The 57,671-nt window shown below is 46.8% G+C and carries 43 protein-coding genes, 1 riboswitch and 1 other annotated feature (1 of these 45 only partly in view); of the genes, 6 read left to right on the top strand and 37 right to left on the bottom strand.

The features are described from left to right. Positions 1-152: 152 nt before the first annotated feature. From ACAN56_RS24010 to ACAN56_RS23905, 22 genes are all read right to left on the bottom strand, one after another. The gene (locus tag ACAN56_RS24010) at positions 153-1,349 is read right to left on the bottom strand and encodes a GGDEF domain-containing protein (RefSeq protein WP_038595708.1); all 1,197 of its coding nucleotides are present in this window, start codon (positions 1,347-1,349) and stop codon (positions 153-155) included. A 59-nt stretch (positions 1,350-1,408) separates the two neighbouring features. Next, positions 1,409-2,566 (bottom strand): GGDEF domain-containing protein, encoded by a 1,158-nt coding sequence (locus ACAN56_RS24005; RefSeq protein WP_379146015.1) that lies wholly within the window; start codon positions 2,564-2,566, stop codon positions 1,409-1,411. A 198-nt stretch (positions 2,567-2,764) separates the two neighbouring features. Continuing rightward, positions 2,765-4,144: a UDP-N-acetylmuramate--L-alanine ligase gene (gene murC / locus ACAN56_RS24000; protein ID WP_038595713.1), complete on the bottom strand. Its 1,380-nt coding sequence runs from the start codon at positions 4,142-4,144 to the stop codon at positions 2,765-2,767. 7 nt (positions 4,145-4,151) lie between these two features. Then, positions 4,152-5,528, bottom strand: coding sequence for a bifunctional folylpolyglutamate synthase/dihydrofolate synthase (locus tag ACAN56_RS23995; RefSeq protein WP_038595716.1), 1,377 nt, complete (start codon positions 5,526-5,528; stop codon positions 4,152-4,154). Between the two features lie 5 nt (positions 5,529-5,533). Beyond that, complete coding sequence (locus tag ACAN56_RS23990) at positions 5,534-8,170, bottom strand: valine--tRNA ligase (RefSeq protein ID WP_379146026.1); 2,637 nt, start codon at positions 8,168-8,170, stop codon at positions 5,534-5,536. 173 nt (positions 8,171-8,343) lie between these two features. Further along, positions 8,344-8,628, bottom strand: a binding site (T-box leader). Between the two features lie 220 nt (positions 8,629-8,848). Next, a complete protein-coding gene (locus tag ACAN56_RS23985) occupies positions 8,849-10,267 on the bottom strand; it encodes a LysM peptidoglycan-binding domain-containing protein (protein WP_038595718.1) in 1,419 nt (472 codons plus the stop codon). Between the two features lie 138 nt (positions 10,268-10,405). Continuing rightward, positions 10,406-11,827, bottom strand: coding sequence for a glycosyltransferase family 4 protein (locus ACAN56_RS23980; protein WP_052092266.1), 1,422 nt, complete (start codon positions 11,825-11,827; stop codon positions 10,406-10,408). Positions 11,828-12,163: 336 nt separating this feature from the next. Continuing rightward, positions 12,164-13,015, bottom strand: a complete 852-nt coding sequence (gene ypfJ / locus ACAN56_RS23975) for a KPN_02809 family neutral zinc metallopeptidase (RefSeq protein ID WP_379146014.1) — start codon at positions 13,013-13,015, stop codon at positions 12,164-12,166. Between the two features lie 164 nt (positions 13,016-13,179). Further along, on the bottom strand, positions 13,180-13,626 hold the full coding sequence (locus ACAN56_RS23970) for a hypothetical protein (protein WP_038595722.1): 447 nt from the start codon (positions 13,624-13,626) through the stop codon (positions 13,180-13,182). A gap of 400 nt (positions 13,627-14,026) precedes the next feature. After that, a complete protein-coding gene (locus ACAN56_RS23965; RefSeq protein WP_379146012.1) occupies positions 14,027-14,971 on the bottom strand; it encodes an RluA family pseudouridine synthase in 945 nt (314 codons plus the stop codon). Continuing rightward, a complete protein-coding gene (gene hemL, locus ACAN56_RS23960) occupies positions 14,971-16,272 on the bottom strand; it encodes a glutamate-1-semialdehyde 2,1-aminomutase (protein WP_038595727.1) in 1,302 nt (433 codons plus the stop codon). Before hemL ends, ACAN56_RS23965 begins: the two co-directional genes overlap by 1 nt. 32 nt (positions 16,273-16,304) lie before the next feature. Next, positions 16,305-17,303 carry a porphobilinogen synthase gene (gene hemB / locus ACAN56_RS23955; RefSeq protein ID WP_379146010.1) on the bottom strand — a complete coding sequence of 333 codons (999 nt, stop codon included), beginning with the start codon at positions 17,301-17,303 and terminating at the stop codon, positions 16,305-16,307. 247 nt (positions 17,304-17,550) lie between these two features. Next, entirely contained in the window at positions 17,551-17,790 is a 240-nt protein-coding gene (locus ACAN56_RS23950) for a hypothetical protein (protein ID WP_379146009.1), read from the bottom strand. 290 nt (positions 17,791-18,080) lie between these two features. Next, entirely contained in the window at positions 18,081-19,628 is a 1,548-nt protein-coding gene (gene cobA / locus ACAN56_RS23945; protein ID WP_038600555.1) for a uroporphyrinogen-III C-methyltransferase, read from the bottom strand. Positions 19,629-19,633: 5 nt separating this feature from the next. Then, positions 19,634-20,620, bottom strand: a complete 987-nt coding sequence (gene hemC, locus ACAN56_RS23940) for a hydroxymethylbilane synthase (protein ID WP_379146008.1) — start codon at positions 20,618-20,620, stop codon at positions 19,634-19,636. A gap of 317 nt (positions 20,621-20,937) precedes the next feature. Beyond that, on the bottom strand, positions 20,938-21,585 hold the full coding sequence (locus ACAN56_RS23935) for a precorrin-2 dehydrogenase/sirohydrochlorin ferrochelatase family protein (protein ID WP_379146007.1): 648 nt from the start codon (positions 21,583-21,585) through the stop codon (positions 20,938-20,940). Between the two features lie 5 nt (positions 21,586-21,590). Further along, positions 21,591-22,418 carry a cytochrome c biogenesis protein CcsA gene (gene ccsA, locus ACAN56_RS23930; RefSeq protein WP_340899736.1) on the bottom strand — a complete coding sequence of 276 codons (828 nt, stop codon included), beginning with the start codon at positions 22,416-22,418 and terminating at the stop codon, positions 21,591-21,593. A gap of 5 nt (positions 22,419-22,423) precedes the next feature. Next, on the bottom strand, positions 22,424-23,815 hold the full coding sequence (hemA, locus tag ACAN56_RS23925) for a glutamyl-tRNA reductase (RefSeq protein WP_038595736.1): 1,392 nt from the start codon (positions 23,813-23,815) through the stop codon (positions 22,424-22,426). A gap of 358 nt (positions 23,816-24,173) precedes the next feature. Further along, the gene (locus tag ACAN56_RS23920; RefSeq protein ID WP_038595738.1) at positions 24,174-25,196 is read right to left on the bottom strand and encodes a LacI family DNA-binding transcriptional regulator; all 1,023 of its coding nucleotides are present in this window, start codon (positions 25,194-25,196) and stop codon (positions 24,174-24,176) included. A 69-nt stretch (positions 25,197-25,265) separates the two neighbouring features. Further along, on the bottom strand, positions 25,266-26,846 hold the full coding sequence (locus ACAN56_RS23915; RefSeq protein ID WP_076114210.1) for an ABC transporter substrate-binding protein: 1,581 nt from the start codon (positions 26,844-26,846) through the stop codon (positions 25,266-25,268). A gap of 77 nt (positions 26,847-26,923) precedes the next feature. Further along, the gene (locus tag ACAN56_RS23910; RefSeq protein WP_038595743.1) at positions 26,924-27,820 is read right to left on the bottom strand and encodes a carbohydrate ABC transporter permease; all 897 of its coding nucleotides are present in this window, start codon (positions 27,818-27,820) and stop codon (positions 26,924-26,926) included. A gap of 28 nt (positions 27,821-27,848) precedes the next feature. Further along, complete coding sequence (locus ACAN56_RS23905; protein WP_306080849.1) at positions 27,849-28,793, bottom strand: ABC transporter permease; 945 nt, start codon at positions 28,791-28,793, stop codon at positions 27,849-27,851. A 398-nt stretch (positions 28,794-29,191) separates the two neighbouring features. On the opposite strand from ACAN56_RS23905, the gene ACAN56_RS23900 reads away from it, so the two are divergent. The 6 genes from ACAN56_RS23900 (at position 29,192) to hpt (ending at position 38,876) form a co-directional block, all read left to right on the top strand. Next, positions 29,192-32,539, top strand: a complete 3,348-nt coding sequence (locus ACAN56_RS23900; protein ID WP_379146004.1) for a GH36-type glycosyl hydrolase domain-containing protein — start codon at positions 29,192-29,194, stop codon at positions 32,537-32,539. Positions 32,540-32,572: 33 nt separating this feature from the next. Further along, the gene (bglX, locus tag ACAN56_RS23895; protein WP_379146003.1) at positions 32,573-34,732 is read left to right on the top strand and encodes a beta-glucosidase BglX; all 2,160 of its coding nucleotides are present in this window, start codon (positions 32,573-32,575) and stop codon (positions 34,730-34,732) included. A gap of 26 nt (positions 34,733-34,758) precedes the next feature. Then, entirely contained in the window at positions 34,759-35,721 is a 963-nt protein-coding gene (locus ACAN56_RS23890; RefSeq protein WP_379146002.1) for a metallophosphoesterase family protein, read from the top strand. 184 nt (positions 35,722-35,905) lie between these two features. Then, positions 35,906-36,008, top strand: a riboswitch (purine riboswitch). A gap of 137 nt (positions 36,009-36,145) precedes the next feature. Continuing rightward, positions 36,146-36,706, top strand: coding sequence for a phosphoribosyltransferase (locus ACAN56_RS23885; RefSeq protein WP_341119075.1), 561 nt, complete (start codon positions 36,146-36,148; stop codon positions 36,704-36,706). A gap of 60 nt (positions 36,707-36,766) precedes the next feature. Beyond that, positions 36,767-38,278 (top strand): IMP dehydrogenase, encoded by a 1,512-nt coding sequence (locus tag ACAN56_RS23880; protein ID WP_038595752.1) that lies wholly within the window; start codon positions 36,767-36,769, stop codon positions 38,276-38,278. 70 nt (positions 38,279-38,348) lie between these two features. Then, positions 38,349-38,876, top strand: coding sequence for a hypoxanthine phosphoribosyltransferase (gene hpt / locus ACAN56_RS23875; protein ID WP_038595755.1), 528 nt, complete (start codon positions 38,349-38,351; stop codon positions 38,874-38,876). A 221-nt stretch (positions 38,877-39,097) separates the two neighbouring features. On the opposite strand, the gene ACAN56_RS23870 is transcribed toward hpt, so the two are convergent. The 15 genes from ACAN56_RS23870 to ACAN56_RS23800 all read right to left on the bottom strand — a co-directional run. Then, entirely contained in the window at positions 39,098-39,709 is a 612-nt protein-coding gene (locus ACAN56_RS23870) for a VanZ family protein (RefSeq protein WP_076114205.1), read from the bottom strand. Then, positions 39,702-40,823, bottom strand: a complete 1,122-nt coding sequence (locus ACAN56_RS23865) for a sensor histidine kinase (RefSeq protein ID WP_379146025.1) — start codon at positions 40,821-40,823, stop codon at positions 39,702-39,704. Before ACAN56_RS23865 ends, ACAN56_RS23870 begins: the two co-directional genes overlap by 8 nt. Before the next feature lie 13 nt (positions 40,824-40,836). Then, complete coding sequence (gene vanR / locus ACAN56_RS23860) at positions 40,837-41,532, bottom strand: VanR-ABDEGLN family response regulator transcription factor (protein WP_379145999.1); 696 nt, start codon at positions 41,530-41,532, stop codon at positions 40,837-40,839. Positions 41,533-41,704: 172 nt separating this feature from the next. After that, entirely contained in the window at positions 41,705-42,742 is a 1,038-nt protein-coding gene (locus ACAN56_RS23855; RefSeq protein WP_379145998.1) for an acyltransferase family protein, read from the bottom strand. After that, positions 42,729-43,829: a hypothetical protein gene (locus ACAN56_RS23850; protein WP_379145997.1), complete on the bottom strand. Its 1,101-nt coding sequence runs from the start codon at positions 43,827-43,829 to the stop codon at positions 42,729-42,731. The genes ACAN56_RS23855 and ACAN56_RS23850 overlap by 14 nt, the downstream gene beginning before the upstream one ends. A gap of 961 nt (positions 43,830-44,790) precedes the next feature. Further along, positions 44,791-45,483 (bottom strand): acyltransferase, encoded by a 693-nt coding sequence (locus ACAN56_RS23845; RefSeq protein WP_341095800.1) that lies wholly within the window; start codon positions 45,481-45,483, stop codon positions 44,791-44,793. A 64-nt stretch (positions 45,484-45,547) separates the two neighbouring features. Next, on the bottom strand, positions 45,548-46,741 hold the full coding sequence (locus tag ACAN56_RS23840; protein WP_379145995.1) for a glycoside hydrolase family protein: 1,194 nt from the start codon (positions 46,739-46,741) through the stop codon (positions 45,548-45,550). A gap of 416 nt (positions 46,742-47,157) precedes the next feature. Next, complete coding sequence (locus ACAN56_RS23835) at positions 47,158-48,327, bottom strand: glycosyltransferase family protein (protein WP_379145994.1); 1,170 nt, start codon at positions 48,325-48,327, stop codon at positions 47,158-47,160. A gap of 80 nt (positions 48,328-48,407) precedes the next feature. Further along, positions 48,408-49,742, bottom strand: a complete 1,335-nt coding sequence (locus tag ACAN56_RS23830; protein WP_379145993.1) for an MATE family efflux transporter — start codon at positions 49,740-49,742, stop codon at positions 48,408-48,410. Between the two features lie 429 nt (positions 49,743-50,171). Next, complete coding sequence (gene wecB / locus ACAN56_RS23825; protein WP_379145992.1) at positions 50,172-51,302, bottom strand: non-hydrolyzing UDP-N-acetylglucosamine 2-epimerase; 1,131 nt, start codon at positions 51,300-51,302, stop codon at positions 50,172-50,174. 1 nt (position 51,303) lies between these two features. Then, entirely contained in the window at positions 51,304-52,173 is an 870-nt protein-coding gene (locus ACAN56_RS23820) for an SDR family oxidoreductase (protein WP_379145991.1), read from the bottom strand. Next, positions 52,170-53,195 carry a polysaccharide biosynthesis protein gene (locus tag ACAN56_RS23815; RefSeq protein ID WP_341095809.1) on the bottom strand — a complete coding sequence of 342 codons (1,026 nt, stop codon included), beginning with the start codon at positions 53,193-53,195 and terminating at the stop codon, positions 52,170-52,172. The genes ACAN56_RS23820 and ACAN56_RS23815 overlap by 4 nt, the downstream gene beginning before the upstream one ends. Positions 53,196-53,212: 17 nt before the next feature. Next, positions 53,213-54,415 (bottom strand): glycosyltransferase, encoded by a 1,203-nt coding sequence (locus ACAN56_RS23810; RefSeq protein ID WP_341095810.1) that lies wholly within the window; start codon positions 54,413-54,415, stop codon positions 53,213-53,215. A gap of 294 nt (positions 54,416-54,709) precedes the next feature. Continuing rightward, positions 54,710-55,945 (bottom strand): glycosyltransferase, encoded by a 1,236-nt coding sequence (locus ACAN56_RS23805; protein WP_379145989.1) that lies wholly within the window; start codon positions 55,943-55,945, stop codon positions 54,710-54,712. 537 nt (positions 55,946-56,482) lie between these two features. Then, positions 56,483-57,671, bottom strand: partial view of a glycosyltransferase family 4 protein gene (locus ACAN56_RS23800; RefSeq protein ID WP_379145988.1) — the 3' portion only. Its footprint extends 35 nt past the window's final position; 1,189 of the gene's 1,224 nt are visible here — the last part of the coding sequence; its start codon lies beyond the right edge, outside the window; it ends in the stop codon at positions 56,483-56,485.

The following is a 57,671-nucleotide window of genomic DNA, read 5'->3' as shown; positions in this document are numbered from 1 at the left end:
CTCCATTTTTTTCTGTATGTTCTATTGCGATGTTATGTGTCTAGCATATATTACCCCAAAGTGTATCTTCTTTTTGTCGTTTTATGGATTTTTGAGAAAAAAATTTCAAAAAAGCCCGGATTTCTGGAATGACAAGAACCCCGCCCCTCCCGTCAGGGCAGAGGCAAGGTTCTCGTTAGCCGGCTTCTGGAGACACAATTCCGGCCCTGCTGCTTCGCTTCGTACAAGGCGTTATCACTCAGCTTATACAGTGTATTCAGCGGAACCATTTCTGCCGAGGTGACAGTAATTACCCCGATGCTTATGGTATAGGGCATCGGCAGCCCTTCGACAACCGTATCAAGTACGGAAAGGCGCAGCCGTTCGGCGATTTCATCACTTGCCGCCTCGTCCGCACGGTGCAGAAATACGGCGAATTCCTCGCCCCCGAACCTGCCGAACAGATCACCGTTAGCGAGCTGCCCTTCAATTTTACTTGCAAAATCCCGCAGCACCTTGTCCCCGGTATCATGGCCATAGGTATCATTTATACTCTTGAAATGATCCACGTCCAGCAGCAGGAACGAGAAAGGGGTAGCTTCCTTGGCAGCGGTGTCAAGCAGGGGGCCGGCACGTTGCACAAACGCTCTGCGGTTAAGAATGCCGGTCAGTTCGTCATATGTTGATACCCGCTCCAGCTCTGCATAGATCCGCTCCCGGGAAAGCAGCATAAAACCTGCTGTCCACAGGAACATCAACAGATAGACGGCAATATAAAAAAACGCTTGCAACAACCCCGAAGCTGCAGTGTCTGTTGCCCCGGTTCCCAAGAACGGCTCAACCGCCCGTCCCAGCAGCGACAACATCACGAAGCTGTAGAGCAGGCCCATAATTTTTTGCAGCGGAGTCTCTTTCAGCTTCACGCAGAGGATATACACCGGATAAGCCATAAGACCCGCAACGGACAGGGATGTCCAGACGATGACGATAGGCTGAACCCTTAAGGGAAACAGCATTTCTATCACCAGCAGTCCAGCCCCGGAGCAGCCTGCAAGCGTATAGTAACTTCTCTTTACCCGGTCTGTGCTTGCTCCGAGCAGCTTCAGCAGGGCTAACATCTCTGCGGTTGCTCCCGCCAGGCAGCCCAGCGCAAGGATCAGCCGAAGAAACTTAAAGGGAGTAGAACCCTCCACCAGCAGCAAAATCAGGATCACCAGCTGAAGCAGCTTTGCAACTATAAATAATCTGGAGGTTCCATCCCTCGGGTAACGGGAATGGTAGGCCAATACCAGCAGCACCGTAAAAAGATTGGCGAAAAAAAGGCAAACGAGCAAGGTCTTAAGATCAAAATGGACAGCTATAAATTTCACCTTCCTGCATCTATAACCATAGGCATATGTATTCTCCAATCCTACCTTAGCATCTGCGCTTACCGGGAGATCACTACACAATTTCGGCCTTGCTGCTTCGCCTGGTATAATGCCCGGTCCGAGAGCTTATACAGCATATTAAAGAATGTCCGGGGAGTGGGCAGAACGGTAATCACACCGATGCTGACTGTATACCCGCAAGGCAGATTTAACTTCGGGGCATCCATCACAGCCGTACGCAGCTGTTCCGCTTTGCGGCCGCTGTCCTCTTCGTTCAGCCCATAGAGCAGAACGGCAAACTCTTCCCCGCCCACTCTGCCGAACAGATCGTCGTTTCCAAGGCTGCTCTCAATCGTAAATGCAAAAGCCTGCAAGACCTTATCCCCTTTATCATGACCATAGGTGTCATTGACTTCCTTGAAGTGATCCAGATCCAGCAGCAGAAGGGAGTAATACTCCTGTTTTCTGACCGCAAGAGTCAGCTTCACTTCCGCCTCCAGAAGAAAAGCCCGGCGGCTCAAAATCCCTGTCAACGTGTCGTAGGTGGCCATTTTCTTCAGCTTTTTATAAGAATGCTCATTGGAGAGGAGAATAAAGGCTGCGGTACCTACAATCAGCAAAAAGAACATTCCCAGATAATATAGATATTGCGCGGTATTCGCGGACAAAGCGCCCATGCCGGGTTCCAGAAACAGGGCCGCGAACGCCCGACCCAGCATTGACAGGCCAAACGCATAAAATACGAATCCCAGCATACTCTGAAGCGGTGTTCTCTCCTTGTTAGAGGTCAGAAGATACGCCGGCAAAATCACAAAAAACATCGACCACAGCGATGTAGACGCGACCCGCAAATTCGGATGGTTAAAAAACAGCGCGATCATGCAAAAGCTGATTATACTGCCCACGATCAGCACTAAATAGTACAGCTTCACCCTCCGCCCGAACATGCCCATCATCATCAGCAGCGCTGCAATCTCCATGAAGCCTCCGGCAAGAATGAGCCCATTGCTCAGTGGAATTCCAATAAAGCGCGGGATAGCATCCCACAGCAGGATGGAACTCCAATACAGGACCTGCACCCACTTCGCAGCAATAAATACGCATGAAGCAATGTCCTTCGGGAAGTAGAAGCGGTAAAAGGTGACGAGCAAGGCAATAAATAAATTCCCAAAGATAAACAAGTATAACAGCGTTGTAATATCAAGCTGGAAGTTCATGAATACACCACCATATACACGGAAATCAGTACTCTGTTGTCACAAAACTATAGCATTCCAAGACTCTGCCCGCAACATCATTTGCAGGTTTAGGTCTCTATAGCAAAAAGCGTATTTTATCCGGCATAACGGACAAAATACGCTTTGGCTTCATGAGAATCAGTTCTGCATTAACGGCTCACAGAAGTCATTCTATTCTTATTTTTCAAGTTCCCGCAAGTCATCAGCCAGTGCATACCCAACCTTCCAGATATCTCCTGCGCCCATCGTGATCACCAGATCACCGGGAGCGATACGGCCCCGCAGGTCAGCCAGCACGGCTTCTTTGGTAGGCAGATGCCTTGCACCGGCGTTGCTGTTCTGTATAATCAGCTCCACCAGCTTTGCGGAAGTGACACCTTCAATCTGCTTCTCTCCGGCCGGCGAATAGATATCCGTAATGATCACTTCATCAGCTTCGCTGAAGGCACGGCTGAACGCATCCAGCAGAAAGAAGGTACGGGTGTAGCGCTGCGGCTGGAACACGGCAATAATCCGTTTGCCGGTTGCTTTAGCTGCGCTGATCGTTGCCTGGATCTCCGTTGGATGATGGGCGTAATCGTCTATTACAAGAATATCATTGATTTCGCCAAGCACCTGAAACCGGCGCTTCGCTCCATGGAATTTCACGATAGCTGCAGCGATTTCTTCAAATGCAATCCCTGACTTCAGACAAGCAATGACCGCAGCCATTGAATTGTACAGATTGTACTGTCCGGGAATGGAGAGCTCAATGCGCCCCAGCACTTGACCGCCGCTGTTCATTGTATACGCCACCTGCCGGTCGCCGAGCACGATGTCAGTGGCTATATAATCAGCGTTCTGATGAATACCGTAGGTAATCACCGAGCCCTTAACTTCAGGTAAAAGGGCGCTGACATTCTCATCATCCGCACACACAATCGCGGTGCCGTCTTCGCGCAGCTGGTTCATAAACTGCACGTAAGCGGCCTTCAGGCGGCCGAAGTCCCCACCGTAATTCTCCAGATGGTCCGCTTCAATATTCGTTACGATCCCCAGCCAAGGATGATACTGCAGGAACGAGCCGTCGCTTTCATCCGCTTCGGCCACAACAAACTCCCCTTGTCCTGCCTTCGCATTCGTACCGACATTCATAATCTCTCCGCCGATAATATAGGTCGGGTCCACTCCGCAATCTTCCATGATCAGCGCGATCATCGAAGAGGTGGTAGTTTTGCCGTGCGCGCCGGCGACAGCTACCCCTTTGCGTTCATTCAGCAGCCGGGCCAGCATCTGCGAGCGGTGCAGAACCGGGATTTTGAGACGTTCCGCCTCTACCCATTCCACATTATCACTTGCGAGTGCCGTAGAATAAACAACCAGATCTGCACCCTTAACCTGTTCCGCAGTATGTCCAATATAGACTTTGGCACCTTTGGCAATCAATTTCTCGGTTAATTCCTGAGCTGCCACATCGGAGCCCGTAACCGTATATCCCATTTCCAGCATCACCCGGGCAATCGCGCTCATTCCGTAGCCGCCGATCCCTATAAAATGCACACGTTCAGTAGTATCCAACAGTTCGTCACCAGCCTTTTTCAGAATCGGGTTGCTGCAAAAGCGTACTTCGTACATCAGAAATCAAATACAGCGTTCCGGACACGACAGCAAGGTCGTCTTCCGCTGTGATCGATTGCAGCAGTTGCAGCGCCTTACCCCAATTACGTTCTACTATGATTTTTAAGTTTTCTTTAGCATATTTCTCACGCAGACGTTCTGCGATGGCCTGCAGATCTTCCGCGTCCATTTTCTTCCGGAAATCCGGTTCGGTCAGGATGAGCGTATCCACTATAGGCAGTATATGCTTGAAGTATGACTCATGATGCTTATTTGCCAGCATCCCCATGAGCAAATTTAATTTACCGTATTTATAAAACTGCGGAAGGCTCTTGGCCAGGCTCTCCGCACCTTCGGGGTTGTGCGCCCCATCCAGTACAATGCGCGGAGAAGCACTTACCTCTTCCAGCCTTCCAGCCCAGAATGTGCTTCGGAAACCCTCCAGCACATCCTCATCCTCCAGCATAAAGGCCATATATTGCCGCAGAACCTCCAGCGCCATCATGGCCCCGGCCGCATTGCTGAGCTGATGCTCGCCTTTCATGGCAATGCCGATCTCAAGGGAGCGGAAGGGACCCTTAAAGTTAAAGCTCTGCACGCCGTCTTTGATTCCGGCTAGCTCATAGCTGAAATCTTCTCCGGCCAGATAGAGGGTAGAGCGGCTGTCTGCCGCTTTGGCCTTAAGCACCGCTATCGCTTCCGGCTGGCTCACACAGCTGACTGCAGGAACACCCGGTTTGATAATTCCGGCCTTCTCACCGGCAATTTCCTCCAGCGTATCTCCCAGCACATCGGTATGATCATGTCCGACATTCGTAATCACGGACACAATAGGTGTCACGATGTTTGTTACATCCAGCCTTCCCCCAAGCCCCGTCTCCCATACGACTACATCCGGATAACAGACCTCCCCGAAGTAGAGAATCGCCAGCGCTGTGGCCACCTCGAACATCGTCGGTGAACCAAGCTCGCTGTCTGCAATTTCCTGTACCAGCGGACGAAGCTTATTCGACAGCTCCAGCAAAGTATCTTCGGGAATATCCGTCCCATTGTACTGGAAACGGTTAGTGAACTTGGTGATATAGGGCGAAGTAAAGGTCCCTACGCTGTAACCGCTCTGGATCAGCACACTGGTCAAAAAAGCGCAGGTCGAGCCCTTTCCGTTCGTCCCCGCCACGTGAATGAATTTCAGCTTGCGATGCGGATGGTCCAGCTTCTCCATCAGCAGCTCAATCCGCTCCAGACCCGGACGAATGCCGAAAGGAATTAGACTGTTGATCCACTCTACCGCTTCTGTATAGGAACTTAAGGGAGCGGTACCGCCGCCCCCGATGATCTCTTCCATATCCCTTATCCTCTCAGCTCTGCGATGCGGGCGAGCACTTTCTCGCGTTTTGCGGAATAGTCCGCCTGCTTTGCACGTTCCTCTTCGATGACTTTTGCCGGCGCCTTGGCCACGAAGCCCTGATTGCCGAGCTTCTTCTCCACGCGCTCTACTTCGCTGTTCAGACTCTGAACTTCTTTTTCCAGACGGATAATTTCCTGCTCAATATCGATCAGCCCCGACAGCGGCAGAAGAAGCTCTGCGCCCGTAACTACTGCGGACATGACTTTATCCGGTGTCTGCGGATCAAGGCTTGCTTCGAACGAAGATGTGTTGCAGAAGCGTCCGATGTAATTGTCGTTGCGGGTAATGATGCTCAAGGTGTCTTCATTTCCGGCTTTGATGATCAGCTCAACCTTCTTGCTCATCGGCACATTCACCTCGGCGCGGATATTACGAACCGCACGAATGATGTCCATCAGCAGGGTCATTTCTGCCACTGCCTGCGGATTCTCAAGCGCTGCATCATATTTAGGCCATTCCGCCAGGGTGATCGTTTCGCCTTCATGCGGCAGATGCTGCCAAATTTCTTCGGTAATGAACGGCATGAACGGGTGAATCAGGCGCAGCGTACGGTCCAGCACATAGGCCAGCACCGATTGCGTCTTCGCTTTGGCAGCAGCGTCAGCCCCATAAAGCGACAGCTTCGCGAACTCGATGTACCAGTCACACAGATCATCCCAAATGAAGTTATACAAGAGGCGGCCGGTCTCGCCGTACTCGTACGAGTCAATTAGACGCGTAATATCACGAGAAGTTTCGTTCAAGCGATGCAGAATCCAGCGGTCCGCCGTACTAAGCTCACCTGTAATGTCAATATCTGCAAAATTCACGCCTTCCAGATTCATCAGTGCAAAGCGCGAGGCATTCCAGATCTTATTGGCAAAATTACGCGCCTGCTCTACCCTCTCCATGCGGAAACGCAGATCCTGTCCGGCTGTGCTGCTTGTCGAAATCATATAACGCATAGCATCTGCACCATATTGCTCGATAACATCCAGCGGATCGATCCCGTTGCCGAGCGACTTGGACATCTTACGTCCTTCGGCATCGCGCACCAAGCCGTGCATGAATACATCGGAGAACGGCTTCTTACCGGTGAACTCCAGCGCGGAGAAGATCATGCGCGCTACCCAGAAGTAAATGATGTCATAGCCGGTAACCAGGACATTGTTCGGATAAAACCGCTGATATTCGCTGCTGCTTTCATCCGGCCAGCCCAGTGTAGCGAACGGCCACAGATTGGAGCTGAACCACGTATCGAGAACGTCCTCATCCTGCTTCAGATCATCAAGTCCGCTGATTTCGCGGGCTTCCTCTTCCGTATATGCTACAAACACTTCACCTGTAGATTCAGAGTACCAGGCCGGGATGCGGTGGCCCCACCACAATTGGCGGGAAATACACCAGTCACGCACATTTTCGATCCAGTTCAAATATGTTTTCTCAAAACGGTCCGGTACGAAATTAACACCTTCGCCGTTCTTCTGTGCAGTGATGGCAGCTTCGGCCAGCGGCTGCATCTTCACGAACCACTGGGTGGACAGATAAGGCTCAACCACTGCGCCGGAACGCTCGCTGTGTCCTACCTGATGCAGATGGTCCTCAATCGAAATCAGAACGCCCTGCTCTTTGAGATCAGCAACAATCGCTTTGCGGCATTCGCTGCGGTCCAGTCCCTGATAAGGACCTGCCTCCTCGTTCATCATGCCGCCTTCGTCCATCACATTGATCTGCGGAAGGTTATGGCGTAGGCCAACTTCAAAGTCATTCGGATCATGGGCCGGAGTGATCTTAACCGCGCCGCTGCCGAATTCTTTCTCTACGTAATCATCGGCGATAATCGGAATTTCCCGGCCGATGACCGGAAGGATCAACGTTTTGCCGATTAGATCCTGATAGCGTTCATCCTTCGGATGCACCGCTACCGCCGTATCGCCCAGCATCGTCTCCGGACGTGTCGTTGCTACGGTGATGAATCCGCTGCCGTCTTTAAGAGGGTAGCGCAGGTGGTACAGGTGACCGTTAACTTCTTTGTACTCAACTTCAATATCGGATAAAGCGGTACGGGCTGCCGGATCCCAGTTGATAATGCGCTTGCCGCGATAGATCAGTCCTTTACGGTATAACTCCACAAATACCTGGCGTACACCGCTGGACATCCCTTTATCCAGAGTGAACCGCTCGCGCGAATAGTCGAGGGACAGGCCCATCTTGGCCCACTGCTCATGAATGGTGTTGGCATACTGGTCCTTCCACTCCCATACCTGCTCCAGGAATTTCTCGCGGCCCAGATCATGCCGGGACAGGCCCTGCTGGCGCAGCTTCTGCTCCACCTTGGTCTGGGTAGCAATACCAGCATGGTCCGTTCCCGGGAGCCAAAGGGTATCGAAGCCCTGCATCCGCTTGGTACGGATCAGGATATCCTGCAGCGTGAAATCGAGCGCATGCCCGATGTGCAGCATCCCGGTTACATTTGGCGGTGGAATTACAATGCTGTAAGGCTCTGCTTCAGGCCGCATTCCAGCCTTGAAGAACTCCTTCTCCATCCAGTAGGCATACCATTTCTGTTCAGCCGCCTTCGGATCATATGTAGTCGGCATATCGCTCTTTGCGCTATTGTCGGCAGCAGCATCCTGTGCCGGATCTTGCGGCTTCAGCAGCTCTGCCGCCGCTTTGTTGTGATCAGCCATTCTAAACCCTCCATTTAAGTAGCATTGGTAGATGTATCTCTGAAGCTGGACCTCTGAAAAAAAATACAAAAAGGCCCTTCGTCTCAAAGGACGAAAGGCCATTCTTTCGCGGTACCACCTTTGTTTCGCGCCAATAAAAAATAAACCACCGTTCCGGTCCCATAGGTTCCGGAAACTTAGCGCGACACTCACGCAGATAACGGCTGCAACCGGCCACTTCCTAACCTGTGCTTCATGAATCTGAAGACAAGCTCAGAGGGGCAACTCCGGGGCGACTTCGGTGGCTGCATCCTGCGGAAACTCACAGCAATTTATAGTTCCGCTCTCTGAAGGGCTGACCGCCTACTCTTCCCGTTCCCAGTCTTTATTAAGAATTTACTTAATCCAATAATACATTTAGTACTATTCCTAGTCAACCAGCATACACACAAACTGCGGGACTTATACCGCCCATTTCTAAAATCAGCCCCCTTCGCCTGATTCGAACCCCTGATGTTCATCCTTAATCTCAGCTCAGAGGACAGAAATACAAAAAATCCCGATCTCATCCGATCGGGATTCTGACACCGATGCGCCTGCCGGCATCTCTTAAGGGATATACAAAACTTGGCCTTCCTCCACATTCTGACCGGAAAGACGGTTGTACATGACAAGCTCTCTTGCACTGAGCTGATATTTCTCCGCTATAGTATCGATTGTTTCTTCACGCTGGACAATGCAGAGACGCACTTTACGGAACAGATCCTTGCCGTTTAAGCCACCGATAAAGCGGCTTTTCCATTCCCCGTCACGGCCGGAGTCCGGAACAGGCGCCGCCGCAGCTGTATCCTCGGCGATAAGCTCCTCCTGTTCCTTGCGGGAGCGGCTGGAGCTGAGCAGGGAAGAGAAGGTAAGATGCTCCTTCGCGGGAATATCTTCTTCTCTCTTGCTTCCCAGGGCAACCTTGAGATCCGGCTTCTCCTCCTGCGGAGGTGCTGCTTCCTTAGAGATCACGCCTTCGCCCGCGTTCTCCTGATCAGCGTGAGATACGGAGCTATCCTGAGCAAAAAGTGCCGCATAGTCCCCATTTTCAGCAGAGAAATCCTCTTCTTCCTGATGGGACGCATGCACCTCCGCGGCTGTATTCTCAGCGGCAGCATCCGAAATGTCCTTTGTGCTGCCTGAACTTTCGGTGCCTGATACTTTGGCAATGTCAGAACTGTTAAAGGGATTTGTATAGCCAGCCTGATTTCCATCGGCCGGGACGGCCTGCTCCGCTCTCCCTTGTGCCCCGAAGAAGTGACCCGAAACAGGTTCGTTGTTCGCGGTTCCGGCTGCTGATATCCCCTGCGGGCTATCAAAGCTGTGTGTCCGTACCTTCACTTCCTTGTCCTTCTGTTGGGCCGGTGGGGATGCAGCAGGCTGGTGGGTGAACACAGTGCCTTCCAAAAACAGCGGATTCACAGCAGCTTCAGGGCCACTGTGGGCAAACTCATGCTCCTCAGCGAAATTCTCTGCGGTGCCTTCGCCATAAGTCCACACTGAGTTTTCATACAAGGCATCGTTCTCATGCTCCTTGGCCTCTACCCTAACCCCCGTGGCCTGTTTTTCCTCGTCAGGTGAATAAGCTGCCGTGTACTCCTCCTGCTGCCAGGCGGGCTGCGTCTCCGCTCCCCCGATTCCCCGCAGCGAGAGTACACCAGTTATATTGACCGTACGCATCGTAAGCAGGTCGATATCGAAATTCTCGATCTCCACCCCTATGTCTTCAAGTGAGCTGACCCGGGTCAGCGGTACTGTGATTTCAACAGGAATGGCATGCTCCAGACGTTCCGTCCGGTCATTCTCACCCCGGTAGAGTCCGGTGAGCAGAAGCTGTCCGTACAGCTCGGCCCGGTCCTCCCGCTGAATCACCTGGATTTCCGGAATCAGCTCCACCTCTTCCAGTTCAGCGATTCCCGGAAGTTCTTCCGAAAGGTGGATGCGTTCATAAATATCAAACCGCAAACCGTGGGACTGGTCAAACACGGGAAATGTCCTCCTTCTTGGCATAATCTAACCCCGAGACAAGCCCAGAGCATAAGCCCAAAATGTTACTCCTCTCATGTATATGCTTCAATCAGAAAGGCATGACAACTTTGGACACTTCATCAGAGCGGCCGTCTCTTATTGCTTGTCAAAACCAAAAATACGGGCATCGGGAACGGAATAATCCAGCGGCAGCCTGCTCCGCAGAACCGGTACCAGTGGATTGCCGGGGGTAACGCTGCCCAGCAAATCAGCCGGATGAAAAGCTCCCTGAATCGCTCCGGCTTCCTTTTCCACCGCCAGCATTTCGCCTCCGGTCCCCCCTCTACACAAGGCTTGCTTTCCCACCGCTTTGCGGTACACCTTAAGCGTTCCTTCCGCCATGACATCCAGCGAGCGGCAACGGACCGCCCATTTTCTCGCCTGGTTTCCTGTCCGCCCGCGCAGTTCATCATCACCTAGCAGCAGAAGCAGCAGCTCCGCCAGCCCCCCTGAATCTTCCGCAGGAAAGATCCAGCCTGTTTCCCCGTGCTTAACCATTTCCGGCATCCCCGTCGTCCCAGCCACAATCGGTGCAATACCGGCAAGCTGGGCTTCTGTGACCGAGTAGGGCTGCGTATCCTGCAGGCTGGGCTGCACATAGATATCGGCCTGCTGCAACGTGGCCGGGATATTGTCCAAATTACCCACAAACAACAGATGTCCCTGAATCCCCAGCGCTGCCGCCTGTGATCTCAGCTCTTCCAGGAGACTACCGCTCCCGGCTAAGACGCAGACCCAGTCCTGACGGCTGCGATGCACCAGACCCAGTGCGCCGATCAACACATGCACGCCCTTGATGTACTCGAAACGGCCGGCGTACATAATAACTTTATGTCCCCCGCCAAGCTGTACCGGGGAAGGCAATGCCGCCTTGTCATTGTACTGCTCCAGGTTGATCCCGTAAGGCAGCGTATGAATCCGCTCCGGAGTGACGCCGAGCTCATTCACCAGTTGACCGATCCATTTTGAAGAGACCAGGATCAGATCGGCGGCATGTGCGCCAAGCTGCTCAATCCGGCGGAAATAGCTCCAAATCGGCCGGCTCTCATATTTCTCCTTCGTAAGCTCCGGTTCAATCCCCTTATACTCGTAATACGACTCCCGGGCCAATGCCCCGTGAATGCTGGACACCAGCGGCACCCGATTTTTCATCACCCGCCGCAGCGCGTAAGTGGAGATGGGATCCTGGGTGTGGATGAGATCATAGTCCTCCAGACCGAGCACAGACGCTCCCGCCTCAAACACATAACGGCCAATTTCAAAACTGAAGATGCCATGCTCCAGGTACAGATGCGGAAACCGCTGAGGATCGAGATAAGGCAGCAGCGTGTTATAGTATGCATTTTTATCAAAATAGCTCTCCTTGTTCAGCAAATATAACGTATTGCTCTCTACATGGCTTCCCATCAGCGTAACAGAATGCCCCTGCTCGCTCAGCTTGTCTGAGAGCTGTTTCATATACGTCCAGATTCCGCCCATATTAGTGAGTCCCCAGTAGGTGACCAGCAGTATTTTCATGAACCCCTCTCCCCGGCTTGTAGAATTCATTTCATGAGGAGCAGCCTGCTCCGCGTTAACAAAGTATTATATGACCAGCGCTGGCTATAAGGCATGGGCAACAGTCTCTTTCTATGAAAAAAAGCACCTGCCCGTTAATAGAAGTAGGTCTGCCGACCAGCTGCTGAAATCCAAAAAGCCCGGAAGGAAACGGCTTTCCTCCAAAGAATAAAAGCCTGTAGACGAGGCCGTAACGGCTCTGTCTGCAGGCTTATTTATACTTGGCTTAGCTCGCTCCCGCACAGGGGGATGGATGGTTCTCCGGGTTGAGCGGCTGACACTTTGCCCTCTCATATTCTATAGCTGGGCAGCGTTAAAAGTATCTCCGCCTTCAATGGTACCGGAGTTAAAACCTTTGTAGAACCAGCGTTTCCGCTGCTCCGAAGACCCGTGGGTGAAGCTGTCCGGCACCGCATATCCTTGTGCCTGCTTCTGGATCGTGTCATCGCCGACCGCACTCGCCGCCGTCAGAGCCTCCTCCAGATCGCCTTCTTCCAGCAGGTTCATGCCCTGGGCGTGATTGGCCCAGACTCCGGCCAGATAATCGGCCTGCAGCTCGAACCGGACCTGATATTTATTGAATTCCTTCTCGCTCAGGCTCTGGCGAAGCGAATTCAGCTGCTTCGACGTGCCCAGCAGGGTCTGTACATGATGGCCCACCTCGTGGGCAATGACATAAGCCATCGCGAAGTCGCCCGGCGCCTGGAAGCGCTGCTGCAGCTCATCATAGAAGCTCAGATCAATATACAGCTTGGCGTCCCCGGGACAATAAAACGGTCCAACTGCCGAAGTGGCCGTTCCGCAGGCAGAATCCACACTGCCGCTGTACATTACAAGCGTCGGATCCTCATAGGTCATTCCCTGCTGCTTAAAAATCTCACCCCACACCTCCTCGGTGTCGGCAAGAACCACGGATACAAATTCGGAAAGCTCCTGCTCCTCAGCTGTCTGCTCATAAGGAGCTGAAGAATTGGTAACGCTGGATGTCAGGTTCCCTAATATATCCCCGGCATTGCCCCCGCTGAGCAGTGTTACAATCACTACAAGAATAATTCCGCCGATCCCGCCGCCGATGACCTTCCCGCCGCCCCCGCCTCTGCCTCTGCGGTCCTCCACATTCGAACTGCCTCTTCTTCCCTGCCATTTCATGGCTATGCCCCCAGTCGTAGGATCGTTAATGTGCCAAGCTGCATTTCGTAAGGGTATCTATCTTATTAGTGTTATACCCAAAAACGGCAGATTGGCACTTCCACTTGCTGGGCGGGCGGGAAATAAGGGGGACAAGAAAGTAGAAACACGGCGGCAACACTAATTTAGCTGCAATTTTCTTCAACACTTACATCATCATTTGTAATGATGACCTTGGAATGGCCGGATAAGCTTTCGGTATACGAACATATCCCGACCGTTTTCGGCGAGTCCTCATCTCTTGGATCGGTATACTTAAGATAAATTCCGCCTTCGCCGGAAAGGCTTAGCTCAGGGCTGATTTTCACCTTTCTTCCACTGGATATCCCTTGCTCGAAGCTTTCCTTGGAACTGCTCTCAATAACTTGGCCAGCGGAATCGCTCGTAAGGACCCCTGTCTCGACAGAAAACAGATCGTAATCGGATTGATTGTCTACGGTCACAGTAAAACTGCCAAATTGCTGAATCAGTTTCACAACATCCGAACCGACAGTAGCTGCAGTAATACTCCCGGCAATTATTAAAACCGCATCGAAGACGGCTATCGTTACAGAGATTCTGTTCCATTTCATCTGACGTCCATCTCCTTTATTAGAAAGACGAACCGAGACGCATAAATGTATCATCCGTTAAATATTTAGCACGGCTGGAGCTTGAAGGGGGCGACACCGGGCTTTCCGCGGATCGGAGGTACTTGTACCTCTCATTTCGCCAAATCGCTCACCTTCCACCAATTCGGAGGTACTTGTACCTCTCATTCGCGGATTCACATCTTCAAGTTTGCGACTTATTCACATTTGTAATTGTTAATTTTCCATACAACAAAAAAAGACGCCAAGGTGGGAGTCGGAACTGCACCTCGTCTCACAAATAGGGTGCAGCTCCTTCAGCCTCGGGTCTCTTTATAGTTGCATTATAAAATGTGATTGTCTTTAGATCATTTAGTCGCTAGGCAACTCCAACAGACTGATCTCAGCCCGTTGTCCCGCCGCCCAGTTCTTCCCGCAGCCGCAGCATATCCTCCGGCCATGGATCGGCTATTTCCAGCCTTTCCTTGCTCCAGGGATGGCTGAAAGCCAACACCTCACCGTGCAGAGCCTGACGGCTGCTGCCTGTCAAACCCCAGCGCGGCCCGCCATACAGCTCATCCCCGTACAGCGGATGACCCATATGGCTGAGGTGTACGCGGATCTGATGCGTGCGTCCGGTTTCCAGCTGCACCTTAAGCGAAGTGCCGCCTTGCAGCACCTCGCGTCCAAGAATTAACGTTACCGCGGATTGTCCGCCGGGCGACACACGCCTGCGCGCCGCATGATGACGGTCGCGGCCAATCGGGGCGTCGATCACCTTGAGCGCAGGCGGGACGACGCCCTCCACAATCGCGGCGTACCGCCGCGATATCACCTTCTCGCGCATGTCTTCATCGAGTACAAGCTGCGCATATTCATTCTTCGCATAGAGCACAGGACCCGTGGTATCCTTGTCCAACCGGTGTATATGCCGCACGGCGACGCCACCGCCGGAAGCGGCATAATACGCTGCAACAACATGATCCAGCGTTGTATCTGACCCGCTGCCGTCCGGGTGAACCGCCATACCCGCAGGCTTATGGACAACAAGGCAAAAGTCGTCCTCATACAGCACTTCAAGCTCCTGCCACACCGGCTCAATGCCCGCTTCCCGATAAGGAAAAAGCGCCAGCCGCAGCCGGTCGCCCTTCCACTGGATGCCGCCTTCGCGGCGCAGCCGGGCATGGAGTTTCACCGGCATCCCGGCCGTCTCCAGCAGCCAGCGGTCTACTGCAGCCTGCGGATCAGCTGCTCCGGTAACGACCCGGCCGGGCATGGCTTCCAGCCATTCGCCGCGCCGGGTCCAGGCGCCGCCGCCCTGGACCGATACATTATCTGCTCCGGACATCACAGTGACTTCAGGGCGTTCAAGTGAGCTTCGATAGTATCATCGATATCCTGCTCGCTGTGTACAGCGGATACGAACATTCCTTCGAACTGCGATGGCGGAACACTGATGCCCTGATCCAGCATCTTGGCGAAGTAGCTGCGGAACATATCCAGGTTACTGGTTTTGGCCGTTTCGAAGTTGATTACCGGACCTTCGGTAAAAAACGGGCAGACCATGGAGCCCACACGGTTAATTGTCAGCGGAATGCCGGTCTCGGCGCTGTTCCGCTTAAGACCTGCTTCCAGACGTGCGCCGAGTGTCTCCAGTCGGTCGTACACCTCTGGCGTCAGCAGCTTCAGCGTGCTGAGACCGGAAGCCATCGCCAGCGGATTGCCGCTGAGCGTACCCGCCTGGTAGATCGGGCCGGATGGGGCGATCTGTTCCATAATCTCTCTTTTGCCGCCATAAGCGCCTACGGGGAGACCGCCGCCGATTACTTTGCCGAAGCAGGTCAGATCCGGTTCAATGCCGAACAGTCCCTGAGCGCAGCTGCGGTTCACGCGGAAGCCTGTCATGACCTCATCAAAAATCAGCAGTGCTCCGTAACCCGTCGTCACCTTGCGCAAGCCTTCGAGGAAGCCCGGAAGCGGCGGCACAACGCCCATATTCCCGGCAATCGGTTCAACAATAATCGCGGCAATCTCACTGCCATAGCGTTCAAAAGCGATTTTGACCCCTTCCAGATCATTGTACGGCACAGTGATCGTGTTGACCGCTACGCCTTCAGGCACGCCAGGGCTATCCGGCAAACCAAGTGTGGCTACGCCGGAGCCGGCTTTGATCAGCAGGCTGTCCGCATGACCGTGGTACGAGCCCTCAAACTTGAGGATTTTGCTGCGTCCGGTAGTTCCCCGGGCCAATCGGATCGCACTCATAGTAGCTTCCGTACCGGAGTTGACCATCCGCACGATATCCACCGAAGGGACACGTTCCACCACTGTTTTGGCCATTTCCGTCTCCAGCAGCGTAGGCGCGCCAAAGCTTGTCCCTTTTACCGCCGTCTCCTGCAATGCCTTTACGACCTCTGGGTGAGCATGCCCCATAATGAGCGGTCCCCACGAGCAGACGTAGTCAATAAAGCTGTTGCCGTCGATATCGTAAATGCGCGAACCCGCGCCATGATCCACATAAACCGGTGTCAATCCTACGGATTTGAACGCCCGCACCGGGCTGTTCACCCCGCCGGGAATATACTGCTTCGCTTCTTCAAAAGCTGCACGGGAAGCTTCTTCCCGGCGCGCCAATGGCACATTACCCATGGTCCCTCACTCCTGTTCAATTCTTGATTAGTTTAACCCTGCAGCCAGCGTGCCGCATCCTTGGCAAAATAGGTAATGATAATATCCGCTCCTGCACGCTTCATGCCGGTCAACATTTCCAGTACTACCGCCTGCTCGTCGATCCAGCCCTGCAGCGCCGCCGCTTTGACCATGGAGTATTCTCCGCTCACATTGTAGGCAACCAGCGGCAGATCGAACTGGTCGCGGATGGTCCGGATGACATCCAGGTAAGCCAGCGCCGGTTTCACCATCAGCATATCCGCACCTTCCAGCACATCCGAATCCGCTTCGCGGATCGCTTCCCGCAGATTGGCCGGGTCCATCTGGTAGGTTTTGCGGTTGCCGAACTGCGGAGCAGAGTCAGCGGCTTCACGGAACGGGCCGTAGAAGGCCGAAGCATATTTTACCGAATAGGACATAATCGGCACATGCTCGAAGCCATTCTCATCCAGTCCGGTGCGGATCGCCTGCACGAAACCATCCATCATGTTGGAAGGTGCGATAATGTCCGCCCCGGCCTTGGCCTGCGATACCGCTGTACGGGTCAGTAGCTCAAGCGAAGCATCGTTGATGACATCGCCGTGTACGACACCATCTACTGTATGGGTATGAACCATACCGCAGTGGCCGTGATCGGTGAATTCACAAAGGCAGGTATCGGCAACGACCAGCAGCTCAGGATACCACTGCTTGATCAGCCGCGTAGCTTCCTGCACGATGCCGTCATCGGCAAAACCAGAAGAACCGACCGCATCCTTGGTCTCAGGAATGCCAAACAGCAGCACAGCAGGAATGCCCAGTGCAGCAATCTCATCCACTTCGGCCTTCAGCATGTCGAGCGAGAAATGATACACACCCGGCATGGAGCCGATCTCATTCTTCACACCTGTTCCATAGGTAACAAAAATCGGCTGGATGAAATCCAGCGTATTTAATATCGTCTCACGCACCATTCCGCGAATTCCGGCTGTCCCGCGCAGACGGCGGTGCCGTGTAATTGGAAAACTCATTGGACATCCTCCTGTATAGTAGATATATAAACACATACGTTAAGTGATCTATTGAACAATAGCCCTGCTGTGAACTGAATGAGACCCGGGAAGGGGCATTCATACGGTCACAGACGAACCCGGTCGGACTGAGGTGAACTCAGAGTAACTCAGATAAATACAGGCAAACAAAGGGTAAACTAAGCAAACTAAGCAAACTAAGCTAACCCAGCAAAACCAGCTAATCCAGCTAATCCAGCTAACCCAGCTAACCAAGTAAACCAAGTAAACCAAGTAAACCAAGTAAACCAAGCAACCAAGCTAACCAAGCTAACTCAGCTAACTCAGCTAACCCAGCTAACCCAGCTAACCCAGCTAACCCAGCTAACCCAACAAACCCAGCAAACCCAGCTAACCCAGCAAACCCAGCTAACCCAGCTAACCCAGCTAACCAAGTAAACCAAGTAAACCAAGTAAACCAAGTAAACCAAGCAACCAAGCTAACCAAGCTAACCCAGCTAACTCAGCTAACCCAGCAAACACAGCAAACCCAGACAAACACAGGCAGATTGCGCTAACTGCATTCTCTGCAACTAATTTCACAATATGCCCGCTGATTTGCCGCCTAACTGTACTTCATACAGCTAAAATCACCGAAATAGCGAATTTCCGCTTAAATGGGCAAATTTAGCTGTACAGAATACAACTAACCATCCTTATGAGGGATTTAAGTCTATTTTAGCTGTACAAAGTACAGCTAAGTTAGATTTCCCTATCCGTCCGTCAGCCATTAAATGATTATCGCAGCCGCGTTCCTTCATTCCAGCGGCACAGCTCCTGTACCAATCCCTCGATCGTCGCCTCGTCGGGGAGCAATCCCGGGGTCAGACCGGCTTCTACGGCGGTCTTTTCGGTCACGGGGCCGATGCAGGCAATCTTCACGCCCGCCAGCAGCGGAAGCGGATCTTCAAGCCCCATCCGCTTCAGGATGCTGATGAAGTTACGCACTGTCGAAGAGCTGGTGAAGGTAACCGCGTGAATCCGCTTCTCCTCCAGCAGCTTAAGCAGCTCGATGTCATCCTCGCCGGTGACCACCGTCTCGTAGGTGTCCACTTCGGTCACTTCCAGCCCCAGCTCCCTCAGCTTGTCCGGCAGCCACTCGCGCGCGAGGTCGCCGCGTGGCAGCAGCACCTTCTGCCCAGGCAGCAGCCTGGAGCCGAAGGCTTCGATCAGCCCCTCTGCCTGGAAGACTCCCGGCAGCTCCTCGGCCACCAGCCCGCGCTGGGCCAGCGCCGCGGCTGTGGCCGGTCCCACCGCGCCGATGCGCGCGCGGTGCAGGCCGCGGATGTCCACCTTGAGCTCCGCCAGGTGACGCCAAAAAAACTCCACGCCGTTCGCGCTCGTGAAGAAGACCCAGTCGTATGCGGATAACGCGCCGAGCGCTTCTGCAATCTTGGCCTTCTTCTCTGCGCCTTCCGGCATGACCGTCTCAATGACCGGGAACTCGTACGGCTCGCCGCCCAGTTCCTCGATCCGGTCCACCAGCTCGCTGGCCTGGCTGCGGGCCCGTGTAACCACAATGCGCTTGCCGAACAGCGGCAGCGCTTCTACCCACATCAGCTGCTGGCGCTGCAGCACCACGTCGCCGACGACGATGACGGCAGGCGGCTGGAAATCCGCCGCCTTTACCTTCGCCTCAATGTCGGCGAGTGTCCCGATCAGTGTCTCCTGATCCGCACGCGTGCCCCAGCGGACAAGCGCGACCGGCGTTTCCGGCGACCGCCCGTGTTTGATCAGCTGGGCGCTGATATAACCGATTTTGGCAACGCCCATCAGAAACACCAGTGTTCCAGTAGCATTCGTCACCTTATCCCAATGAATGGAATGATCCAGCTTATCCGGACTTTCATGTCCGGTAATAATCGAGAGCGAGGAAGCATAATCCCGGTGAGTCACCGGAATGCCGGCATATGCCGGCACGCTGATCGCCGAGGTAATGCCCGGCACGATCTCATAATAAATGCCATGTCTGCGCAGCAGCTCCGCTTCTTCACCCACACGGCCAAAAATCGTCGGGTCCCCGCCCTTCAGCCGCACGACCGTCTTTCCCTCAAGCGCCAAATCGACGAGCAGCTGATTGATTTCCTCCTGCTTCATCGTATGGCGGTCAGGCAGCTTGCCTACGTATATTTTTTCTCCGCCGGACTTCATATGTTTCAGCAACCTCGGGCTGGCCAGCCGGTCGTATACCAGCACATCCGCCTTCTGGATGCACTCCAGGCCTTTCACCGTAATCAGCTTGGCGTCCCCTGGACCTGCACCTACAAGATAGACTTTCCCCTTCATCTCCATCATCCCCTTACATCCGCCAAAATCTTCTCCGCTCCCCGGGCAATAAGCTTCCTGGCGACCTCTTCGCCAAGCTGAACCGGATCATCCCCGGTGCAGGTTTCCTTCAGGATCACTGAGCCATCCGGCGTTCCCACCATGCCGGTCAATGTGATGACCCGGCGGGTAGAATCCGGTGCAGCAGCACCTGCTAATTCATTGGATTCAGTTCCACTGTCTTCTGCTCCCAGTACCGCAAAAGCGCCAATCGGCACCTGGCAGCCGCCGTTCAGTGCGCCAAGAAACGTCCGTTCCGCCGCCACTGTAAGGGCCGTATGCTCATCATTATAAAGTGCCAGCAGCTTCCGCAGCTCGGCGTCATCCTCCCGGCATTCGATGCCGAGTGCTCCCTGCCCTACAGCAGGCAGGCAGACCTCCGGCGGCAGATAAGCCGTTACCCGGTCCTCCCAGCCCATACGTGAGAGGCCCGCAGCCGCCAGCAGGATCGCGTCGAATTCACCGCTCTCCAGCTTCTTCAGCCTTGAGTCAATATTGCCGCGAACCGGCTGAATGTCCAGATCAGGCCGCAGTGCGGCAAGCTGGCTGGAACGGCGCAGGCTGCTGGTGCCGACGCGCGCACCCTGCGGCAGCTCATCCAGACTAGTCGCTCCGGTGGCGATTAGGCAGTCGCGCGGATCGACCCGTCGCGGCACAGCACCGTTAATCAGCCCTTCCGGGAGTTCAGAGGGCATATCCTTCATACTATGTACAGCCATATCGATCTCTTCGGCCAGCATGGCCTGCTCAATTTCCTTTACGAACAACCCTTTGCCGCCCACTTTGGACAAGGTGACGTCCAGAATCCGGTCGCCTTTGGTGACAATCCGGTGCACTTCAAAGGTGAAGCCGAAGCCGTGCTCCTCACTCAGACGCTCCAGATCGGCAATGACATGCCCCGTCTGTGTCAGCGCGAGCGCGCTTTGTCTGCTGCCTACAATAATCTTGCGCATATTTACATTCCTCCCGGTAACCTGCATGTGCCTTGCTGCTCTCACAATCATACTACTCTTATACAATCAGCGGCATGCCTGCCGGTCCTTCAAATTTCTCGCATTTGCCCGAAGATCAGCGGAACTTACCCGTGAGCCGCTCTTTACAAAGGCATCTGCAAGGCTTGGTTCTGCCACATTCCGGTCATTTACCCGGCGTTTCCCCGGATTCGGCCACCAATGGATACTCCCGCAACATTCTGGCAAGTTTTTCACTTCTACCAGCAACTTATGCCTTCTTCAGCAGTCAGCCCAACGTTCGCGGATCTTCAATATACCTATGCCTCACGGTTAGCGGCAATCCAGACCTGAACCGTCTCCGGGCTCCACTCTTTAAAAGTACCCTGTCTGATCTCATCCAACACGTCCAGATGGGCCAGCTTGCGCAGAAGCCGGGCACGGACCGCGGCTGAAGGCTCCTGCCGCTTGATCTCTACCCGCAGCGCATGCAAAAAATCCAGGTACGGCTCGTATTCCTCGCCCAGCATCTCCGCAATCTGCTCCGTAATCTTCGCAGCCACACCAGGACCAGCGCCCGAAGTCGATACGGCCACCGTCAGACGCCCCCGGCGAAGCACGCCGGGAGTAATGAAGTTCCCCGCCTCGGCATGGCTGGCCACATTCACCGGAAGGCCCAAAGCCTTGGCCTCGCGTGCAACTGCTTCATTAACCGCCGCATCACTGCTGGCGGCATAGACCAGGAAGGCCCCCTCAAGATCCCCGGGAGCATAAGGGCGGCTAACCCAGATTAGCATGCCCTTCTCTGCAAATTCGCTAAGCCTCTCCGTTAACGAGGGGCTGACAACGGTCACCGCCGCTCCCGCTTCCAGCAGCGGACCTACTTTACGCTCGGCAACGGCCCCGCCGCCGATCACCACTACCCGTTGATCCTGCAAATCCAGCATGACCGGAAAATAATTCATCATGTTCATCACTTCCCGCCCCAGCCGTGGAAATCAGACCATGAATTCAGCAGAAAATTCAGGATAATGAAGCCGTATCCCGAAATCGCCCAGCGGGCCATAACCGTCCCGCTTCTTCGGCCGGACCGCTTCAGCAAGATATAGGTTATGTAAATCCCAAGCCCGACAAGTGTAGTCAGCACCTTGGGATCCTGGAACAGCGGAGTCCGCCCCTCTGCGATAATGGACATGCCCGCCAGCACAAGCGATACGCTCAGCAGGGGAACCCCGGCGAGTATTGATGTATACGAATATTTGTCCATCGTTTCCAGACTAGGCAGACGCCGGACGCGGTCATCCCATTTCTTGCTCTTCAGCTTACTGTGCAGGAACAGATACATTATCGCAAATACCGCACCCAGTGTCAGTGCGCCAAAGCTCAAATTAGCTAAAATAATGTGCATTGCCAGCCATCCGTGCACCGCACTCCAGCTCTCCAGGCCATGATCCGCAGCCGTCAGCCATACCCGGTTCAGCAGGAACACACTGAAGCCCGCTCCGCTGAGCAGCAGGATGGTGAATTCACCTCCGCGCGTGTACGCCACCGCAAGTGAAGTCAGCACGATACTGAATGAGAACCAGAACAGGAAATCATAAGGGGTGAAGATAGGCAGTCCTCCCTCCTGGGAGAACCGGATCGCAAGCCCGGCAGACTGCAACAGTCCCACAACGACAAGAAGCCCCGTGCCTAGCCGCTTCCCGCCCGGATTACGCCGAAGGCAATCCGAGAAAATAAACAGCAGGCTCAGGGCATATAGCAGCAGAGCGGTATCATATATTCCGTTCAGCAGTTGCATGTTCTTCACCCGCCCAGCAGGCCTGCCGGAGCAAACACCGTCTTAGGCACGTTGAAGTCGATGCTTGAAGAACGTTCATTGTCAGTCCGCTCAACCGGTGCAGGGCTGCCGCCGTCCGGATCGGTTCCCAGCTGCTCCTGAAGGGCAAAGATTTGCGTGAAATAATCAAGTGCCTCACTACCCTGCTTGCCGCCGGACAGTTCCTTAATCACATTGATCGGATCATGCATCATCTGGTTCACAATACTTTTCGTCAGGCGGCGGATCACCTTGCGCTGGTGTTCGTCAAGCTCGGGCAGCTTGTTGAACAGACTATCCATAGTTTCTTCATAAATTCCGTTCGATTTGTCCTGAAGCGCGCGGATGACCGGTCTGACGCCAAGCGTCTTCAGCCATACCTGGAATTCCTCCATCTCTTCTGCGATCATGACCTCGATCTTGGCCGCTTCACTGCGGCGCATCTCCAGATTGCTCTCGACGATGCCTTCCAGATCATCAATGTCATACAGGAACACATCCGGTACACTTGCCGCCGCCGGATCAATATCACGCGGAACGGCAATATCAATCATGAACAGCGGCCGTGAAGGACGGCGCTTCATGCCGGCAGCCACCTGATCCGCTGTCAGCACAAAACCGTCAGCGCCAGTAGAGCTGATGACAATATCGACTTCATCGAGATGCTTCAAAGCCTCGTCAATCGTGCTCGGCTTGCCCGAGAACTTCTCAGCCAGCTCTATCGCCCGCGACAACGTGCGGTTGGCAACAATAACCTCTGCCGCACCGCTGCTGTACAGATGCTTCACCGTAAGCTCGCTCATTTTGCCGGCGCCGAGAATCAGCACTCTTTTGCCGGTGAACATGCCGAAAATACGCTTGCCCAGCTCCACCGCCGCATAGCTGACCGAAACCGCGCTTTCGCCGATCGAAGTTTCACTATGCGCACGTTTGCCAAGCGTCACAGCCTGCTTGAACAGCTGGTTGAACCATGTACCGGTCACGCCTTCTGCTTGGGCAGTCAAAAAAGAATTGCGCACCTGTCCCAGGATCTGCGTCTCACCAATCACCATGGAATCTAAACCGCAGGTCACACGGAACAAATGGGCAATAGCCTGCTCATCTTCATATATATACATATGCTGTGCAAATTGTTCACTCTTTACATTGAACCACTGCTCCATAAAGCTGCGGATGAAGTATCCGCACATATGAAGGCGGTCCACGACCACATAAATTTCCGTCCGGTTACAGGTGGCGACGACAACCCCCTCCAGAACGCTCTTGGTCTGCATCAGTTCATGGAGCGCCGCAGGCAGATCCTTCTCCGCAAAAGCGAACTGCTCTCTCACCTCTACGGGAGCCGTACGGTAATTCAGGCCAACGACGACAATATGCATCGCTTGTTCACCATCCTAGTCTCTAATCAGTGGTGTAGGCACTATCACTGTTTATCCATATTTAAAGGTATGTCATACACAACATCCGAAATCGCTGTGTTAAGTATATCACAAGGAAATAGGGCTTTTTACAAAACCTTTGAACTATTTATGACATCCAGATAATAATTATTATAAATAAAACCCCGGAGAAGTGCTATCGTTTATGATGGGTTTTTTTCAGAATAATTATAATGTTTTTTTATAGCAAAAAGGAGCAGCGCTTTACCTGCTCCTTTAACAACAATCTCTGAGGTATTCCATATTCCGCATCAGACTTGCGGAATGACTGTGATAGCTTCTCCGCCGCGAACTCACCCTAATAATCCTTGATCATCCGGCAAGAGCCACGTTTGAGCAATACCGCATCGTAGACAATATGCTGGTTGTTTGACTGCCCCGAGATGAGGTCAAAGAGAACGCCCACACTTGATAATGCCATTTCCGTGCCCGGTTGGCTGATTGTATCCAGAGAGGGGTGAAAATACTCAGCCATCTCAATACCATCAAAGCCAAGGATCGAGATGTCGCCCGGAATAGACAACCCGGCGGTAAGCACAGCTTTGGCCGCACCAATCGCAATGGTGTCGGAGGCTGCAAAAATAGCCGTAACTCCCTTATTCTTGTTGAACAGTCTACGCGCGGCATTAAATCCGGAGCTGGGACTGTATTCACAATCCTCGACCATTTGAGCATCGTAAGGCAGATTATGCTCTTCCAGTGCTTTTTTGTAGCCCAAGTGCCGGCGGTTGCCTGTGGTTTCGTCCAATAAAGGGGACTTAGCCAGAAACCCGATATTCGTATGCCCGAGTGAGATTAAGTAATTGGTCGCCTTATAGGCTTCCTTCAATTCATCAATGATCACACTGGAAAATACGGAGGGGTCCACCTTCTGGGTTGAGGTAATCGTCGTCAGCACAAAAGGAATCGTCAGCTGTTTGAACTTTTCTTCGGAATGATTATACGTTCCGCCCATAAAGATAATCCCGCAGAGATTCTTTTCCTTCACCAGTTGAATGGCCGCTTTGATTTCATCCGTTCCATCCTCCACCTGTTGAATGAGAAACGGGTAACCCCGCAAATTAACCTGCCGTTCAATTTCTTTGATCATATTGGAAAAGAAAGGATTGGTAATCCCCTTGACCATAAGTGCAATGTTCTTGGATTCCGTGGTTTTCAAATTCCGCGCGTTGGAATTGGGAACATAATTATATTCCCTGACCACACTTAGAACCTTCTCTCTTGTCGCCTTGCTCACCAGCCCTTTGTTGTTGATTACCCGCGAGACTGTTGAGATGCCGACACCGGAAATCCGCGCGATATCCTTAATATTTACGTCCACTGTACTCCCCCATCTATGGGTAAAGGAGCTATAAGTAATTATAGCTCCCTTACGCCTTATAGCATTCCTTTAGTTGACAGGAACAAATTCTGCTAATTGTTTCTGTACTTCGGCAATGACCTTGTCAATTCCTGCTTTTTTCAACTGTTCGCGGTATTCTGCAACTGCTTTTTTAGGCTCCTGGCTAGTTTTGCCAAGCATCAGCTGGATACCAAGCTGTGAATTCACGTTGGAGATTGAAGCGATTTCTGTAGTCACATTCGATGGATCGAAGCTGAATCCGTTGTACGGATCATCGATCGCCACTTTATCCCATTCAGCGAACAAGGAGTTGCGGATAGGGTTTTCGGTATCACTCGGAACAACGAACTTGTCATTTCTGAGTGACCAGGCCGAGAAGCCGCCAGCATCCGTTTTTTCATTGTAGCCTGGAGGGAATTTCTTGATGCCGTCTTCAATGACATATTGCTTGCCTTCAATCCCGTATTGAATAAGGTTGTAATAGCTCTCATCGGTCATAAACTTCTCAATCACCATCAGTGCGCGTTCCGGATTAGCCGAATTTGTGCTGATTACGGTCGAGTTGTCCACGCCCATCTTACGTTTGATTTTCTTGTTGGCTTCAGCGAAAGTGAAGAAGTAAGGATCTGATTCAGGTTGTGCCTTGATATCCGCTCCATACTGGCCGATCCAGTCTTGGGCATGAGTCAAATAACCTGCAGAGTTTCCCGCTCTAAAGTTCTCTTTCCCGCCCATGGTTGCGGACAGCACATCTTTACCCCAATATCCTTTATCCGCCCATTCACGCATTTTCACAGCCCAGTCTTCAAATTCCTGGGTGTAGGCCGGATGGAAGACGGTTTTGAAGTCCTCCGGACTCTTGGTTACCAGATTCAGTTCATTTAGAGAAATACCAGGGGCGTTAAGCCACATATCCGTGGTATCGACCAGCATTCTGAACATATTCTGCGCATCTTCAGCCTTGCCGTTGATCGGCGTGAAGGATTCGTTAGCAACAACATTATCCATATACTTCACCATATCATCTATTGAGCTGATTTTTTCCATTCCGTATTTCTTCAGCAGATCAGAACGATAAGCAAAACCGGTAGGTGTGTATTCACTGTAAAGACTCGGAACTCCATAAATTTTGCCTTTGTATTTCGTGTTCTCCCAGACAGTTGCAGGAATTTCCGCCTTCAGCTTAGGAGCAACCTTGTCCAGCATCTCCGTGATGTCCACGAGTGCGCCTTCACTGGCTAATGTAAAATAGGAAACTGGTGCTCCAGGAGAGGCGTGGGACATATCAAAATTTTCACCGGAAGCAAATAATAACGGGTACTTGGTAGCCGTATCCGGCCAGTCAATGTACTTCACTTCAATGCTTGCATTCAGATCTGCCTTGAGCTTCTTGTTGATCTCGCCAAGGATCGCCTTGTTGTTAACCCCTTCACTGCCCCACAGGTAGTACGTCAGCTTGGCTTCCTTGGAAGTGTCCACTCCACCCGTATTTGCAGTAGTTTCCGACTTTCCGGAATCCGTTGGAGAAGTGCTTGACTCATTGTTGTTGTTCTTGGACGTACAGGCTGTCAATACCCCGGCAAGCATGAGGACTGCCATTAAAGAAGACGCGATTTTTTTACCTTTCATCAGGTAAGCCTCCCTTTTCTTGTCTGTTTATGAATTCTTCATTTATAATAAACGCCTCTCTTAAGAGAACACGTCCATTAACCCTTTACTGCCCCGACGGTAAGCCCTGTTACAAAATAACGCTGCACAAACGGGTAGAGGAGAATAATTGGCCCTGTGGCCAGTACAGCTGTAGCCATCTTGATAGATTGCGTAGGAAGATCGGCTGAATTAATCACTGCCCCCGAGTTGATCATAGTCCCAAGGTTGGTCTGATTAACCATTCGCTGCAAAAAGTATTGCAACGGATATTTAGTCGGGCTATCCATATACAACATCCCGTTGTACCACTCATTCCAAAAGCCCAGCGCCGAGAACAGCCCAATGGTGGCCAAGGATGGAACCGCCAAGGGAATAAAAATCCGCCAGTAGATGCGGAAATCGCCGGCACCGTCAATGGTAGCGGATTCATATAAGGAATCCGGAATCGCCTTCATGAAATTGCGCATCAGGAAGATCGACCAGGCGCCGACCACAGCCGGCAGGATCATGGCGAACAAGTTATCCTTCATATGAAGATGCTTGACCATCAGGATATACGTTGGAATCAAGCCGCCGCTGAAGAGCGTCGTAAAGTAAATCAGGAAGGAGAAGAAATTGCGGTACTTGAAATCCTTGCGGTTGAGCACAAAGCCGGCCATCGACATCATAAACAGTCCCAGCACCGTACCCACTACAGTGATAAAAATAGTTACCTGATAAGCATTGATGAGATTTGTAGAGTTGTTAAGCAGCAACTCATAAGACTTGAAGGAAAATTCTTTGGGCAGCAGCTTGTAGCCTTCGCGGACAATTTCCTGCTCGTTCATAAATGAGGAAGTGATCATCAGCGCAAAAGGAAATAAACAAATCAGCGCAAAGATTGTGATGCACAAATAGCTGATGGCTTTAATGAAGATACTGCCGACATCTTGTTTGACTGCTTTCTTTTCCATTATCATCACCCCTGTTTCTTTCTGAATCTTAGAATAATGCGCTGTCAGGCTCGACCTTGCGCACAATAAAGTTCACCACAAGCACCAGAATCAGCCCGAACAAGGATTGGTAGAAGCCAACAGCGGCTCCCATGGAGAAGTTGAATTGCCCCACCAATGAGCGGAAGACATAAGTATCAATGATATCTGTCTGCGGATACAACACGGAATTCGTCCCGATCAGATTATAGAATAGGTCAAAGGAGCCTTTGAGAATCCCGCCCATTCCGAACAGCAGAAGCAGAATAAAGGTTGGCTTCAGAATCGGCAAGGTCATGTAGCGGATCCGCTGCCAGGTAGTAGCACCGTCCATATAAGCAGCTTCATACAAATCATGGTTGATCCCTGTTATGGCTGCCAGATAGATAATCATGCCGTATCCGGTACTGGCCCAGATTTTGAAGGCGACAATAATGTATTTCCAAATGCCTGCATCGGAGTAGAACTCGTGGCGGTCCAGCCCGGCGCCGGCCAACATCGTATTGATAAAACCGGAGTTAAAATTGAATAGGTTGTAAGCAAATACCCCCACGATAACCATTGAAATAAAGTTCGGCAGGAGAATCACCGACTGGGAGATCTTCTTGAACCATTTGCCCGTTATCTCCGACAGCATAATGGCAAACACAATTTGAATGATATTCCCCAAGACAAGGAAAGCCACATTGTACAGCAGGGTATTCTTGGTGATATTCCAGAGATCACCATTTTGAACCAGGAATTCGAAGTTCTTCAGGCCGATAAAATGGCTTCCGAAGATCCCCTTGTTAAGTTTGTAATCCACAAATGCGACATAAGCTCCAGGCATTACCGCATAGTGGAAGATCAGGAAATACAGAAGCACGGGCAGCAGCATAAGGAAAAGAACTTTGTTCTTCATCAATTCCCGGCCGATATTTCCACCAGTTCGCATAATTCTTGCCAATAGGCCCACCTCCAATTTGAACGATGCATTCACACCAATGGAATAAATTCAGACGCCTCTCAATCACGATAAAAGCTATACTGAAAGGTATAGAAACGTTTCCATCATTTTTTTGGAACTCCCCTTGCGAAGAGCATACTCTTAAAATGTATGCGCTGTCAATTGAATTTTTTTTCGAATTTCAAGTACATTAATTATATATACGGTCCTAAATGTTTCGAAACAATAATTATTTCAAAGATGATTGACATTTTTTAGCCACGAGACTAATATCGAGGTATACCTAACATGGAAACGTTTCTATTATCTTTTTTGGTGAAAATGCATGCCCTTGATGACATTTGATTTGAACTCCCCTATCCGTTCAATTTCATGTCCTATCCATGTAGTGGAAAGCGAGGGTTCTTATGATTTTCAGACCACAATCCAACATGATTACCTTTACACTCGATGAATCCAAGTACACGTTCTTGCCAACAGGCGACATCTTCGAATTCTCCAATGGGCCATTCCTCATCAATCAGTTCCAGGGCAATTCTATGGATGGTTCGGCCAATAATATTTATCTTCGCGTGCATACAGCACAAGGCATTGAAAGCTATCCCTTGCTGGGAATCCGCTCCCGCTCCAAACTATTGTACAATCACGAAAGACTTATTTACCAAGGCCGGATAGAGGCTATTGATTACCGTGTTACATTCTCTCCTGCCGCTGATGGCATCTGGTTCTGGCATATCCAGCTCTCTGGAAACGGGGAAACGGTTGATGTCATTTATGGACAGGATCTCGGTGTCGCTGAAAAAGGCGGCGTGCTGTCCAATGAGCTGTATATGAGCCAGTACCTGGATCACAGCATTTGGGAGGGTCCTAACGGTTACGCCGTATGCTCGCGCCAAAACCAGCCTCAGGGCATAGCTTTCCCCTATCTGCAGCAAGGTGTGCTTCAAACCAAAGCCGTCGGCTATTCAACGGATGGCACGCAGTTTTTTGGCTTATCTTATAAAGCCCTGGATGTTCCTCAAGTACTGGAAAGCGGCCTTCCGAATCAAAATGTTCAATATGAGCTGGCTTATACCGGTCTGCAAACAGAGCAAATGAAGCTGGCTGGAACCGTTGATTTTGCCTTCTACGGCCTGTTCTGCCAGACTCATCCCGCCGCAGTAACGTCTCTTGAGTTTGGGTCCCGGCTCCAGGAAGCTTATGCCTCCATAGACTGGAACCTGAGCGACGCTGTACAAGAGGGAGAAACGGTCACGCTCAGTGCTGAAATCGGGGGTCCTTATGTCTCTCCGCAGTGGTCACAAGCCGAGATTGATGCCGCGTTCCCTGAGCGGAAGCTCGAGGAATACGAGGATGGTAAACTGTTGTCCTTCTTTACTAATGACCACGTCCATGTCGTGCTGCAGCCTAAGGAACTGCTCGTTGAACGCCCGCACGGACATATCATTACCACCCTGATGGATGACACACAGGTCAATAACAAGCTGATTACGTCCACCAATTACATGTACGGTATTTTCAACGGTCAGACGGTGGCGGGCAATACTTCTTTCCATAAGCTTCTCTCCACGCCGCGCGGCCTACTCAATATTCTCAAGAACACAGGACAGCGCATTTATATCCGCCAGGATGGCGTCTACCGGATTCTTACGCTGCCGGCCGCTTATGAGATGGGTGTGAATTTTGCCAAATGGCATTACAAGCTGGAGGATGATACGTTAACGATCACCACCTTTACTGCCGCCAATCAACCGGATATTGTGCTTCAGGTACAATCAAAGCTCGGAAAATCCTACGATTACCTGATTACCAACCAGCTGGTTATAGGCGAGCATGAATTCCAGCATCCGGTGAGAGTCAGCGCTGCAGACGGAATTATCCGCATTCAACCAGATGAGGACGCTTGGCGGAACCATCCTTATCCCGGCCTGCATTATGACATTCAATTACCTGATACCGCTTTCAATTTCAGTGACGACCGGATATTCTTTGAAGACGGCAAGCCGCGCAACGGTACGCTGCTTACCCTTTCCGTAGAGCAGTCCTCAAGCTTCCAGCTAGTCATGCAAGGAAGGCTGGAGGACAAGGAAAGTTTGCCGCTGGCCCCTTACAGCTTTGAAGCTGAAGTAACATTGTACAGAGAATTCTACGAAGCGTTCAGTTCCCGTTTCTGCTTACAGATCGAGGGTGCCGAACAGGTGCAGATTGATAAATTGAACGAAACCGCATGGTGGTATACGCATAATGCAATGGTCCATTTTATTGTGCCGCACGGACTTGAACAGCCAGGCGGAGCCGCATGGGGCACGCGGGATGTATGTCAGGGGCCGATGGAATATTTCCTGATGACCCAGCATTATGAATTGGCCAGAAATGTTCTTTTGGAGATTTTTGCCCACCAGCTGTGGGAGAGCCGGGAGTGGCCGCAATGGTTTATGTTCGACCAGCACCCTGTCCAATCCCCTGAATGGCATGGCGATGTCGTGCTTTGGCCGCTTAAATGCATTGCCGACTATGTAATGGCTACCGGGGACAGCTCTATTTTCCAAGAAAAGGTAGTCTATCACTATCTGGCAGATGCCCTGCCTACCCGGGAGTCGGAATCCGTGCTGGAGCATGTCAAGGCAGCTGTGGACACAATCTGCAAGCGCTTCCTGCCTGGAACAGCCCTCATCTCCTATGCCGGCGGTGACTGGGATGATACCCTGCAGCCTGCCGATGAAGCGCTAAAGACCAAGCTGGTCAGCGCCTGGACCGTTGCCTTGGCATTCCAGGTCATCCGTAATCTGTCGCAGGTCACTGGATTCGACCCTGAGTTCTCAAAGTCGCTTGCTGAAATGGCAGAACGGATGAAGGTCTCTTTCCAGACGTTGCTCATTAAAGATGAGGTTATTGCCGGCTTCGCTTACTTCAAAGACGCCGAAACCATCGAATACATGCTGCATCCGCTGGACCAAAATACCGGAATACAGTATCGCCTGCTGCCGATGACACGCAGCATCATTGCCGAACTGGTGGACCCTGCACAAGCGGATATGAATCTGCGCCTGATTGATGAGCATCTCAAATGTCCGGATGGCGTACGCCTGATGGACCGCCCTGCCCGCTATGAAGGCGGCGTAAGCACCATTTTCCGGCGTGCCGAGCAGGCCGCCAATGTCGGCCGTGAAATCAGCCTGCAATACGTGCATGCCCACATTCGTTATCTTGAGGCGGCAGCTAAACTCGGAGATGCCGAGCGTGCCTGGGAAGGGCTATTCCAAATCAATCCGATCAATATCCGCGAAAGCGTGCCTAATGCGAAAATCCGCCAGAGCAACATGTATTTCAGCAGTTCTGACGGAGATTTCCCGGACCGCTACAGCTATCACAAGAATTTCGATCAGCTGCGCACCGGCAGCGTCCAAGTGAAAGGCGGCTGGCGGCTATATTCCAGCGGACCCGGCATTTACCTGAATCAGCTCATCTCGGGCATTCTGGGAATCCGCTTCACAGCAGACAGCCTGATTATTGATCCGGTTCTTCCGGCCAGCCTGGACGGTCTGCGCTTCACTTATCAATGCTTCGGCCGCACCTTACAATTTGTTTATCATATCGGATCGGGTTCCACCCGCACACCGGAACTGCGTTCGGAGGGCAATGCCGTTGCCGGCCAAATCCTGCCCAATCCGTATCGCCCGGGTGCGTTAAACATTCCTGCAAGCACTGTGCTTGCGCTGCCTGACGAAGAACTGCATATCTATCTATCCCAATAACTTTCAATGCGCTCGATGAAGAAGGAGTCTGCCATGACTAAACCGTTTATCCAAGAGCTTGTGAATGAAATGACACTGGACGAAAAACTGGCCCAATTAACCCAACTTGGTCCTTACTATTGGGGCCTGGACGATACCGTTGATTTGACGGGTCCGTTCAAGGAGCTCAAAATTAAGCCACATGCCATTGAGAATATCGGAAGCGTTCTGAACGGTGTTGGAGCCCGGAATGCCATCGAAATGCAGACCCGCCATATGCAAAAAAGCCGCCAGAAGATTCCGCTGCTCTTTATGGCGGATGTCATCCACGGCTACCGGACCATTCTGCCCATTCCTCTGGCGCTGGGCTGCAGCTTCGATCTGGAAGCCTGTGAACGCTTTGCCGAGCTCGCTGCCAAAGAAAGCGCGGCGGCCGGGATTCATGTCACTTTCTCACCGATGACCGATCTCGTCCGCGATCCGCGCTGGGGCCGTGTCATGGAAACCTCCGGCGAGGACCCTTATCTGAATGCCCGCGTCACCGAAAGCATGGTGCGCGGCTATCAGGGCAAAGACCTGAAGGAAAAAGGACGCATTGCCGCCTGTGTCAAGCATTTCGCCGGCTATGGCGCGCCTGAAGGCGGCCGGGAATACAATACGGTCGATATGTCCTCCGGTGTATTGCGTGAATTCTATCTGCCTGCCTACAAGGCCGCGGTCGATGCCGGTGTAGCTATGGTAATGGCCGCATTCAATACGGTAGACCGTATTCCGGCAACCGGAAATGAACAGCTTCTGCGCGGGATTCTGCGGGAAGAATGGGGATTCAACGGTGTTACCATCGCTGACTTCAATTCCGTCAATGAGCTGATCCCCCACGGGGCTGCAGTGGATGGCCGCGAAGCCGCAGAGAAAAGTCTGGCTGCCGGTCTTGATATTGAGATGATGTCCACCCACTATCTCCATCATGCCGCAGACCTGATTGAACAAGGCCGGCTTGATGTCGCTTTGATCGACGAAGCGGTTATCCGGGTACTGGAGCTTAAGGATGCACTGGGTTTGTTTGAAAATCCGTTTAAGGATGCGGATCCGCAAGTGGATGAGGCAGCCGAACCTAATGCGGAGCATCTGCAGACCGCACGCGAGCTTGGCGCAAGCTCGGTCGTGCTGCTGAAAAATGACAATGAAGCTTTGCCGCTCAAGCGGGGGATGAAAATCGGCCTGGCCGGTCCTTTCGCCACTTCCATACATGTGCTGGGCGGCTGGGCCGGAACGGAAAAGGATCCGGCGGTCTCGCTCTACACAGGACTTTCCCGGAAAACCTCAGCCGGGGATATCCTTACGGCAATGACCGGCGAGCTGGGGAGTATGCTGGAGGGTGTATTTGATGTAGAGGACGGGATAGAAGAAGCGTTTCACCGCTTGAAGGATTGCGATGTGATCCTTGCTGCAGTGGGCGAGAACCAGCAGGATACCGGAGAAGGCGGCAGCAAAACCAACCTGCGCCTGTCTCCTAATCAGGAGAAGCTGATCTGGCGCCTGAAGGACACCGGCAAAAAGATAGTGACCATTGTATTCAGCGGCCGGCCACTGGAGCTGAAGCCTGTGCTGGATGCCAGCGATGCTTTGCTCCAAGCCTGGTTCCTCGGCTCGGAGTCAGGGAACTCACTGGCAGATGTACTGTTCGGGGACTACAATCCATCCGGGCGTTTATCCATGAGCTTCCCCTACACTGTGGGCCAGATTCCGGTTTATTACAATGCTTATTCAACAGGACGTCCCTATGATCCCATGTATCCGCAAGTACGTTATGTAACCCGGTATTTAGACTGCCCCAATGACCCGCTCTTCTGCTTCGGCTATGGCCTGAGCTATTCTGATTTTGCTTACAGCAGCTTCAAGGTTGAAGCCGCTGACAAGCTTGTAGCCTCTATTGAGGTAGAGAATACCTCGGACATCGAAGGTAAAGAAACCGTTCAGCTCTATATTCACGATGTCAGCGCAAGCGTTGTGCGTCCGGTCAAAGAGCTTAAGGGTTTCCGGCAGCTTTCATTGGCAGCGCATGAGAAGCAGGTGGTTTCCTTTGAAATCACCAGAGACATGTTAATGTTCTATGGCAAGGACGATCAGCTTGTCTTCGAGCCTGGTGAATTTGATATTATGATCGGCCGAAACTCAGGAGATCATTTCACCCGGCGTATCCATATCGACTGATTTTGGCCAGAGAGGGGAATTTCCAAATGAAACGCCATTTATCATTCCAGAATGATGGAACCTTTAAAATTGTGCAATTTACCGATCTACATTGGATGGATGGAAGAGCCGAGGATCAGCGTACCCGTAAACTCATGGAGCGTATTATAGAAGCGGAGCGGCCTGATCTTATCGTTTTTACGGGGGATTTAATTTACACGGGTCCCGTTCCAGCGGAAGAAAAGGAATGTGAGAATCCTCAGGAAGCTTTCCGGGAGGCTGTCGCTGCTGTTGAACAAACCGGCATTCCCTGGGCCTTTGTATTTGGCAACCATGATACAGAAACCCGCATTTCCCGTGATGAACTGATGCAGGTAGCCTTGGAGCATCCTCACACGCTGGCTGAGGCCGGACCTGCGGAGCTTGCCGGTACAGGCAATTATACACTTGAAATTGAGGGACCTAATGGCCGCTCCGCTGCAGTTCTTTATTTTCTGGACTCCGGCAGCTATTCCGGTCTTGAGCAGGTACCAGGCTACAATTGGATCCAGCGGAATCAGCTTAACTGGCTGACCGCTGAATCGGCACGGCTGAATCCGCAAGCACATGAGGATAAGCTGCCTGCACTCGCATTCTTTCATATCCCGGTTCCCGAGTACCAGGAGGTATGGTCTACCCGGATCTGCCATGGACACCGATTCGAGCGCGTCTGTTCTGCTCCTGTTAATTCCGGATTATTTGCGACTTTGCTGGAAATGGGCGATGTGCTGGGCACCTTTTGCGGACATGACCATATCAACGACTTTGTTGGCAGCCTGCATGGCATACGCCTCTGTTACGGGCGGGCCTCAGGCTACAATACTTATGGAAAAGAAGGCTTTAAGCGGGGTGCCCGCGTGATAAAACTAACCCTGGGCGAAAAGAATTTTGATACTTGGCTCCGTCTTGAAGACGGCTCTACCGTACTGGAACAGCCCGTTCATGAGCCGGATAACGTAACGGTACATTAATCTTCCAAGCTGGAATTGTCCGGCTCTAATAATCAGTTCACCCGCTCTTGGAACGAGACTTCTCCGCATGATTGGCGGCGGTCTCGTTCTTTTTTCATTTACATAACACCAAATCAATGATTGACACACCCTAACGGCAATGTTAGCATATAACAAAATAATTCAAGTTATAATTCCTCACACAATGTTAACATTACATCTCTCTTGTATAAGCTCGATAATTTGGATTGAGCGTATCTACAGGCAACCGTAAATTGCCCCAGGCTACAAGAGGCAACGCAAGACCGAAGGGAACCAAAGCTGAGAACCGCATAATTATTATGCACTCTCCTATGGTGACGTTTGTCTTGCATGTGCCTCTTGTCATCCGGGGTTTTTTGATATTCATGTTAAGGACTTATTCAGATTAAAGGGAGTGAAGGCGATGAGCGCATCCTATGCACGGTTAAGCGAGTCCATCAGCAAGGCCAAGAATGTGAGGATTTATAAAAACAAGGATACCGCCTATGATTTCAAGCTGTACCCTTTCGGAGAACGGGGCACCTATATTGATCCCGAGCTGATTAGTGAAATCACTGATAATCTGGCAGACAGTGTTACGCAGCAATTCCCTGCATTTGATTATATCGTATCGCCTGAACCCGGCGGACACACTTGGGGGATGCTGGCAGCCTACAAGCTGATGAAACCGATGAACATCCTGCGGCTCAGCACCGAGCTGTACGACAATTATGAGGTATGCATCAAGCGGGAGACCGCTTATAACGAGAACTATATTTATTTTGACGGTTTCAAGGCCGGGGATCGGGTACTTATACTTGATGATGTCATCAGCTCGGGGGCGACTATCCGCTCCATCGCCGACCAAATGGCTGATATGGGCGTGCATTTAGTCGGGGTACAGGCGATTCTGGCCAAAGGCGAACACTACAAGGCGCTGGAAGCAGACTATGGCATACCGGTACGGGTGCTGTCTAAGGTATAAAGTGTTATAGAAGCTGATTTCAACTTATATAAATAACTTATTTAAGGGAGTGAAGATCGTATGGCTTTTTATTATGAACAGCCTTCAAGAACGTTCAGCGAATTTCTGCTTGTTCCGAACCTGACCACCAAGGATTGTATCCCGGGTAATGTCGATCTTAGAACCCCTGTAACGAAATTCCGCAAGGGTGAAGCGCCAGCGCTTACGATGAACCTTCCGGTAACCTCCGCCGTGATGCAGGCCGTTTCCGACCACAACATGGCTATCGCTCTGGCCAAAAGCGGAGGAATCTCCTTCATCTATGGCTCCCAGTCTGTGGAACAGCAGGTTGATATGGTGCGCAGAGTCAAGAAATTCAAGGCAGGCTTTGTCCTCAGCGACTCCAATCTGCGCCCGGAGGATACCCTGCAGGATGTGCTGGCCCTAAAAGCGCGCAGTGGCCACTCCACCATCGCCATCACGGACAACGGCGAGCCAACCGGCAAGCTGATGGGCATTGTCACCAGCCGTGATTACCGCGAGAACCGCCTGCCGCCGGAATGCCCGATTACGGAATTCATGACTCCTCTCTCCGCTTTGATCTACGCCGCAGAAGGCATCACTTTAACCGAAGCCAATGATATGATCTGGGACCATAAGCTGAACTGTCTTCCGATCGTGAACAGCAGCGGCCATCTCGTCTACCTGGTCTTCCGCAAGGACTACGACAGCCATCAGGAATATCCGCTGGAGCTGCATGACAGCAATAAACAGCTCATCGTCGGTGCCGGCATCAACTCCCGGGATTACAAGGAGCGGGTTCCGGCGCTGGTCGAAGCAGGAGCAGATGTGCTCTGCATCGATTCCTCCGATGGTTATTCGGAATGGCAGGCAGAGACCATCCATTATATTAAGGATACTTTTGGGGAATCGGTAAAGGTGGGTGCCGGGAATGTCGTGGATAAAGAGGGATTCCTCTACCTCGTTGAAGCAGGGGCGGACTTCGTCAAAGTCGGCATCGGCGGCGGCTCCATCTGCATCACCCGGGAACAAAAAGGTATCGGCAGAGGGCAAGCCTCCTCCGTCATTGAAGTGGCCGCGGCCCGCCAGGAATACTACGAACAGACCGGAATTTATGTCCCGATCTGCTCCGACGGCGGCATCGTCCACGATTACCATATCGTCCTTGCCTTAGCCATGGGTGCAGACTTCGTGATGCTGGGCCGCTATTTCGCCAGATTCGATGAAAGCCCTGGCCGCAAGCTGCTGGTCGGCGGGAACTTTGTCAAAGAATATTGGGGTGAGGGCTCCAGCCGGGCCCGCAACTGGCAAAGATACGACTTCGGCAACGCCGATAAAGAAAGCAAACTTGAATTCGAGGAAGGTGTCGATTCCTTCATCCCTTATGCCGGCAGACTCAAAGACAACCTGGATCTCAGCATCAGCAAAATCAAATCGACCATGTGCAACTGCGGCGCTTTAACCATTCCCGGGCTGCAGCAGCATGCCAAAATCACCCTCGTTTCCTCCACAACTATTTACGAAGGGGGGGCACATGATGTTATGCTAAAGGAAAAAGACAGAACATCCTGATCATTGGCAGCCTGTGAACACAGAAAGGTTGCTGCGGCGGGATCATTCTGATTCATAAGGAGCCCACACAATGACGTCATTACAAAAGGTTCTGGTCACCAAAACAGAGCTGCAGCAAAGAGTCCAGGAGCTTGGAGCAGACATATCACGGGATTACGAAGGCAAGGAGCTGGTGCTCATCGGCATCCTCAAGGGAGCAGCCGTATTTATGGCTGACCTGATGCGCGAGATCACCCTCCCCATCGGCATGGATTACATGTCCGTATCCAGCTATGGCGCCAGCTCTACCTCAAGCGGCGTCATCACCGTCAAAAAAGACATCGACACCGACATCCGCGGAAAACATGTCCTCCTTGTCGAGGACATGATTGACACCGGCCTGACCCTGCAGCATCTCAAGCAGCTCTTTGCTCTCCGTGAGGCCGCTAGTGTCCGCATCTGCACCATCCTCAGCAAGCCCTCCCGCCGTCTTGCCGACATCCCCATCGACTACTGCGGCATCGAAATCCCCGATGAATTCGTCGTCGGTTACGGATTGGACTATGCCGAACAATTCCGGAACCTGCCGGAGGTTTGGATTGTGCAGACGGGCGAATAGGGGGCAGCAAAAAGAGCCGGAACTTTTTAAGTGCCGGCTCTTTTTGCTGTAATGGATTCATAAGGCTTTTTTGGACCTGGTGACGCTTAAAGGCGCGCCCGACAAAGGGGATGCATACCGCGCTTATAACAACATAAACAACAATCCTCATAGTGATAATATCTACGGTCAAGCCGGGTTCGCTTCCAGCAGGCCATACACTCCTGGTTTCATCTTAATCGTCATTTGATCGACCGCTGTTTTGCATCCATTGTTTGGATTGAGTTTTTCTTTTGTCTGTTATTTTCATTGCCTAACAACTTCTCCCACCCGCTTGTACGTTGAAAGCAGAGGGATAAAAAAGCAAATACGGCATATCCGAGTATACCTCCCAAGAGGTTCAGAATTATATCATCAATGTCTGCGGAGGCTCCGATAAAATATTGCGAAAATTCGATACAAAAGCTCCAGAAAAAAATCACCAACACAGTTCTCCCAAAGGCTCGCGCCCATGAAAATACACTTGGCACAAAAAATCCACAGGGGATAAACATGATGATATTAGCATAGACCTGCACAATCGCTTTATCCGGCGACATTCCCCCTGACTCATTTAACCAGCGTAAAGGGATCAGATTCAAGTGATGTTGCGCCGGATGAAATGCTTCTTCTCCCCATGCTGAAATTATGGTGGCGTACAACACAATAAAACTGCACGCAGCAAATAACAAAAAGCACAACTGCCGGATTACATTTACCCGTCTCCTCAACAAAAAGAATACCGGCAAATATAAGATGGCGAGAGCCCCAATGATAATGCCCCCTATTATAAAGTAACCCAGTAAATCATTCATAGTGACCTCCATGTGAAGTGAGCGGTATCTTTACGCTAAATACGGTTTTCCCATTTTCACTCTGCATCCCGATCTGCCCCTCATGCCGCATTATTATTTCTTTGGCAATGGCCAGGCCCAAGCCTGCACCTCCCGTATTCGTTGAACGGGCATCATCCAATCGGTAGAACTTATCAAAGATACTGTTTTGCTTATCAGGCGGTATGGTTTGCCCGGTGTTCGTAAAGGTAATGTTGGCCATACCCTCATGGGCTTTTGCCGCCACCTCAATCGTGCTGTTATCGTCACTGTATGCAACGGCATTTTTCAAAATGTTATTAAAAACCCGCGCCAGCTTATCTGCATCACCATAAACGGTTATCGTATCCTCGGCGTCAATAACCATCTTTTTTCCGGCAGTCGTGAGCGAGGGATAAAATTCATCCGGCATTTGTATCAGCATATAAGAGATGTCAACGTTCTGTTTGTTGAGCTGGAGCGTTTGCTGGTTATACCTTTCGACTTCAAAAAAATCATGGATAAGGCGCTCCAAATGATTCGCCTTATCCAAAGTAATTTTCATATATTTCTCTTGTTGCTCCTTCGGCATATCGGAAGCTTCGTTAAGTAAACTCAAATATCCAATGACGGAAGTAAGCGGCGTTTTTATATCATGAGCCAGATACATGACCAAATCTCTTTTGTTCTGCTCTGCCACCTGTACTTCCAGTTCACGTTTTTTGAGGGTTTGCTTCACAAAAATCAGTTTCTGCTCCATTGAGGACATCTCCGGTGATAGCGTAATATCTGCTTCATCCTTAATTAGGGCATCCATTCCTGCATTGACTTCATTAAAATATTTTGTAAACCAGGATAAAGAAAAATAGAAAAAAATAAGAAAAAAGGCCGATATCGCTATCAGCATTATGATTTCCCAATGATCACGGAAAGTACTTTCGTAAATCGAAAGGGCATCGCTATATTCGTAACCAAAAACATGCTGTAATAACAGAACGCCTCCCTCACCCAGTCGTCCTCGAACCAGTAAATATAGAATATCCACTGCGATGATAGCAAGAATTATCAAAATCAGCATTCGAATGAATACTTTCATCCTTAACTTTGCATAGTTCATCTGAATATGGGTTTTACTTTTCAATTTTATACCCCACCCCCCATATCGTTCGGATCCATTTCGGATTATCTACCGAATCATTCATTTTTTCGCGCAAATGCCTGATATGAACAGTGATGGTATTATTATTTTTATTGTAATATTCATCGCCCCAAATCACGTGAAATAATTGTTCCGAGCTGATGACTTTGCCTTTATTCTCACAAAGGACCCGTAAGATTGAAAATTCTGTAGGTGTAAGAGATAACTGTTTTTCGTTCAGCCAGCACTCATGGGTGTTCACATCCAGAACCAGGCCGGAATAGGCTATGACCGTTTCATCAGGCACTGGCATGGACTTGTATTTCTTATATCTGCGCAATTGCGCCTTTACCCGCGCGACCATCTCAAGCGGACGAAACGGTTTGGTAATATAATCGTCTGCCCCCATCGTAAGACCAGTAATCTGGTCTGTTTCTTCATCCTTAGCCGTAAGCATTATAATAGGAAAATTATGATTTTCCCGAATGCGCTGGCAGATGGTAAAACCGTTAATATCCGGAAGCATAACATCCAGAATTGCTAAATCCACATGTTCATTCTCAATATACTTGAGGGCATCCTGCCCATTATAAAACTTATAAACATTGAAATTTTCATTTCTTAAGTAGATTTCGATCAGATCGGTGATGGCCTGCTCATCATCCACCACCAGAATATTATCAGTCACTGTGGGATCACCTGCCTTCACTGCATGAAATATACTTATTGTACCAGAAAACGGAAAGGGCTTATGTTGTTTTTTTCTTGTTTAATTCTTAAGATAATCCTAAGGTTAGCTGAATTCCCCACATAAAGAAGGCTGTCGAAACTTTCTCGACAGCCTTAGATTTTGAATGCAATCACGAAGTAGTTACTGGTATTGTACCGGACTTCACTCTGGCGCTGAACCCGGCAACTGCTTTTTTCAATAGTAAGGCCAGTCCAAACGTAATGAGAATACAAATCGCATTCAGAACAAGGTCGTTCACCTGCAGGTCCAGGCTCCTCCGGAGATCCGTCAACATCTTGAGCATTCTTTCATGAAGCAGATAAATCTCCAGACTATGCGTGCCGCAGAATGAGAGGAAGGGATAACGGGTCCATTTACGCTCTGCCATCCAGTGCAGCACTCCCGCCGCCAAGATGCATAAAGGCAGTGTAATCAGAATAAAAGGATACCACCACAGTCCATAACTCCATACATAGTCCTGCAGATATTTCTGGCTAACTACCAGCAGCAATATACCTGAGGCAAACACTGCAAGATGCATGATCAGACTCAGCCGCGAGATTGCCCGTTTTTGTTCGATAAGGTATCCAACAAACACGCCTACACAGAATATCGGAATTCTTATCGTAAAAATCAGCAAATAGGAGAACGAAGTTCCAGATAGAACTACGCTGAGCAGTATTCCAAGAAGGCTGGCCACAGCAACGGTAATCACCTTATTCCGCTCCCTGAAAAAATACATAAACAGCGGCGTAAGCAAATACAACACCAATAGTGCAGGGACGTACCAGTCAAACCGGCTGTCCAGCCCGAGCCAAAAGCTAAGCGTCGTCAGATTCAGAAGGACCTCTGTAAAGGACATCTCACCGATCCCCCAATACAGAAGGCAAAATAACAGCACCACCGGAAGATACGTTGGCAGAATCCGCTGCAGCCGTCTTTTGTAAAAGGTAGCCATGCTGACATTGTCGCGATAGGCATAATATAACCCCAAACCCGAAACCAGCAGGAAGATATCGACTCCACCGTACCCATAGGCTTGCAAGGTGCCGAGAACCGGCACGGAGGATGCATTAATCGTCGAATGATACAGCACCACCCACAGAATCGCCAGTCCCATGAGTTGGGTACGATACGTGCTGATCAGCTTATAATTAAGCTTTGTCATGGATAACCTCCTGAAGCGCCGGCAGCTGGCGGGAAGAGGGGCTCGCAGGCATTAGACTGGAAAGTTTCTTGTAATTCAGCGAAAAGAGAATGCCAAGCGAAGCTTCCGCAAGAATGATTAAATCCCGATTAGAAATCACCAGCGGAATCGCAACCACACTAATGACGATAAGAACCCAAACCGCCGGATACCCCATATACGGCTCGATGAAGCGGCCCAGCCACAGCAGGACTCTCATCGCCACATAAGTGCAGACCAGTGCCAGACACCATATCCACACAATATACAGGCGGCCCAGCCCAAGCCGGTCAAAGGCCAAGATCAAGATCAGATGGGTAAATAGAAATAGAAATGAATGCTTACCGAAATAGAGCATCAGATTACTGGGAGCATAGCTTTTTTTCCTTCTGAAGAGATAAAAGACCCCGAACAATACAAACAAAGACAGCAGAAGATAGTTCACAGACATATTGTATTTGATAAAATCCGCTTCACGCACTCCACCGTAACTGGATATCACGAGCAGTGCCCCGGCTATAAGTGCTCCAATAAGGTTCACCCTGTTGCTGCACCGATAAGCGAAGATCCCGGCCACAAATGCAAACATCCATGGGAAATAGGTAAACCCAACAGTTTCTGTGAATAGTATGGATTTGAACGGGAAGTCCGGCAATAGACTGCCAATGAAAAAATGAACCGGAAAAACAAGCAACGCCAATAGGAGATATAAATAGAGTGAAGGTTTCAAATATTTCTCTATGAGGTATACACTCAGCACTCCGAGTGCAATGATCTGGGGAACATCCATTACCGAAAACGCCTGAACCTCCGGTTTCCACATGAGATTATAGGAGAAACCGATGACAGCGAACAACACGTAGAAGCTAAGCAGCGATCTGAAGCTTTTCCTTCGAACCTGCAAGGTGGTCGTCACCCCCGAGACAGCAAAGAAAAGTACAGGGGCCAAACCGGCAATAATCTGAAACACCCGCTCATTGCCATTAAAATAAAGCGGAATATGGGCCACAATCATCAAAATACAGCTAATCCCCTTAATAGCATCCAATGAATAGTCATATTCCTTCATTCCCCTCACTCTCCTCCCCCTTTATTTGACTTTCTTATAGAGTGCTTTCTTATAGAGTANAAAATAAAGCGGAATATGGGCCACAATCATCAAAATACAGCTAATCCCCTTAATAGCATCCAATGAATAGTCATATTCCTTCATTCCCCTCACTCTCCTCCCCCTTTATTTGACTTTCTTATAGAGTGCTTTCTTATAGAGTACTTTCTTTTAGAGTATAAGACGGAATTCATAACTTTCCATCACTCTAAAGTGTAAGATTGGGTTGTGGGGGGGGGGGGCGTTAAAGTGCCAGATCTAAAAATGGCATATTTTCTCTCTCTATCGCCTATGTCAATTTTATTATAGTTACCTTTTTTTCGTAAAACTGTTACGTATATTCTCCAGTACTTCTGGTCTATATTTATTACAAAAAACAGCGGAACAGAGATATTCTCTGCTCCGCCATTGAGCAATTATGTTCGTTTACCAAGACACACTACTCTTAGCTGCCGGCATGCGCCCATTATTTCCTTTACCTCGCCATTCTTCCAGAAGTCCCATTTCACCATACTTGGCATTGATATCCCTCCAGCATTTAAAACTATGTTTGTTTTTTAGAACCGATGAGATCTAGATCAAAACCAGCTTTAAGGAATATTTCTGACGAATATATTCACTAGGTGTAGCCTTCACTACGGCCAACTTAAGCTCAGCTGTATACGAAAAAATCGTCTCTGATACTCACTGAACGTTAGGATTCCCCTCTAATCTTCTTATGATGTCTTCAGTAAACAGAGTTCGATTTAACTTTCCCAATGCCATATCCCACTCCTTTTCCAGTACTCTGATTAAAACACAAAAGACCCACAAGAAAGTCACTTTTTTTAAAGTGTCTTTCTTGTGGGTCACGATTCAATCCCGTCAGCTCTTTTTCATTTTTCGGATGCTGCGTAGTATGGTCCTACTTGAAATCAAGTATTCATAGATTGGTTTTATACATTCTTTCTCTTTTCCAATCCACGTTTCCTTTAATGACCCGAGCAGGCGTTCCTACCGCTATACTATTGTTCGATATTTTTTGGGTTACAATAGATCCCATACCTATTATTGAATTATTGCCTATGGAAGCCCCTTTCAATATCTTAACATCTTCGGCCACCCATACATGGTTGCCAATAACAATATCCTTAGCATAGTTTATCCTCTCATGAGTTACTACATCTATAATACTATGAGAATCACTATTTCTTATGCTTATATTAGCCGAGAACATACAGTCACTCCCAATTATTATAGAAGTATCCAGTTCAAGGGCCGCCACTTGTATACCTTCAGCAGTAGTCTTATCATCGATTAATATTTTACAGCCGTTATCCTCGAAACAAAAACCACTATTCTTAATAATACATTGTTCTCCAATCTCAATCTTGTGATTGTTTCCTACTATTAGAATACCGGTATTAATCAAAACTGCATTCTTTTTAATCGACACTACATTGTTATTACCAATTATTATTATTGATGTTTTCTTTAAAAAAGTGCGTTCGTAGTGTACGATATTATTTTTCCCTTTTATCTTTTTTCTGTTCCAACTAATGATGTTGAAGATAAAAGAAATCATTACTCCAATAAACTCATATTTTTGTGTATAAATCCATATCTTTTTTAGCACACGTCAAAACCTCCAAAGTTATATAGAACTTATACGGAATCAATTTCTATACAAACGTTGTACGTTAAAATGGTTCTATTTTCTTCTTCTCAAGATAGTTAAGATACAAAATTATAAAAGGTAAAATAAACAAGGTTCTAAAATAAAATAAGTTGTTGAAGCCAATTTCAAACATGAAAAAGACAACAAACATAAGAAGCCCCTCTAACTTATTGTTCATGTTAATTCTAAAAAACAAAAAGAGCGAACAATAGAACAATATAGCAAAAACCAATGTCCCACGAAGTATTATTGAAATTAATCCGGAATCATGAAATGTAAGTTTGTCATAGAAATCCGCAGAGTACCCCATTGCCGATAAGGGGTTATCAAAGATGTAGTTTAGGCTGCTTTGCAGGTTACCATGTCCCGAATATCTTCCGAGTAGTCCGTTTCCCGATTTTGACGGATCAAAAATTATAAAGAACTCTCTAAAATTAAAACTTCCGCTATATAATATATAAGCTAACCCCAAAGAAAAAGCGATCATCCACAGTAGTTTCTTCTCAGATTTATAAATCAAATATAGAACTCCGAGCACTAAGAAAATTATTCCAGTATTGGAGTTCATTAAATAACAAAACACTAAGAAGTTAATAGCAAACACATAGTATCTTTTTTTGCCGGATGTCTCATAAGTTTTAATATTTAAATAGAAAAAAATAAACATATAAAAAGCTGCTACTGAGTGAGTTCCAAAAACGAGTACAGGTTTTCCTAGTTTAAGCATAAGTGGAACTAATTCAGGATAAAAGTCGTTATAGTGATTTATAAAGAAATTTGCTACTTGTTGCAATTTAAAAACCATGGCCCAAGCTATAGCAATAGCAGTAACCGTTACAATATTAAAACAGATAAAAACTGATCGCTTAGCATCAATTTTTTTGAAGTTAATGCAGAACATCAAAGTAAACATTGCAATCAATATGCTTGTACCATAATCAACGACCGCTGGATGTCGAAAAAACGTAACCAACCATAGGAAGGCATTAATAATGATGAAGCTAGCCACGAAGTGAAATTTAATTTTGTTGACCATCGGTATCAACACGCATAAGAATAGTCCAAACAGAACAGGAGTTACTTTATAAATGTTTTCTGATATAATGCTGCCACTTGATGTTGGGAACATCAAGCCGACAGTTAGTAATGCAATAAAAATTAAAGAAATAAATCTATTTCTACGATCATTTTGTATTTGATTCTGTAACATGTGCATCCCTTACAACCACCTAGTGTTTTTTAAACAACCGAATATATTATAACATTGAATAGGGGATTACTGGATAACTATCTAAAAATATATTTTTAGATGCGGACATTTAATGGTCAACAAGGCCCTACCAGTGTAAATGAAACATTACATTGTTTACGTAAGTGTCTGCCGTGAGGAAATGCAGTTCCATTTCATGTGTGCTGGACTGCACTTGTCCATCCTTTTTCTCCTTTGATTTCATGCTGCGGTTAGCAGAGCACTAGTTATTCGTTCATCGAGTTCAATGAATTTTCTACTCATAGCTACAAGCTTTTCAGAACCCCAGTCAAACTAGGGGATTATACAAAAAGAGCTTTTGAGGATATCCCGCCGGCTCTTTTTCTTGTTTCCAATTGCTACAAAGCATGGTCTTTCTTGTACTAAATAGCAAGTATTTTTTTGATTTCTTCACAAAACCTGCGGTCCAACTCTTGAATTAAATCAGCCGGCGCTCTAATCAAAGAGTTCTTTTCACTCAATTTAAGTGAAGCTTCTTTGATCGCTTTAGCAATATCTTCAGGTTTGTGTTTTTCATAAAATATTGTAAATTCTGAAAAAGGCGACTGAACAACACACGGAATGTTTGGTGATACTACATATAGACCATGTGATATGTACGTTGGTATTTTGGAAGGAAAAGTGTAATTAGCTGAATCCATTTCTTCTTCCGAATATGCATGACTACTTAAGCCTATATGGCAGGAATGTAGAAAGTCAGAAAAATCTTGTCCTCTTAATCTTCCATGAAAAATAACTGCTTCATACCCTTTCTCTATATTTATGTCTTTTACAATTCCTTCGAATTCATCGATTTCATGATCTTCGCCAAAACCAAGGATATGAATTTTATAGTTAGCATCTAAATAAAGCGCCGACTGTGCCCCAAGAATAGCTGCTCTCCGTGAACTTTCTATTATTCCTGCATACACCACATGAGTTTTCTCATCAGAGAACTGTTGGTTCAACCTTTTGGGTTGATTATAATTACCGAATGATAGAACATAAGGCTTTCCATTGTTAAATTTTTCCTCCGCAATACTATTCATAAAAAGGTATTCGTCTGCTTCCTTGATAAATCTAATTTCCTTTTCTTTAAACCTTAAAGCCTTCTTGTTCACAGCATGATAAAGATCGTTAAACTCTAAAATTAGTTTGAATTTCTTTAATTTTCTTAACAACTTAAATGGTTCAATATATAGTAAAGAATGATAAACTAAAACAGTTTCATTTTTTTTCACATTCAAAAGTACATATATTATAATTTGAAGCCACATAAACAACACTGTTAACTTGTTAATAAATTTACCTGGGTACCTAAAAGTAGGTAAATAAATCTGTTTTTCTTTCTCATTTTTTTCAATAACCGTTTTACCTAAAAAACCCATTCCACTTTTCACCAATGCTGTTGACACTAGATTTAATTGTGCCCCGGATCTAATTAAAGCTTCTTTTACGTACTCAACCTTTGCAAAAGATGCTGGAATAGCTTGCCTCCCCTTTTCCATCTCTTCGCTTAAATAGAAAGAAAAGTAATGAACTCTGCTACTCAATTCAAATGTCCCCCTTATTTTAACGATTTCTTGAATTAAGTAACCGCAAAACGTAGATATTCACAAAAATCACCAATTACTTATTTTAATAACAAAATCAGTTGTCTTTTTAGTGAAGCAAACTGAAAAATGCAATAAGGCAATAAAATAAAAATATCAGAGAGTACGACAATCGTCCAATCACTATAAATTTTCACTCCAAAATAAATAAAAATAAACTTAAACACTACACCAAAAGTGTAACAAATTAATTGCAATCTTATTTTCCCCAAGCCACATGCAAACGTAGATAAAACATTTTGATAAACAAAAACACTTCCAAATATAGCGAATAGTATACTTTTGTCGTAAGTAATACTTATTGAATTTCCACCTAACCAAATGTTAACAATAGGTTGTAAAAACGGTATGATTAAAAATTGAATTATTATAACAAGTAAAACTAAACGATGCAAGAGTTTAAAGTACTTAGTAATCCATAAACCATCTTTTTCTTCACAGGCTTTGGTAATTGCAGACCATAATGGCGTAAGAGCAAGTGTAAAAAGCATTCCTGGTAAAGAAAACAATCGATAATATATCTGATAATCCACCACACTCGTAGGACTTATAAAATTTGTTATTAATATTGAATTTGTACCTGTTATTAACATGTACATGATTTGATTTAGAAAAAACAAACCACCCAACTGCATTATAGCTTTTGAAGCCCTCTTATTAAGAAATTTAATGCTTGGAGCATAACCTTTTAATCTGGTTGTAAATATAATGATAGTGGTAACTAAGAGTGGAACAATTACACACAATAAATAAACTACAGATAGTATCTTAATATTAGTTTCGACATCAGACGAAGTGTAAATTAAGACAAAAAACAATTGCGATACACTGGTGATTAAACTAATTAAATTATTGATAGCGGATTTTTGGATTGCATACAACACAGAAGAAATTAAGCCAAAAAATAATTGAAGCATTATTGTATACAAAACACATCTAACCACAAAATTCATAGTGTGAGCAGATATCAAATCGGTAGAAATATTAAAAATCGAATTCCAATCCAAATATTTAAATGCAATAGTTGCTAGGAATGAAAAAACAATCACTAGGCTACCTATAACAAAGTAAGCTGAAGATATATATAATCTAGCTTCAAGTTTATCGTTTCGAACTAAAGCACCTACAAGTTTATTTCGCAATCCATTCCCTATACCAAAATCAAAAGAGAGAATCCAAGTTAAAACTGATAAAATAGTAAACCATACCCCAAGAATATCCTTATTATCGAAAAACCTTATATAGGCAGGGAGACTAAAAAAGGAAATTAGTAAGGCCCCACCTTTGATAATAAAAGCTGCACTAATATTTCGAAGCACAGCTTTATCATTTTCATTTGATATGAATTTATCCATAAATTTCCTCATAAATATGCTCCATTCACCATAAGAAACAATCTTAAGAAAAAAACTGTAGTTGTTGTTATGAATTTTTATGCACTAGTACATGACATAATAATGTGTTCCACATTAAATGATCTACAGAAATAATTTCAAGCTCCATACAAGTGACAAAACAAGAGTTTTAGTAAAAGTAGAAGATCAGAAAAGCTAATGTACTAACACTCTTTAGAAGCTCTCTTACACTTTAAGGGATACAAGCGGATAGTCGAAGCGCCAGAGCATAAACTGGCGGTAATGTTGATGCACTAACGCTCCGTGGTTATTGAATTTGGGGCATATACATTTAGTTTCCATCGAGCAGTTACTTATGTTGTATTATACCGATCCTTAGGTCAGCATAAGATCAAAAAACCTATTTTGACACAAAGGAATTAAACGATTCTATATTTGTTTTCTCCACACAAATTTATTAACTATCCCAGTGTAGCTTTGAATTATTTTCACAACTTTTGTGCTCACATTCCTATCAATGTAATTAGGAACATTTTCGCCACACTCATTATTTTTATTCATATTCACAGCCATATCTACTGCTTGTAAAACCTCAATAGCAGTTATACCGCCAATAATCAAATTCCCTTTATCCAATGCCTCTGGGCGCTCAGTGCTAGTTCTTATAGACACAGCAGGGAATTTAAAATACGAAGCTTCTTCTGCTGTAGTGCCACTATCAGATACCACACAGAAGGCATTTAGTTGTAAATTAATATAGTCAGAGAAACCAAACGGTTCGAGACTCCGGACATTTTCATGAAATTTGAAGTCGCGCTTCTCAATAAACATTTTACTTCTAGGATGAGTACTATAAATAACAGGCAAATTGTATTTTTTCGCCATTTCATTCACTGAATTCATTAATTCAAAGAAGTTCTCTTCATTATCAATGTTTTCTTCCCGATGAGCTGATAAAAGTATGTACCCACCTGATTTCAACTTCAAAGTCTCAAGAATTTCACTTTTTTGAATCTTATCAAAATTTGTAGCTATCACTTCTGACATAGGAGAACCAACAACGAACACTCTTTCCTTGGAAATGCCTTCATTATGAAGGTAATTCCTAGCATGCTCCGTATAGCATAAGTTCACATCACTTGTATGATCAACAATCCTACGGTTGATCTCTTCAGGAAGGTTTTCGTCAAAACAGCGATTTCCAGCTTCCATATGAAACACAGGGATTTTAAGTCTTTTAGCAGAAATAGCACATAAGCAAGAATTAGTGTCTCCCAAAACTAAAACAGCATCCGGTTTTTCTTGTACCATTAAAGAATATGAGTTGGCTATTACATTTCCTATTGTTTGACCAACATCATTTCCTACAACATTAAGATAATAATCAGGTTCCCTAATTCCTAATTCCTCAAAAAAAACTTGGTTGAGGGTATGATTATAATTCTGTCCAGTATGAACGAGTATATGTTCAAAATATTTATCACATTTTTTCATTATCTCAGACAACTTTATTATTTCGGGACGAGTGCCCACAATTGTCATTAACTTTAATTTATGCACTTTATGCCCTCTCTCTAATAAAATAGTGTGGATAGAGTTCTTTATGAGATTCTATCCATTCTCGCATTTCAACAATCATTTCTTCATAACTAGGTACTTCAAATGAAAAATCAGTTCTATTGTTTATAAGCGATTTATCAATAATTAGATTTTCGCTTGGTAAAATAATTTTCTTATCACTTCTCATGTGTTTATTAAACAAATTCAACAAATCAAATTTATTAATTCTTTCATTATTCACCAAGTTATATAATCCCGACAAATTCTCTTCTATAGCCTTATCAATTGCTTTTGCAAGAGTTATTGTAGTTACTCCTGTCCAGATGGCTTTAACAAAACCATATATCTGTCCCTCTTGCTTCATAAACCAATTAAATAGTCCTATACCTTCTACATTTAAATCAGGGCCAATTATTGAATTTCTAAAAGTCAAATCTTTTTTATTATTCTCAATTTCCCCCAGCGCTTTAGATCTATCGTAAAAAGTTTCACCGTCTCTTAATGAATTTTCAGAATAGCCACCATCTTTTCCTGAAAAAACACAATCTGTACTCATATGAATAATTTTCGTTTTAGTATTTGCAGTTATAGAGCTTAAATAGTGTGGCAGATAGCTATTTATTAACACCGCTGAAGATTTATTCTCATCGGCATTTGAATTTAGAATTCCAACCGCATTAATAATGCTGTCAAAATCACCTTCTTCAACAACACTTTTCAAAAAAGTGAAATTCGTTATGTCACCGACAATATTTTTACTATATTCAAACTTTCTTCTGCTGAATACAGTTACATCATGACCTACCTCTTTTAGATATAGTGAAATTGTATGTCCTGCCATGCCAGTTCCACCAAGAACAAGTATTTTCAATTATCCCCCCTCCAATTTCCAAGCTCTTCTTGAATATAATCTAACTCGAGTAGTTTCTTTTTTATTCCATTGATGTCTAATCTCACTGTATTGTGAGAATTATAATCCTCAAAATTCTGTATCTGATCATTACCCTGTATAAAATACTTGTCATAATTCAAATCGCGTTTATCAGCAGGTACTCGGTAAAAGCCTCCTAGATCCTGAGATACCAGATGCTCTTCTTTAGTTAATAGTGTTTCATATAGTTTTTCCCCATGCCGAGTACCGATAACTTTTATTTCATTATCGGCATTAAACAATTCTTTTATAGCTTGCGCTAAATCTCCTATTGTAGAAGCCGGTGCTTTTTGAACCATAATATCTCCTGCTTCAGCGTTCTGGAATGCAAAAACTACAAGTTCCACTGCTTCTTCTAGGCTCATAAGAAATCTTGTCATATTAGGATCAGTAATTGTTAGTGGTTGCCCACTTTTAATCTGTTCAATAAAGAGTGGTATAACCGAACCTCTAGAAGCCATAACATTTCCATATCTAGTTCCACATATTAATGTCTTGTCTGGATTGACAGCATTCGATTTTGCCACAAAAACCTTTTCCATCATTGCCTTAGAAATCCCCATGGCATTGATTGGATAGGCTGCTTTGTCAGTCGATAGGCAAATGACTTTTCGAACCCCCATTTCAATGGCTCCTGTTAATACATTTTCTGTGCCGAGTACATTAGTTTTCACAGCCTCCATGGGGAAAAACTCACAAGAAGGAACTTGCTTCAAGGCCGCTGCATGAAATATATAATCCACGTCATGCATAGCATTTTTAACACTTGCTAGATCACGAACATCTCCTATATAAAATTTAAGTTTATCATTTTTATATATTCTTCTCATGTCATCTTGCTTTTTTTCATCTCTTGAAAAAATCCGTATTTCTTTAACTTCAGAATGCAAAAACTTTCTCATTACTGCGTTCCCAAAAGAACCTGTTCCTCCAGTTATCAATAAAGTCTTGTCTTTGAACATTACTTATATCCCCCTATTTATCTCAATAATTCATGTATCTTAGCCTTTAATTCCGTCATTGCATACTCTTCAGTATGATACTTCATAGTGTACTCAAAATTTGCAGCACCTAATGTATTAAAGAGTTCCTGGTTACTTTCAACCTTTATAATTGACTCAGCCAATGCTTGTGGATTATTGGGTTCAAAAGTAAGACCATTTATACCGTTAACAACAAACTCACGTATATTAATAAAGTCTGTAATTATTACAGGTTTTTTTTGTACACCTATTTCAAAAGCCGGTCTAGCTTGATGAGGTTTGTTCATTGGAAACACAAGTACATCAGAAGCGGAGTATAATGTCGATACATCATTTTGAACTCCAACAAATTGGATAAAATCATTTAGTTCATGCTTATTAATATATTCTTTCATTGATTCAGAGAATTTTAAAGAACGTCTTTTAAACAATTTTGATAAAACTCCATTATTTCTTCTGTTGATACTATCAAAGTCGTTTCCTGCTACAAGCAGTTTTATATTTTTATCTTTTAAATAAGTTAATGCCTTAACAGCTATATCAAACCCCTTCAACTTGTCTATTCCACCAACAAATGCAATATTGAATTTTTTTGGTTCAACCTTTAATTGTTCGCAGGCCCGATTTCTACCTTTTTTATCTGAATACTCCTCTGGAAATAGAAAATCTGGTGATACAATTGTTGAAGTACATTTTAAATTTGTTTGTTCTAGATCATACTCCGATAAAAAAGAAACCAACGAAAATCTCTCCAACATTCTTTTCATAATTTTGTTGATAACATTAGATTCTTTACCTTCTATTGTCTCACGAACAAAACAAAGGCTTTTGGTTTTTTTAAAATACTTCCCCATCCAACAAAGTACCTTTGAGTTGACAATGACTAAATCCGGCTTTTCTTCATTTATAACTTTTTTCCAATATGATGACTGGGTAATAGCACACATTATTAAATACCAAAATCCAGGCCTAAATATGTTGCTCCCACCACTGTAGTATGGTATTTGGCCACAAGTGAATGAATATGTTTTTGGTACTAGCCCCTTATCCAAAAGAAAATCATTTAAACTAGGCGGATTATCGGGAATATAAGTAACAACATCAAATTCTTCCTTTAATGACTGCCATGTATTAAATAAACTAATTCCTGATCCACCAATTGTACTCCAATGATGTATTAATAATATTTTCTTTTTCATAAGTCTCCACTTTTCATATTCAAAATATTTTTTATTATGGAACCTAATTACTAAGATTATCTATTTTAAATATAGTTCCGTAAGATCCATAATTTCACTTGTGAAAAACGAATAATATTTTAATATACAAATTAATAGATTAACAATTAGAATAGAATGGCATAGCATTTGCTTTTCATTAAACTTGTTTATCTATCTACATAAATTGATCGCCGTAAACAAGAAATATATGAGAGAAAATCGGGTTGAAGCTGCAATAAAACCCATGATGAAAACTCTCACTACTCATACTTTTTATTTTTTTGTGATATTATCCAGCATATTATAGATATCGCCAGCTATTTTCTCGGCATTCTTGTTATGAAGAATAAATTCTCGGGCGCTCTGCCCCCATTCAAGTCTTTGCTCATCTGATAAATTTATGACCTCGTTCATTTTTGCTTTTAAAGCCTCTATTGAATCATTTTGTACATAATAAATATATTCGTCATATTCATCTGGAATGCCATCAAGCTTATAAGCAATTAAAGGTACACCAGACAGCAAATATTCCATAGTTTTAAATGGAAAAGAGTATTTAGTGAATTCCTCATTATTGGGTCTTGGATTAATTAATACAGTTGCACTTTTTTGTATGCTTTTCGCTTCTTCGTTAGTTACTTGTCCTAAAAACTTTATTCTCTTGTCTTTTTTTGCGTATTCACTTACTATTTCTGCTGCATCGCCTCTTCCACAAATCTTTAATACAACGCTAGATTGTTCTAATTGATGAAATGCCTCTAAAAGATTTAATATTCCGAATTTTTTATTTAAGGTTCCTGTATATGCAAATACTCTTTCTTCAGAGTTACTACTTTTTATATTTGAAAGTAATTCAATATTGTTATTCTGAATATTCACAGCACCTTCCACAACAATGCATGGTTTTTCTTTTACCCGCAAAGGAACTTTCATATATTTAGTTATTAATATAAAAGAATCCACATGTTCAAGATTACTTTCGAATATTTTAATATCCAACTTTTTTGTTTGAGTATAAACAAGGGATTTTTTCTCCCTCAGGTTCATATACTGCGGCAAATCAGGTACCATAAGACAAATATGCACCGATGGATCTTTTTGTTTAGCATAAACCGCAGCTTGAAGAAAAGGTGAATGCGGAGAATAAACTAAGATAACCTTTTGATTTGCTTTGTCAGATATAAATTGCGTTAATTGTTTTATTAGATTCCTTTTTCTTGAAATATTTCTATAACCCCACAAATTCACAAATGGAACATAATCACCAGTAATTTTTTCTTTATATACATGGTGATAACCATTAATAAACAAGCTGTTGTATTCCTTGGGAAAGCTACCAATGAACGGTGCAGACAAAATCTTTATATCCAATTTCGGTATTTTTAACAATCCATCTATCAAGGTCCACTGAAATTGATTAGCGGCGTATTGTACTCCACCTTTTGATTTCTCTATTATCTCTGGTTCTTGTTCTTGAGAGAAGACTCCACCTAAAAATAGCATTTTCATAATTCCCACCCGTTTCCAAACAAATAATACTTGCAAGCAATTCATTTTCTGCTATTTTCGACAATATTTAATCTACTTAAAATGAACTTAAGGAGGTTATGTCTTAACGTACATGTTTCATAAAGAAGCTTTACTGGAAGAACGTGGTATAAATTAATGAGAGAGATATTGTTTGTCACATCATGCTTGAGCCAATTTCATAGCACTTCGACTGGGTAGAGTTATGGACTTCTCTTCAACATAAATACAAGAGAAAGTTGCGGTTCGCTTAACTTGGTATAATTCGTAATTCCAACAATAGTTTTACTGATTATTCAAAGTAGAAAAACACACACAAAGTGTTCAATCTTCTTGATGAATCCGAACAATTAGATATAGTTAACAGACGTGAGCTCTTCGTCCACTTCATAGCTTTCGTAAGTTGCTGTACAGTTTTTTACACCATCGTCGTAAATTTCGACCTTTGGATGGATTTTCTATCGTTCACCCAAATTAAATTAAATTAAATTAAATTAAAAATTCATTTTATATAATTAATTAAGACATTAATCTATCTATTAATTCTAAAATATTACGATATGTTTTTTTTCTATTAAATAGTTCTTCGGCTAAATTACGAGAATTTTGCGCCATCTTTTCTTTCTTGTCAGTTGAATCTTTATAAACCTTCTCTATAGCAAGAGCTAATGAAAATTTATCTTCCGCCTCATAATTATACCCAATGTTCCAATCTTGAACTATTTCAATAAACTCTTTATTGGTGCTGCCGTTTATAATAGGAACTTTTGCCGAGACATAATCGCCAATTTTGTTTGTTATACTTTGTGCTGCATTTTTTTTAATTGCATTTACAAGGAGATCAGACTTTTTTAAATAAGCCCCCATTGTTCCATAATCCACCCAACCAGTAAGATCAGCTTTAATTTTGTATGTTGATACTAATTCAATAAGTCTCTCTTTCTGTTCACCACTACCTAAAATAATTAACCTCACATTATTAATGCCCTTGGAGTTCACTATCCCTATGGCTTCAACTAAAGTTTCTAGATCATAACTTAAATTTAGTGAGCCAGCATAGGTAACCCAAAATTCATTTTCATCCTTTTGTACATTTCCACTTTTTTTCAATGCTTCAATATCAAAATGTTCTAGATCTGTTCCAATATAAACTGCTGTAGCTTCTTTATACCGTTTATTCACATCTTTAACTCTCATTGCATAAGTATTAGAGACTGCTATAATACCATCAGCCATTTTATATGCTCTATCAATTTGAAGTTTTAAAGGGAAAAATATAGCATCTGATATGTAAGGCAGACTCAAAACCGTCTTCATCGCTTCAGGCCAAAGGTCTTGTATATCTATTACAAAAGGAATGTCCAGTTTACGGGCGAATTCCCCTGCAACCAGCATTCCTTCTGCAGGAGGTCCAGCACAATAAATAAGGTCAAATGATTCATTAGTTTCTTTTAGCCATTTTTTTAAGTTTTTCGCGAATATTCTTTGACTAATAATTCTTTTAAAGCTTACCGTATTTTGATAACCTGGATCATCCAATAATTTAATTTTGTAAGACAAACTTAAAGTTTCAAATGATGAATCCCTCTGTTTCTTATCCAAGTCACGAAAACGACTTGTAACTTGAGTCACATCATATCCAGATTCGGCAAGCATTTCACAAATATATTTAAATCTGCTTCTATTATTACCTGCCTCTCCAGGTAAT

Source organism: Paenibacillus paludis (assembly GCF_042610515.1).
Lineage (GTDB): Bacteria > Bacillota > Bacilli > Paenibacillales > Paenibacillaceae > Paenibacillus_AQ.
This window is presented reverse-complemented; position numbering and strand designations above follow the sequence as displayed.

Coding starts and splice junctions, on each gene's coding strand:
- ACAN56_RS24005 (WP_379146015.1), bottom strand. CDS start 2,566: ATGAACTTCCAGCTTGATATTACAACGCTGTTATACTTGTTTATCTTT.
- ACAN56_RS23995 (WP_038595716.1), bottom strand. CDS start 5,528: ATGGAAGAGATCATCGGGGGCGGCGGTACCGCTCCCTTAAGTTCCTAT.
- ACAN56_RS23990 (WP_379146026.1), bottom strand. CDS start 8,170: ATGCCGACTACATATGATCCGAAGGCGGCTGAACAGAAATGGTATGCC.
- ACAN56_RS23980 (WP_052092266.1), bottom strand. CDS start 11,827: ATGAAAATACTGCTGGTCACCTACTGGGGACTCACTAATATGGGCGGA.
- ypfJ (WP_379146014.1), bottom strand. CDS start 13,015: ATGAAATGGCAGGGAAGAAGAGGCAGTTCGAATGTGGAGGACCGCAGA.
- ACAN56_RS23970 (WP_038595722.1), bottom strand. CDS start 13,626: ATGAAATGGAACAGAATCTCTGTAACGATAGCCGTCTTCGATGCGGTT.
- ACAN56_RS23965 (WP_379146012.1), bottom strand. CDS start 14,971: ATGTCCGGAGCAGATAATGTATCGGTCCAGGGCGGCGGCGCCTGGACC.
- hemL (WP_038595727.1), bottom strand. CDS start 16,272: ATGGGTAATGTGCCATTGGCGCGCCGGGAAGAAGCTTCCCGTGCAGCT.
- hemB (WP_379146010.1), bottom strand. CDS start 17,303: ATGAGTTTTCCAATTACACGGCACCGCCGTCTGCGCGGGACAGCCGGA.
- cobA (WP_038600555.1), bottom strand. CDS start 19,628: ATGAAGGGGAAAGTCTATCTTGTAGGTGCAGGTCCAGGGGACGCCAAG.
- hemC (WP_379146008.1), bottom strand. CDS start 20,620: ATGCGCAAGATTATTGTAGGCAGCAGACAAAGCGCGCTCGCGCTGACA.
- ACAN56_RS23935 (WP_379146007.1), bottom strand. CDS start 21,585: ATGATGAATTATTTTCCGGTCATGCTGGATTTGCAGGATCAACGGGTA.
- ccsA (WP_340899736.1), bottom strand. CDS start 22,418: ATGCAACTGCTGAACGGAATATATGATACCGCTCTGCTGCTATATGCC.
- hemA (WP_038595736.1), bottom strand. CDS start 23,815: ATGCATATTGTCGTCGTTGGCCTGAATTACCGTACGGCTCCCGTAGAG.
- ACAN56_RS23915 (WP_076114210.1), bottom strand. CDS start 26,846: ATGAAAGGTAAAAAAATCGCGTCTTCTTTAATGGCAGTCCTCATGCTT.
- ACAN56_RS23910 (WP_038595743.1), bottom strand. CDS start 27,820: ATGGAAAAGAAAGCAGTCAAACAAGATGTCGGCAGTATCTTCATTAAA.
- ACAN56_RS23900 (WP_379146004.1), top strand. CDS start 29,192: ATGATTTTCAGACCACAATCCAACATGATTACCTTTACACTCGATGAA.
- bglX (WP_379146003.1), top strand. CDS start 32,573: ATGACTAAACCGTTTATCCAAGAGCTTGTGAATGAAATGACACTGGAC.
- ACAN56_RS23890 (WP_379146002.1), top strand. CDS start 34,759: ATGAAACGCCATTTATCATTCCAGAATGATGGAACCTTTAAAATTGTG.
- ACAN56_RS23885 (WP_341119075.1), top strand. CDS start 36,146: ATGAGCGCATCCTATGCACGGTTAAGCGAGTCCATCAGCAAGGCCAAG.
- ACAN56_RS23880 (WP_038595752.1), top strand. CDS start 36,767: ATGGCTTTTTATTATGAACAGCCTTCAAGAACGTTCAGCGAATTTCTG.
- hpt (WP_038595755.1), top strand. CDS start 38,349: ATGACGTCATTACAAAAGGTTCTGGTCACCAAAACAGAGCTGCAGCAA.
- ACAN56_RS23870 (WP_076114205.1), bottom strand. CDS start 39,709: ATGAATGATTTACTGGGTTACTTTATAATAGGGGGCATTATCATTGGG.
- ACAN56_RS23865 (WP_379146025.1), bottom strand. CDS start 40,823: ATGAACTATGCAAAGTTAAGGATGAAAGTATTCATTCGAATGCTGATT.
- ACAN56_RS23855 (WP_379145998.1), bottom strand. CDS start 42,742: ATGACAAAGCTTAATTATAAGCTGATCAGCACGTATCGTACCCAACTC.
- ACAN56_RS23850 (WP_379145997.1), bottom strand. CDS start 43,829: ATGAAGGAATATGACTATTCATTGGATGCTATTAAGGGGATTAGCTGT.
- ACAN56_RS23840 (WP_379145995.1), bottom strand. CDS start 46,741: ATGCACATGTTACAGAATCAAATACAAAATGATCGTAGAAATAGATTT.
- ACAN56_RS23830 (WP_379145993.1), bottom strand. CDS start 49,742: ATGGATAAATTCATATCAAATGAAAATGATAAAGCTGTGCTTCGAAAT.
- ACAN56_RS23815 (WP_341095809.1), bottom strand. CDS start 53,195: ATGTTCAAAGACAAGACTTTATTGATAACTGGAGGAACAGGTTCTTTT.
- ACAN56_RS23810 (WP_341095810.1), bottom strand. CDS start 54,415: ATGAAAAAGAAAATATTATTAATACATCATTGGAGTACAATTGGTGGA.
- ACAN56_RS23805 (WP_379145989.1), bottom strand. CDS start 55,945: ATGAAAATGCTATTTTTAGGTGGAGTCTTCTCTCAAGAACAAGAACCA.